Annotated in this window: 53 protein-coding genes and 1 pseudogene (1 of these 54 running past the window's edge); 26 read left to right on the forward strand and 28 right to left on the reverse strand. The window is 66.3% G+C overall.

From position 1 onward, the window contains the following. Positions 1 to 591: GntR family transcriptional regulator (locus AC1DRP_RS07800; protein WP_476768242.1), on the reverse strand; the 591-nt coding region annotated here is incomplete at its 3' end. Positions 592 to 690: 99 nt separating this feature from the next. Between AC1DRP_RS07800 and AC1DRP_RS07805 the strand changes: the two genes are divergently transcribed. The 6 genes from AC1DRP_RS07805 (at position 691) to AC1DRP_RS07830 (ending at position 7,957) form a co-directional block, all read left to right on the forward strand. Further along, entirely contained in the window at positions 691 to 1,728 is a 1,038-nt protein-coding gene (locus tag AC1DRP_RS07805) for a succinylglutamate desuccinylase/aspartoacylase family protein (protein ID WP_441504678.1), read from the forward strand. A gap of 32 nt (positions 1,729 to 1,760) precedes the next feature. Next, positions 1,761 to 3,299, forward strand: coding sequence for an ABC transporter substrate-binding protein (locus AC1DRP_RS07810; RefSeq protein ID WP_441504677.1), 1,539 nt, complete (start codon positions 1,761 to 1,763; stop codon positions 3,297 to 3,299). 107 nt (positions 3,300 to 3,406) lie between these two features. Then, the gene (locus AC1DRP_RS07815; RefSeq protein ID WP_441488591.1) at positions 3,407 to 4,351 is read left to right on the forward strand and encodes an ABC transporter permease; all 945 of its coding nucleotides are present in this window, start codon (positions 3,407 to 3,409) and stop codon (positions 4,349 to 4,351) included. A 2-nt stretch (positions 4,352 to 4,353) separates the two neighbouring features. Beyond that, complete coding sequence (locus AC1DRP_RS07820; RefSeq protein WP_476768243.1) at positions 4,354 to 5,217, forward strand: ABC transporter permease; 864 nt, start codon at positions 4,354 to 4,356, stop codon at positions 5,215 to 5,217. A 62-nt stretch (positions 5,218 to 5,279) separates the two neighbouring features. Then, positions 5,280 to 6,767, forward strand: coding sequence for a M81 family metallopeptidase (locus AC1DRP_RS07825; protein ID WP_441504676.1), 1,488 nt, complete (start codon positions 5,280 to 5,282; stop codon positions 6,765 to 6,767). Between the two features lie 11 nt (positions 6,768 to 6,778). Further along, positions 6,779 to 7,957, forward strand: a complete 1,179-nt coding sequence (locus tag AC1DRP_RS07830) for a mandelate racemase/muconate lactonizing enzyme family protein (RefSeq protein ID WP_441504675.1) — start codon at positions 6,779 to 6,781, stop codon at positions 7,955 to 7,957. Between the two features lie 17 nt (positions 7,958 to 7,974). Here AC1DRP_RS07830 and AC1DRP_RS07835 read toward each other — a convergent pair whose 3' ends face one another. Next, a complete protein-coding gene (locus tag AC1DRP_RS07835) occupies positions 7,975 to 8,970 on the reverse strand; it encodes an aldo/keto reductase (RefSeq protein ID WP_441504674.1) in 996 nt (331 codons plus the stop codon). Between the two features lie 107 nt (positions 8,971 to 9,077). Between AC1DRP_RS07835 and AC1DRP_RS07840 the strand changes: the two genes are divergently transcribed. Further along, a complete protein-coding gene (locus AC1DRP_RS07840) occupies positions 9,078 to 9,971 on the forward strand; it encodes a LysR family transcriptional regulator (protein WP_441488586.1) in 894 nt (297 codons plus the stop codon). 34 nt (positions 9,972 to 10,005) lie between these two features. Here the strand turns inward: AC1DRP_RS07840 and AC1DRP_RS07845 are convergent, their stop codons facing one another. From AC1DRP_RS07845 to AC1DRP_RS07915, 15 genes and pseudogenes are all read right to left on the reverse strand, one after another. After that, positions 10,006 to 10,737: a DUF4405 domain-containing protein gene (locus tag AC1DRP_RS07845; RefSeq protein WP_441488585.1), complete on the reverse strand. Its 732-nt coding sequence runs from the start codon at positions 10,735 to 10,737 to the stop codon at positions 10,006 to 10,008. A gap of 18 nt (positions 10,738 to 10,755) precedes the next feature. Next, on the reverse strand, positions 10,756 to 11,238 hold the full coding sequence (locus AC1DRP_RS07850; RefSeq protein WP_441504673.1) for a cytochrome P460 family protein: 483 nt from the start codon (positions 11,236 to 11,238) through the stop codon (positions 10,756 to 10,758). A 175-nt stretch (positions 11,239 to 11,413) separates the two neighbouring features. Then, positions 11,414 to 11,842, reverse strand: a complete 429-nt coding sequence (locus AC1DRP_RS07855) for a carboxymuconolactone decarboxylase family protein (protein ID WP_476768244.1) — start codon at positions 11,840 to 11,842, stop codon at positions 11,414 to 11,416. 78 nt (positions 11,843 to 11,920) lie between these two features. Next, a complete protein-coding gene (locus AC1DRP_RS07860; RefSeq protein ID WP_441504672.1) occupies positions 11,921 to 13,012 on the reverse strand; it encodes an alpha/beta hydrolase in 1,092 nt (363 codons plus the stop codon). Between the two features lie 171 nt (positions 13,013 to 13,183). After that, on the reverse strand, positions 13,184 to 13,726 hold the full coding sequence (locus AC1DRP_RS07865) for a GNAT family N-acetyltransferase (RefSeq protein ID WP_441488581.1): 543 nt from the start codon (positions 13,724 to 13,726) through the stop codon (positions 13,184 to 13,186). A gap of 257 nt (positions 13,727 to 13,983) precedes the next feature. Continuing rightward, a complete protein-coding gene (locus AC1DRP_RS07870; protein ID WP_441488580.1) occupies positions 13,984 to 14,316 on the reverse strand; it encodes a cupin domain-containing protein in 333 nt (110 codons plus the stop codon). 57 nt (positions 14,317 to 14,373) lie between these two features. Then, a complete protein-coding gene (locus tag AC1DRP_RS07875; protein WP_476768245.1) occupies positions 14,374 to 15,252 on the reverse strand; it encodes a branched-chain amino acid ABC transporter permease in 879 nt (292 codons plus the stop codon). Beyond that, a complete protein-coding gene (locus AC1DRP_RS07880) occupies positions 15,245 to 16,093 on the reverse strand; it encodes an ABC transporter ATP-binding protein (RefSeq protein ID WP_441488578.1) in 849 nt (282 codons plus the stop codon). Before AC1DRP_RS07880 ends, AC1DRP_RS07875 begins: the two co-directional genes overlap by 8 nt. Next, positions 16,090 to 17,055: a branched-chain amino acid ABC transporter permease gene (locus AC1DRP_RS07885; RefSeq protein WP_441488577.1), complete on the reverse strand. Its 966-nt coding sequence runs from the start codon at positions 17,053 to 17,055 to the stop codon at positions 16,090 to 16,092. Before AC1DRP_RS07885 ends, AC1DRP_RS07880 begins: the two co-directional genes overlap by 4 nt. Further along, positions 17,024 to 17,770: an ABC transporter ATP-binding protein gene (locus AC1DRP_RS07890; protein WP_441488576.1), complete on the reverse strand. Its 747-nt coding sequence runs from the start codon at positions 17,768 to 17,770 to the stop codon at positions 17,024 to 17,026. Before AC1DRP_RS07890 ends, AC1DRP_RS07885 begins: the two co-directional genes overlap by 32 nt. After that, positions 17,767 to 18,906 carry an ABC transporter substrate-binding protein gene (locus tag AC1DRP_RS07895; protein WP_476768246.1) on the reverse strand — a complete coding sequence of 380 codons (1,140 nt, stop codon included), beginning with the start codon at positions 18,904 to 18,906 and terminating at the stop codon, positions 17,767 to 17,769. Before AC1DRP_RS07895 ends, AC1DRP_RS07890 begins: the two co-directional genes overlap by 4 nt. A gap of 107 nt (positions 18,907 to 19,013) precedes the next feature. Further along, the gene (locus tag AC1DRP_RS07900; RefSeq protein WP_441504669.1) at positions 19,014 to 20,564 is read right to left on the reverse strand and encodes a hydantoinase B/oxoprolinase family protein; all 1,551 of its coding nucleotides are present in this window, start codon (positions 20,562 to 20,564) and stop codon (positions 19,014 to 19,016) included. A gap of 6 nt (positions 20,565 to 20,570) precedes the next feature. Beyond that, a complete protein-coding gene (locus AC1DRP_RS07905) occupies positions 20,571 to 21,137 on the reverse strand; it encodes a hypothetical protein (RefSeq protein ID WP_476768247.1) in 567 nt (188 codons plus the stop codon). Between the two features lie 10 nt (positions 21,138 to 21,147). Then, positions 21,148 to 22,551, reverse strand: a pseudogene (locus AC1DRP_RS07910) (hydantoinase/oxoprolinase family protein); the annotation flags it as partial. Positions 22,552 to 22,555: 4 nt separating this feature from the next. After that, a complete protein-coding gene (locus tag AC1DRP_RS07915; protein WP_476768248.1) occupies positions 22,556 to 23,323 on the reverse strand; it encodes an IclR family transcriptional regulator in 768 nt (255 codons plus the stop codon). Positions 23,324 to 23,816: 493 nt separating this feature from the next. Between AC1DRP_RS07915 and AC1DRP_RS07920 the strand changes: the two genes are divergently transcribed. The 9 genes from AC1DRP_RS07920 to hpaR all read left to right on the forward strand — a co-directional run bounded on the left by AC1DRP_RS07920 (position 23,817) and on the right by hpaR (position 32,281). Beyond that, the gene (locus AC1DRP_RS07920; RefSeq protein WP_441504666.1) at positions 23,817 to 24,686 is read left to right on the forward strand and encodes a fumarylacetoacetate hydrolase family protein; all 870 of its coding nucleotides are present in this window, start codon (positions 23,817 to 23,819) and stop codon (positions 24,684 to 24,686) included. A gap of 3 nt (positions 24,687 to 24,689) precedes the next feature. Beyond that, positions 24,690 to 25,493, forward strand: a complete 804-nt coding sequence (gene hpaH / locus AC1DRP_RS07925; RefSeq protein WP_441488570.1) for a 2-oxo-hept-4-ene-1,7-dioate hydratase — start codon at positions 24,690 to 24,692, stop codon at positions 25,491 to 25,493. Positions 25,494 to 25,879: 386 nt separating this feature from the next. Next, the gene (locus tag AC1DRP_RS07930) at positions 25,880 to 26,917 is read left to right on the forward strand and encodes an amino acid ABC transporter substrate-binding protein (protein WP_476768249.1); all 1,038 of its coding nucleotides are present in this window, start codon (positions 25,880 to 25,882) and stop codon (positions 26,915 to 26,917) included. 65 nt (positions 26,918 to 26,982) lie between these two features. Beyond that, positions 26,983 to 28,167, forward strand: coding sequence for an amino acid ABC transporter permease (locus AC1DRP_RS07935; protein WP_476768250.1), 1,185 nt, complete (start codon positions 26,983 to 26,985; stop codon positions 28,165 to 28,167). Continuing rightward, positions 28,164 to 29,276 carry an amino acid ABC transporter permease gene (locus tag AC1DRP_RS07940; protein WP_441488567.1) on the forward strand — a complete coding sequence of 371 codons (1,113 nt, stop codon included), beginning with the start codon at positions 28,164 to 28,166 and terminating at the stop codon, positions 29,274 to 29,276. Before AC1DRP_RS07935 ends, AC1DRP_RS07940 begins: the two co-directional genes overlap by 4 nt. A gap of 20 nt (positions 29,277 to 29,296) precedes the next feature. Further along, a complete protein-coding gene (locus AC1DRP_RS07945) occupies positions 29,297 to 30,034 on the forward strand; it encodes an amino acid ABC transporter ATP-binding protein (protein ID WP_441488566.1) in 738 nt (245 codons plus the stop codon). Between the two features lie 48 nt (positions 30,035 to 30,082). Continuing rightward, complete coding sequence (locus AC1DRP_RS07950) at positions 30,083 to 31,243, forward strand: pyridoxal-phosphate-dependent aminotransferase family protein (protein WP_441488565.1); 1,161 nt, start codon at positions 30,083 to 30,085, stop codon at positions 31,241 to 31,243. A 20-nt stretch (positions 31,244 to 31,263) separates the two neighbouring features. After that, positions 31,264 to 31,677, forward strand: a complete 414-nt coding sequence (locus tag AC1DRP_RS07955) for a hypothetical protein (protein WP_476768251.1) — start codon at positions 31,264 to 31,266, stop codon at positions 31,675 to 31,677. A gap of 64 nt (positions 31,678 to 31,741) precedes the next feature. Beyond that, the gene (gene hpaR / locus AC1DRP_RS07960; protein WP_441488563.1) at positions 31,742 to 32,281 is read left to right on the forward strand and encodes a homoprotocatechuate degradation operon regulator HpaR; all 540 of its coding nucleotides are present in this window, start codon (positions 31,742 to 31,744) and stop codon (positions 32,279 to 32,281) included. A gap of 41 nt (positions 32,282 to 32,322) precedes the next feature. On the opposite strand, the gene AC1DRP_RS07965 is transcribed toward hpaR, so the two are convergent. The 3 genes from AC1DRP_RS07965 to pdxR all read right to left on the reverse strand — a co-directional run bounded on the left by AC1DRP_RS07965 (position 32,323) and on the right by pdxR (position 35,671). Continuing rightward, on the reverse strand, positions 32,323 to 33,234 hold the full coding sequence (locus AC1DRP_RS07965; protein ID WP_441504665.1) for an aminoglycoside phosphotransferase family protein: 912 nt from the start codon (positions 33,232 to 33,234) through the stop codon (positions 32,323 to 32,325). Between the two features lie 90 nt (positions 33,235 to 33,324). Further along, positions 33,325 to 34,119 carry a 2-keto-4-pentenoate hydratase gene (locus AC1DRP_RS07970; protein ID WP_441504664.1) on the reverse strand — a complete coding sequence of 265 codons (795 nt, stop codon included), beginning with the start codon at positions 34,117 to 34,119 and terminating at the stop codon, positions 33,325 to 33,327. Between the two features lie 70 nt (positions 34,120 to 34,189). Next, entirely contained in the window at positions 34,190 to 35,671 is a 1,482-nt protein-coding gene (pdxR, locus tag AC1DRP_RS07975; RefSeq protein WP_476768252.1) for a MocR-like pyridoxine biosynthesis transcription factor PdxR, read from the reverse strand. A 222-nt stretch (positions 35,672 to 35,893) separates the two neighbouring features. Between pdxR and AC1DRP_RS07980 the strand changes: the two genes are divergently transcribed. The 6 genes from AC1DRP_RS07980 (at position 35,894) to AC1DRP_RS08005 (ending at position 40,732) form a co-directional block, all read left to right on the forward strand. Continuing rightward, positions 35,894 to 36,670 (forward strand): ABC transporter ATP-binding protein, encoded by a 777-nt coding sequence (locus AC1DRP_RS07980; RefSeq protein ID WP_441504662.1) that lies wholly within the window; start codon positions 35,894 to 35,896, stop codon positions 36,668 to 36,670. An 11-nt stretch (positions 36,671 to 36,681) separates the two neighbouring features. Then, positions 36,682 to 37,479 (forward strand): transporter substrate-binding domain-containing protein, encoded by a 798-nt coding sequence (locus AC1DRP_RS07985; protein ID WP_441504661.1) that lies wholly within the window; start codon positions 36,682 to 36,684, stop codon positions 37,477 to 37,479. Positions 37,480 to 37,567: 88 nt separating this feature from the next. Continuing rightward, on the forward strand, positions 37,568 to 38,266 hold the full coding sequence (locus AC1DRP_RS07990; RefSeq protein ID WP_441504660.1) for an ABC transporter permease: 699 nt from the start codon (positions 37,568 to 37,570) through the stop codon (positions 38,264 to 38,266). 2 nt (positions 38,267 to 38,268) lie between these two features. Further along, positions 38,269 to 38,997 carry an ABC transporter permease gene (locus tag AC1DRP_RS07995; RefSeq protein ID WP_441504659.1) on the forward strand — a complete coding sequence of 243 codons (729 nt, stop codon included), beginning with the start codon at positions 38,269 to 38,271 and terminating at the stop codon, positions 38,995 to 38,997. Next, positions 38,987 to 39,790, forward strand: a complete 804-nt coding sequence (locus AC1DRP_RS08000; RefSeq protein WP_441504658.1) for an inositol monophosphatase family protein — start codon at positions 38,987 to 38,989, stop codon at positions 39,788 to 39,790. The genes AC1DRP_RS07995 and AC1DRP_RS08000 overlap by 11 nt, the downstream gene beginning before the upstream one ends. 96 nt (positions 39,791 to 39,886) lie before the next feature. Beyond that, on the forward strand, positions 39,887 to 40,732 hold the full coding sequence (locus AC1DRP_RS08005; protein ID WP_476768253.1) for an inositol monophosphatase family protein: 846 nt from the start codon (positions 39,887 to 39,889) through the stop codon (positions 40,730 to 40,732). 23 nt (positions 40,733 to 40,755) lie between these two features. On the opposite strand, the gene AC1DRP_RS08010 is transcribed toward AC1DRP_RS08005, so the two are convergent. From AC1DRP_RS08010 to AC1DRP_RS08020, 3 genes are all read right to left on the reverse strand, one after another. Next, positions 40,756 to 41,544 carry a hypothetical protein gene (locus tag AC1DRP_RS08010; RefSeq protein ID WP_441504656.1) on the reverse strand — a complete coding sequence of 263 codons (789 nt, stop codon included), beginning with the start codon at positions 41,542 to 41,544 and terminating at the stop codon, positions 40,756 to 40,758. A gap of 167 nt (positions 41,545 to 41,711) precedes the next feature. After that, positions 41,712 to 42,842, reverse strand: coding sequence for a linear amide C-N hydrolase (locus AC1DRP_RS08015; RefSeq protein WP_476768254.1), 1,131 nt, complete (start codon positions 42,840 to 42,842; stop codon positions 41,712 to 41,714). Between the two features lie 38 nt (positions 42,843 to 42,880). Then, a complete protein-coding gene (locus AC1DRP_RS08020) occupies positions 42,881 to 45,610 on the reverse strand; it encodes an autotransporter family protein (protein WP_441504654.1) in 2,730 nt (909 codons plus the stop codon). Positions 45,611 to 45,953: 343 nt separating this feature from the next. Here AC1DRP_RS08020 and AC1DRP_RS08025 point away from each other — a divergent pair, with 343 nt between their 5' ends. Beyond that, complete coding sequence (locus AC1DRP_RS08025; RefSeq protein WP_441504653.1) at positions 45,954 to 47,024, forward strand: helix-turn-helix domain-containing protein; 1,071 nt, start codon at positions 45,954 to 45,956, stop codon at positions 47,022 to 47,024. Between the two features lie 4 nt (positions 47,025 to 47,028). Here AC1DRP_RS08025 and AC1DRP_RS08030 read toward each other — a convergent pair whose 3' ends face one another. After that, complete coding sequence (locus AC1DRP_RS08030; protein ID WP_441504652.1) at positions 47,029 to 49,380, reverse strand: xanthine dehydrogenase family protein molybdopterin-binding subunit; 2,352 nt, start codon at positions 49,378 to 49,380, stop codon at positions 47,029 to 47,031. 318 nt (positions 49,381 to 49,698) lie between these two features. After that, the gene (locus AC1DRP_RS08035; protein WP_476768255.1) at positions 49,699 to 51,285 is read right to left on the reverse strand and encodes an ABC transporter substrate-binding protein; all 1,587 of its coding nucleotides are present in this window, start codon (positions 51,283 to 51,285) and stop codon (positions 49,699 to 49,701) included. Between the two features lie 169 nt (positions 51,286 to 51,454). Here AC1DRP_RS08035 and AC1DRP_RS08040 point away from each other — a divergent pair, with 169 nt between their 5' ends. The 3 genes from AC1DRP_RS08040 to AC1DRP_RS08050 are packed head-to-tail and all read left to right on the forward strand — an operon-like array spanning position 51,455 to position 53,779. After that, positions 51,455 to 51,622: a hypothetical protein gene (locus AC1DRP_RS08040; RefSeq protein ID WP_476768256.1), complete on the forward strand. Its 168-nt coding sequence runs from the start codon at positions 51,455 to 51,457 to the stop codon at positions 51,620 to 51,622. Beyond that, the gene (locus tag AC1DRP_RS08045) at positions 51,619 to 52,545 is read left to right on the forward strand and encodes a DUF1989 domain-containing protein (RefSeq protein ID WP_441504649.1); all 927 of its coding nucleotides are present in this window, start codon (positions 51,619 to 51,621) and stop codon (positions 52,543 to 52,545) included. Before AC1DRP_RS08040 ends, AC1DRP_RS08045 begins: the two co-directional genes overlap by 4 nt. Position 52,546: 1 nt before the next feature. Continuing rightward, complete coding sequence (locus AC1DRP_RS08050; RefSeq protein ID WP_441504648.1) at positions 52,547 to 53,779, forward strand: amidohydrolase family protein; 1,233 nt, start codon at positions 52,547 to 52,549, stop codon at positions 53,777 to 53,779. 89 nt (positions 53,780 to 53,868) lie between these two features. On the opposite strand, the gene AC1DRP_RS08055 is transcribed toward AC1DRP_RS08050, so the two are convergent. The 3 genes in view from AC1DRP_RS08055 to AC1DRP_RS08065 are tightly spaced (at most 5 nt apart) and all read right to left on the reverse strand, a layout consistent with a single transcriptional unit that may run on beyond the window. After that, entirely contained in the window at positions 53,869 to 55,434 is a 1,566-nt protein-coding gene (locus tag AC1DRP_RS08055) for an amidohydrolase family protein (protein WP_441504647.1), read from the reverse strand. 5 nt (positions 55,435 to 55,439) lie between these two features. Then, complete coding sequence (locus tag AC1DRP_RS08060; protein ID WP_441504646.1) at positions 55,440 to 56,555, reverse strand: ABC transporter ATP-binding protein; 1,116 nt, start codon at positions 56,553 to 56,555, stop codon at positions 55,440 to 55,442. A 3-nt stretch (positions 56,556 to 56,558) separates the two neighbouring features. Continuing rightward, on the reverse strand, positions 56,559 to 57,320 hold the 3' portion of the coding sequence (locus AC1DRP_RS08065) for an amidohydrolase family protein (protein ID WP_441504645.1). Its footprint extends 708 nt past the window's final position; the window shows 762 of its 1,470 coding nt (coding positions 709-1,470); its start codon lies off the right edge, out of view; it ends in the stop codon at positions 56,559 to 56,561.

Genomic DNA, 57,320 nt, shown 5'->3' on the forward strand with positions numbered 1-57,320 from the left:
ACCGAGCATCGGTTTGCCGAAGGTCGCCAGGCCGAAAATGATGGTGAATTGCCGCGACAGCGTCTCCCAGAGATCGAGCGTCACGCTGTTGCCGCCGAGTTCGCAGAGCGCGCGGTGGAACAGCGTGTCGGCCGCGGCGACGCCATAGGCATCGTGGCGGGCCGCCATCAGCTCCATTTCCGCAACCGCCTTGCGCAGCGGGTCGAGATGGTGGCCGCGATTGCGCCCGGCCGCGGTCGCCCGCCCCATCGCGCTGGCTTCGAGCGCGATGCGGGTTTCGATGAGGTCGGCAACCCTTCCATTCGTCACCGGGCGCAGCCGGATGCCCTTGTAGGGCTCGTTGACGACGACGCCCTGGCTCTCCAGCAGCCGCAGCGCCTCGCGCACCGGCACGCGGCTGACGCCGAGCTTGCGGGCGAGTTCGGCCTCGACGATCCGGTCCCCGGGCAGGATCAGGCCGGCGGCCGCGCCGGCGATGATGGCCTCGATCGCCTGGTCGACCAGGGTCTGCGGCTGCAGCGGCAGCCAGCCCGTGCCGCGCGATACCGGCCTTGGCGCCTCCGCCCTCGCATTGGTTTTTGTCTGCTGCATCTTCGTCTGCTGCACTTGCCTCGCCCTGCGGCGGCCTCACTTGACTAATCGTAGAATCGTATACGATCATACGATCACAAGAGCAAGGAGGGGGTAGGGATGGTCACCGTTGCCGAGAGCCGCATTCGCTGCGAAATCGATCTGGATGCGCCAGGCCGCCAGGCCGGCTACCTGAAGGCGCCGCTCTCGCGAAACACCTCCGGCTGGGGCACGGTCGAGATCCCGATCATCTCCGTGCGCAACGGCACTGGGCCGACCGTGCTGTTTACAGGCGGCGTCCATGGCGACGAGTATGAGGGTCCGATCGCCATCTCCCGGCTCGCGCGCAGCCTGGATGCTGGCGCGATCCAGGGGCGCGTCATCATGATACCGGCGCTGAACATCCCGGCCGTGATGAACGACACGCGGCTGTCGCCGGTCGATAACCGCGACATGAACCGCTGCTTCCCCGGCAATCCGCGCGGGACCTTCTCGGAGATGCTGGCGCATTTCGTCGATGCGGTGCTGCTGCCGCATGTCGATATCTCCGTCGACCTTCACACGGCCGGCCATTCCGGCGATTCAGCTCTGTCGACGAACATGCATTACGTCGCCGATGCCGGGCTCCGGGAGCGCACCATGGCGGCGGCCGCGGCCTTCGGTGCGCCCTATAATGTCGTGTTCTGGGGCGTCGACGAGGGCGCGACGCTGACATCCTCGGTCGAGCGCCGGGGCATCCTCTCGCTCGGCACCGAGCTCGGCGGCTGGGGGCGCGTCAATGTCGAGGGCGTGCGCATCGCCGACCGTGCGCTGCTCAACATTCTCAAGCATTTCAAGCTGATGGAGGGCAGCCCCGATACGCGCCAGCGCGATGGGGCGCAAGGCACCCGCCACATGATGGTCCGCAACGCCGCCGGGTACAGCTTTGCGCCATCGGGCGGGCTGTTCGAGCCGAAGAATGTCGTCGGTGACATCTGCCGGGCCGGCGAACTCGCCGGGCTGCTGCATTTCGTCGAGGATGTCGACCGGCCACCGATCGAAATTCGCTACCAGCTCGACGGCGTCCTGTGGATGTCGGCCGGTCCGGGCCGCGTCCAGCGTGGCGACGCCGTGGCCGTGGTGATGGAGGATTACGACGAGACCCGCGCTGCCCAGTGACGTCCTGAATAATCAAAAAGGGGAGATCAGGCATGAAAAAGCACAGCATTCTCGGCCACGCGCTTGCAGCAACCATGCTCCTGTCGATGCAGGCCGGAGCCTCCGCCCAGCAGAAGGGCGGGGACGTCGTCATCGGCATCAGCCAGGCGCCGCCTTCGCTCGATGCGCAGATCACCTCGGCGCAGGCCTCGCGCAATGTCACCCTGCATATCTTCGAGACGCTCTATGCCCGCGACGAGAACGCCAAGCCGGTGCCGGAGCTGGCCGAGGGCGTCACCATCTCGCCCGACGGCAAGACCTATGTCTTCCCGATCCGCAAGGGCGTGAAGTTCCATAACGGCAAGGAGCTCGACGCCAATGACGTCGTCGCCTCGCTCGAACGCTACCGCAAGATCGGCGCCTCGCTGGCCCTGGTTTCGGCCATCGACAGCATCAAGGCGACCGGCCCGCATGAAGTCACCATCACGCTGAAGCAGGTGCAGGCGACATTCCTCGACAACCTGTCCTCGCCGCGGGCGCCGCTGGCGATCTATCCGGCGAGCGAAGCCGCGAAAGAGGCCGGCAAGATCGAGATCATCGGCACCGGCCCCTATAAATTCGTGGAGTACAAGCCCGACAGCCATGTGAAGCTCGCGCGCTTCGACGGCTATGTGCCCAATCCCAACGGTACGGGCCGCGATGGTTTTGCYGGCAAGAAGGAAGCCTTCCTCGACACCGTGACCTTCCGCTTCATGCCGGAGGGCGGCGCTCGCACCGCAGCGCTCGAATCCGGTCAGATCCAGTTCAACGAAACCGCGGATGGGCCGACCGCCAAGCGCCTCGGCAGCGATCCGCGCTTCGCGATCCACAAGGTGGTGCCCTTCGGCCTGCAGGTGATCAAGTTCAACCATGCCGAGGCGCCGGGCAACGACAAGAATTTCCGGCTCGCCGTCCAGGCCGCGTTGAACATGGACGACATCATGAGCATCGCCTATTCCGACATCAACCAGATCGACCCGAGCTGGCTCTATCCCGGCGCGCCGTTCTACAGCACGGCCGGCAGCGCCAAGTACAACAAGGCCGATCTGGCTGAGGCCAAGGCGCTCCTGGCAAAATCCTCCTACAAGGGCGGCAAGACCACCTTCATCGTCGACAACCTGCGGGCCAATGTCGACACCGCAACCGTGCTGCAGGAACGGCTGAAGGAGATCGGCATCAATGTCGATATCTCGATCGCCGACTGGCCGACGGTCTCGAAGATCGGCTTCACCCCGCAGGGCTGGACCTTCTGGACCCACGGCTTCGGCATCGAGCCCTTCGAAGGGCCGGCCTCCGTCATGGCGCCCTGGGTCAACGGTCTCTCGCAGCAGGCCAAGGACCCCGTCATCGACGAGCTGGCGGCGTCGCTCGGCAGCGAGATGGACGAGGCGAAGCGCAAGGCGCTGTTCGACCGCTTCCAGACCCATATGTACGACAACGCGGTCGCCATGAAGGCCGGCAATTACGGCGTCTTCCAGATCAGCACTGCCAAGCTGAAGAACTTCAAGCCCTACCGCATCCCGCGCATGTGGGGTGTCTGGCTCGAGCGCTGACGCCAGCCTGCGGGCGCGTCAGACAGCGCGCCCGCAGATCGGCCCGCTATATGCCGGCCCGCCGCTGGCGGGCTGCGCGGCTGCGCCTTCTCGAAGCGGAACAACTGATGGCAAGCTTTATGATCCGGCGGATCGCCAGCGCGATCCTGGTGCTCGCACTGGTCTCGCTGATGTCCTTCGCCCTGATCTGGCTGGTTCCGGGCGATACGGCGGCCGCCTTCCTCGACGCCTCGGCCACGCCCGAGCAGGTCGCGGCGCTGCGCACCGCGCTCGGACTGGACAAGGCGCTGCCGCTGCAGATGGCGGAATGGTATGGGCGCGTCCTCAGCGGCGATCTCGGGCAATCCGTGCTGCTGAACCGCTCCGTCGCCGGCGCCTTGCTGGAGCGGCTGCCCGTGACGCTCTCGCTCGCCAGTTTTGCACTCGCCATCGCGATTGCGCTCGGCGTGCCCGCCGGAGTGGCTGCCGCCGTCTTCCATAATCGCTGGCCGGACCAGCTTTTCATGACGACGGCGCTGCTCGGCCTCTCCGTCCCCGATTTCTGGCTGGGGCTGGTGATGGTTCTGGTCTTCGCCGTCTCGCTCGGCTGGCTGCCGAGCGGCGGTTTTACCGCTTTCGGCACCGACCCGCTCGGCTGGCTCAAGACGGTCATCCTTCCCGCCTTCACGCTCGGGCTCGTGCAGGTCGGCTTCATCGCCCGCATGGCGCGCGCCTCGATGCTGGAAACGCTGAACCAGGATTTCGTCCGCACGGCCAATGCCAAGGGCCTGTCGCGCTTCTACATCGTGGTGCGCCACGGCCTGCCCAACGCCATGATCCCGATCCTGACCGTGATCGGCATCGTCGCCGGCGCGCTGCTCGGCGGCACCGTCATCATCGAGCAGGTCTTCTCGATTCCGGGCATCGGCCGGCTGATCGTCGGCGCCATCGCCTCCCGCGACTTTCCCGTGCTCCAGGGCGGCCTGCTTTTCCTGGCGGTGGTCTATCTCCTGATCAATCTGATCGTCGATCTCCTCTACGCAGTCGTCGACCCGCGGGTGAGGCTGTCCTGACCATGACGATCGCCTTTCATAAACCGGCCCTGAGCCCGCGGCAGGCAAGCCTTCGCCGGCTCGCCCGCAGCCGCTCCTTCCAGATCGGGGCCGCGATCGTGCTCGCCATCGTCCTGGTCGCGCTGCTGGCCGATCTGCTCGCGCCCTTCGATCCGCTGCGCAGCAATGCCCGCATGCGCCTGACGCCGCCCAACGCGACGCACTGGTTCGGCACCGACCATTTCGGCCGCGACATCCTCTCCCGCGTCATGGTCGGGGCCCGGATCTCGCTCAGCATCGGGGCGGCGACGGTCCTTCTCACCGGCCTCTTCGGAACCGTGATCGGCGCGGTCGCAGGGTTCTTCCCGCGCTTCGACAACCCGATCATGCGGCTGATGGATGCGCTGATGGCGTTCCCCTCCATCGTGCTCGCCATGGTGGTCAGCGCGGTGCTCGGCGCCTCGCTGACCAATGTCGTGATCGCCCTGTCGATCGCCACCATGCCTCACACGGCCCGTATCGTCCGCGCTTCGGTGCTGGTCGCGCGCGAACTCGACTATGTCGAGGCCGCCCGCTCGCTCGGCGCGGGCGAATTGTCGATCCTGTTCCGGCATGTGCTGGTCAACGCCATGGGGCCGCTGATCGTCCGGCTGACCTATGTCTTCGCCGTCGCCATCCTGGCCGAAGCCGCGCTCTCCTTTGTCGGCGCCGGACCGCCACCGCCGGCACCCTCCTTCGGCGCGATCATCGCCCAGGGCCGCGATTTCATGCGCGAGGCGCCGTGGATCACGATCTYCCCGGGGCTTGCGATCGTCCTGTCCGTGCTCGGCCTCAACCTGCTCGGCGACGGTCTGCGCGACGCCCTCGATCCGCGTTCGACCATGTAGCCACCGCCATCCCGAAGGCCGGCGCGGAGAGCCGCGCCCGAGCGATAAACCGGAGACCAGACGTGAAACGCATCCTCATCGCCGAATGCAAGCAGGAGATCTCGTCGTTCAATCCGCTGCCGTCGGGCTACGGCAATTTCCACATCAGGCGGGGGGACGCGCTCTATGAGCAGCGCGGCACCAACCAGGAGATCGGTGGCGCGCTGGCCGTGTTCGAGGCGCGCGGTGACATCACCGTGGTGCCGACCATCGGCGCCCGCGCTGGCAGCGCCGGCCTGCTTTCCGCCGAAGGCTGGAAGCGCCTGTCGCAGGAGTTCCTCGACGCCGTCTTCGCGCGTCTCGACGGCATCGACGGCATTTATATCTGCTTGCACGGCGCGATGGCAGCCGAGGGCGAACTCGACCCGGAGGGCTACCTGCTCGAGGCGCTGCGCAAGCGCGTCGGGCCGGACATGCCGATTGTCATCTCGCTCGACCTGCATGGCATCCTGACCGATCGCATGCTGCGGCAGGTCAACGGCTTCGCGATCTACTGGACCTATCCGCATGTCGATTTCGCCGATACCGGGCGCCGCGCCGCCGCGCTGCTGCTGCGCCTGATGGAGGGCGGGCTTCGCCCTGTCGCCGCACGCGTCGTCATGCCGACGCTGGTCCGCGGCGACGAGCTCATCACCAAGACCGGCTGCTATGGCGATCTCCTGCGCGACTGCCGGCGTCTCGAGGAGGAGGGCAGGGCGCTGGCCGCCGGCATCATGATCGGCAATCCCTTCACCGATGTGCCGGAACTGTGCTCGCAGGTCCTGATCCTGACCGACGGTGACGCGGCCACGGCTGAACGCGAGGCGCTTCGCCTCGCCGAGGAATTCTGGCCGCAACGCTTCCGGATGCAGGGCAAGCTGATCGGGCTCGAGCGCGCCATCGCCCAATCCCAGACGATGGCAGGGCCGCTGATCTTCACCGATGCGGCCGACGCCACCTCCTCGGGCGCGTCGGGGGACAGCAACGCCATCATCGCGGCTTTGTACGCGGCCGGCTACGGCGGCAGGGTCCTGGCGCCATTGGTCGATGCCGGGGCGGCCGCAGCCGCGCACAAGGCCGGCGTCGGCGCGACGATCAGCGTTGCGCTGGGTGGCGCCATCGACCCCGCCCGCTTCACGCCGATGCAGGTCGAGGCCAAGGTCAAGCTGCTCTCGGATGGCGAAGCGCTGCTGGAAACGATGAAGGCGCCGCTTGCGGCAGGCCCGACGGCGGTGCTGACCTTGGGCCCGTTCACGATCGTGGTCATGAGCCATTCGGTTAGCCTGTTCGACCGGGCGATGTATTACGCCAACGGCCTGAACCCGCAGGATTTCGACCTCGTCGTGGTCAAGTCGCCCCATACCGAGCACCACATGTTCGAGCAATGGTGCGAGCATAATTTCAACATCGATGCGCCCGGTGCGACCTCGGCCAATCTGAAAAGCCTCGGGCACAGCATCTGCGCCCGGCCGATGTATCCGCTCGAGGCCGATGCGGCCTTCGCGCCGAACCCCGTCATCTACACGCTGTGAAGGACAAGCCCGTGCCGACGATCGATGCAGTCGATTTCTTCTACCTGTCCATGCCCGTGGTGACGGACGAGGCCGATGGCAGCCAGGATGCCCTGCTGGTGCGGGTAGCCGCCGGCGGCCAGATCGGCTGGGGCGAGTGCGAGGCAGCCCCGTTGCCCTCGATCGCAGCCTTCATCTGCCCGATGTCGCATGGGGTCTGCCGCCCCGTCGCCGATTCCGTTCTCGGCAAGCCGCTCGAAAGCCCGGCCGATATCGCGCAGATCTCGGCTGACGTCGCCTATAACTCGATGGACCTGCTGCAGGCGCCGCACACCTTGTCGGGCGTCGAAATGGCGTTGTGGGATGTGCTCGGCAAGCTGCGCGGAGAGCCCGTTTGGCGCCTGCTCGGCTATGAGCGCAGCCACCCCAAGACGCCCTATGCCTCGGTGCTGTTCGGCGACACGCCGCAGGAGACGCTGGCGCGCGCCCGCGATGCGAGAGCGCGCAACTTCCGGGCCGCCAAGTTCGGCTGGGGGCCGATCGGGCGGGGCAGCGTCGCCGCGGATGCCGAGCATTTCGTCGCCGCGCGCGAAGGGCTTGGCGCAGACGGCATCCTGCTGGTCGATACCGGCCAGATCTTCATCGAGGATGTCGAGCGCGCCGCCGCAAGACTGCCCGCGCTGGAGAAGGCAGGCGCGCTCTGGTTCGAGGAGCCGTTCCAGGCGAGCGCCGTCGACGCCTATGCGGCCCTGGCCAAGCGCAGTTCGACCGTGCGCCTGGCGGGCGGGGAGGGTGCCCATAACGTCCATATGGCGAAGCAGCTGATCGATCATGGCGGCGTCGGCTATATCCAGATCGATTGCGGCCGGATCGGCGGCGTCGGCCCGTCCAAGGAGGTGGCCGACTACGCCGTTGCCAGGGGCGTGACCTTCGTCAATCACAGCTTCACCTCGCATCTGGCGCTCTCGGCCTCGATCCAGCCCTATGCCGGCCTGAAGGACCACGTCATCTGCGAGTATCCGGCCATGCCAAAGCCCGTCGCGCTCGCCTTCACCCGCAACCACCTGGAAAGGGACGGGAATGGCGACATCAGCGTCCCGGACGCGGTCGGGCTGGGGCTGGAGATCGACGAGGAGGGCATCCGCCAGTATCTCCAGGATGTCGAGATCAAGGTGAACGGCAAAGTGCTCTACGCGACGCCGCAGATCTGAGGCGGGGCCTGACGGGGCTAGAGTCCTGTCAACTTCAATGCGGCTGCGGGCAAACGCTCCCCGGTCAAGGTCATCGTCGACAGGGCCTGATCGATCTCGTGGAGATCGGCCGCGGTCAACTGCACCGCGGTCGCTGCGATGTTCTCCTCGAGGCGATGAGGTTTCGTCGTGCCGGGGATGGGAACGATCCACGGTTTCTGCGCCAGGAGCCAGGCCAGCGCGATTTGCGCGGGCGTCGCGCCCTTGTCCTCGGCGACGTCCTCAATGAGCGTGACCAAGGCTGCATTGGCCTTGCGGGCTTCCACCGAGAAGCGTGGCACTGCATTGCGGAAATCCGTCGGTTCGAAGGTCGTGTTGCCGTCGATCTTGCCGGTCAGGAAACCGGCGCCGAGCGGGCTGAACGGCACGAAACCGATGCCGAGCTCTTCGAGCACAGGCAAGATCTCCGCTTCCGCGTCGCGATAGAACAGCGAGTATTCGCTCTGGACGGCAGCGACGGGATGAACCGCATGCGCCCTGCGGATCGTCGCCGCGCCGGCTTCGGACAGCCCGAAATGGCGGACCTTGCCTTCCGCGACCAGGGCCCGGACTGCGCCGGCCACCTCCTCGATGGGAACCTCGGGATCGACACGGTGCTGGTAGAATATATCGATGACATCGGTGCGAAGTCGCTTCAGGGACGCCTCGGCGACGCGCCTGATATGCTCGGGCCGGCTGTTCAGCCCTGGGCGCCGTTCTCCGGAATTCTGGTCGATGTCGAACCCGAACTTGGTCGCAATGACGACGTGCTCGCGGATCGGCGCGAGCGCCTGACCCAGGAGCTCCTCATTGACGAACGGCCCATAGGACTCGGCGGTGTCGAACAAGGTCACCCCTCGGTCGAAGGCCCGGCGGATCAGCTCGACGCCGGCTTTCCCCTCGACGGCTTGGCCATAACCATAACTCAGGCCCATGCAGCCGAGACCGAGCGCCGACACGCTCAGGCCGCTCTTGCCGAGTGTCCGTTTCTGCATGGTCCACCTCACACTCTGCTCACGATGTTGATGGCGCGTATGTAGCGAGCGTGGCCCGCGGTGATTAGGAGTTATAATCCGCAAGAGCTCATAAGGTCCCCTAATCAATGGCGCAGCCGAACTTCAACGATCTCGCTGCCTTCGCCATGGTGGCGCGGGAGCGCAGCTTCACCAAGGCCGGGGCCAAGCTGGGCGTCTCGCAATCGGCCCTGAGCCAGACGATCAAGGCACTCGAGGAACGACTGAAGCTGCGCCTGCTGACCCGTACGACGCGCAGCGTCGCGCCCACGGAAGCGGGCAAGAGACTTCTGGAGACGGTCGGTCCGCGCTTCGAGGAGATCGAGGCGGAGATCGCGGCGCTCGGCGAGTTGCGAGGTAAACCCGCGGGAACGGTACGCATCACGGCCGGAGAGCACGCGGCGGTCGCCATGTTGCAGCCGGCCCTGCGCAAATTCCTGCCGGATCATCCCGACATCACGGTCGAGATCATCGTCGATTATGGCCTCGTCGATATCGTCGCGGCTGGCTACGACGCCGGCGTGCGCCTTGGCGAGCAACTGGCGAAGGACATGATCGCGGTTCGCATCGGCCCGGAGATGCGCATGGCCGTGATTGGCTCGCCGGACTATTTCGCCCGCTACGGCATTCCCGAGACTCCTCAGGACCTGACCGCTCATAACTGCATCGCGTCGCGCCTGCCGACCTATGGCGGCCTCTTTGCCTGGGGGCTGGAAAAGGACGGCCGCGAGATCAAGGTCCGCGGCGAGGGGCAGCTTGTGTTCAACAGCCTCGCCATGCGGCTGAACTCCGCCTTGGACGGGTTGGGGCTCGCCTATCTGCCAGAGGATCAGGCCATCCCGCATATCCGGGACGGGCGCCTTGTGCGCGTGCTGGAGGATTGGTGCCCGCCATTCCCTGGCTATCACCTGTACTATCCGAGCCGCCGGCATGTCTCGCCGGCCCTGGCCGTCCTGATCGACGTCCTGCGCTACCGGGAATGATCTCGCCGGTGAAGCCGATGGCGGTCGCGCTACGTCATGCCTGGCTGGCCTGACCGGGCTCCGCGCCTGGCAATTCCCGTTGGCGATTGCTGCCGATGGGCCAGCCGGGCTGGACGAGCTTCAGGCCGTAATAGGTTGCGACCATGAACAGCCCGGCGGCAGCCGCGCAATGGATGAAGAAGCCCGCCACCGCTTCCTCGAAATTCCACCAATCCAGTGTCGTCTGCATGGAAAGCCTGGTTCCGAGCCCGAGGACGATGCAACTCCAGGCGCCGTGGACGGCGATCGTCACTGCTGCTGCCCGCAGCAGGAGCGTTCGCAGCCTGCTGGGCGTTCTGATGCCGAACAGGTTGCGGGCCACGCCCATCAGCATCGGCCAGCGCAGCCCGAGATGGATCGCGACGATCACCAGGACCCAGTAGGCGGCAAGGGTGTGGATCTGCCGAATGGTGAAGCCGCCCCAGGCCGGCAGATAGGCGGCAAGGGCATGCGAGATCAGCACGCTGGTCGCGACCAGCGCCAGCATGGCGATCAGGAGCGCGACGGTGACGCTGATGTTGAACAGGCTGCGCGGCCCGTGCCGGGTCCGTGCGACGGCGCCATACCAGCGCCGGTTGAAGACGTTATGGGCGATCAGGAGCAGGAACAGCGCCGTTCCCGCGATCTCATGGATGGGGTTGCCAAGCCACCAATAGGCAAACCCGAGCAGCAGCAGGCCGGCCGCCAGAGCGTCGAGCCATAGCCGGGATATGAAGAGAGAACTCACCTTCGTGCTCCCCTGGACCTATTCGACCGGCTTGCCGTCGAAACGGGGGATGCGATAGCCGGTGAAGAGGAATTCGCTGCCCGACTGGCTCTGGTGGCAGGACTGGCAGCGGGCGGTGTTCTCGCTCGTGTTGATCGTCCGATCCGGCCAGAACCACTGGAACTGCCAGTCGCCGGTGCGGCGGTCGTCGTCGTAATCCGCGCCCCAGTTCTGGCCCTTCTCCATCACGAAGTAGCGGAACAGCTTGCCGTCGCGATGGTCGACCAGCACGAAATGGGTTCCGGCCGGCACTGGCTGGCGGTTCTTCACGGCCTCGATCGCCGCGGGCGTCGTCATGATATGTTCGGTGACGTTGCCGCGCCGGACGGTGGTGTAGTGGACCAGCGTGTCGAGTTCGGGAAACGTCACCCTCGTGGCCTCCGCATGGACCCGCCAGCCCACCGTGAGGACGGCGGCCATGGACAGGCTTGCCAGGGCGATCTGAAGCGTAGGCACCTTCATGAATGGGTTGTCCTTGGATTGCTCATTGGAGACATGATTGCTTCTGGCCGCGGCCGTGCCGTCGAGGGCCGGGGAGGTCGCGGAATGGCCACGCCCTGCGTTGCAGAGGGGCTGCGCCGACCGTTCGCTCCATCGGGACCAGGTGGTGCAAGCTCTGGAACGACCATCCCGGGCCTCATTTCGGCTTGAACACGTCGCGCGCAACCGCGACCGCCGAAACGGCGTTCGGCCAGCCCGTGTAGAAGGCGAGCTGCGTGATCGCCTCGACGAGCTCTTCCTCCTTCACGCCGTTCTGCCGCGCCAGGGCGAGATGGGACCGCAACTGATCAGGGCGGTTCATGGCAATGAGAGCGCTGACGGTGACCAGGCTGCGGTCGCGCCTGGAGAGGCCTGGCCGCTCCCAGATGTCGCCGAACAGGACAGTGTCGGTGAGCTCGGCCAGCTTTGGCGCGATATCGCCCATCAGGTGCTGCGCCCGGGAAGGCGGCTTTGGCGTCGCCGGCTGGGCCGGGGCTGGCGCCTGGGGTTGGGCGTAGGAGGTCGTTGCGTGGCCAGCAGCGAACAGGCATGTGGCGGCGAGCAGGGCACGCGCGAGGGGGCTCATGGTGGGGCTTTCCTTGTCCGAATGAGTGGCCGCGACAGGCATGCGCCGTCGTCGTGCCGGCGAGAGTGCTGGGAGTGATCAGTCCAGCTGCTTGTCCGCCAGGAAGCGCGAGACCTGGTCCGCAATCTCGATGTTGTTCAGGTCCGAGAACGGGAAATGCGTGTTGCCCCGTATGCCGATCTCCGGCAGGTGGACCAAAGTGACTTGGCCGCCACGCTTGTTGACGGTGTCGCGCCAGATCCGAGCCATCTCCAGCCGGCCACGCCAGGCGTCCTGGGTCGGAACATCGGACGCCTTCGACGGGATATTGTCGCCGTAGAAGATGATGATCGGCAGCTTGGTCAGTGCCATGAAGTCCGACATCGGCACCGGCGTGCCTTCAAGCGTGTCGAACGCGGTCGGCACAGGCTTCGGCAGCTCGCCCTGCGGGAAGACGAAGCCGCTGCCGGGCTCGAAGGCGACGATCGCCTTGACGTTTTTGCTCTTGATCGCGGTCAGCCAGCCTGGCCCGCCGCTCTGCGAATGCGTCATCAGGATGCCGGGACCGATCCTGGCGAACAGCGCCGACACGCCATCGGAAATCAGGTTTGCATCGAACGGGCCGGTGTTCGGGGTCATGGCACGGAAATACTGGTTCAGCGTCTCCGGCTTGCGGTCGAACTGGACGCCGTCGAAATAGGTCGGCCAGATGCCGACGCGGAACTGGCCGAACCAGAACTGCTCGTCGGGAGTCGGCTTGATAGTCGCCTCGACCGTGCTGCGGCCGGCATTGCCGCGCCGCGGCTGGTCGATGAGATAGGTCGCGAAACGGCGGCGCAGGAAAATGTTCTGGAAGCCTTCGCGCCCGTCTGGTGTCGTCTCCCAGGTCTTCGAGAATTGCCCGGCCCCGTGCCACATCACGATGGGGAGTTTCCGCGGGGCGACCGGCAGCTGGTAGAAGGCGTAGAGATGATCGCCATGGAAGGTCTGCCCGGCCGGCTGCAGGGGTTTCATCGCATCGAATGTGCCCGGGGCGCTGGCGATCACGCCGCCGACCGCGAAACTGCCCTGGTCCTGAATGACCAAAGGCTCTGGCTTCCCGGCAGATTGTGAAAGCGCAGGCGTCAGACTGAGCAGACCGGTCGCGATCAGGATGGATGGAAGCAGGAATAGCGTCTTGATCGTCGGCATGCGCCCCTCGGTTGCTGCGTCAGCTTCGCGGGGAACCTAACGATCTGGCCGATATTCGATTAGGCTCAATGATTCACTAGGACAGATAAGCGGTGCTAATGAATGCCGGCGGTGCCGCGATCGCCGACCACCGCACGGAAACGCGGCTGTCCCGGGGCGGCCGCCCCTCGCTCACTCCAGCGTTACGGAGGCGGGCAGGACGTAGCGGCGCTGCAGGATTGTCTCGCCTCTCGAGCGGGAGCTTCGCTGAACGGTGTCCAGTGGGCGAAAGCCGAGTTTGAGAAGCACCTGCCCCGAAGCTGCGTTGTCGACGGCATGTCCGGAGAGAAGCTGCGACAGGCCGACTGTTCGAAACGCGAAGTTCAGGACCGCTCGTGCCGCTTCCGATGCATAGCCGCAGCCCCAGCTGGCCTGCTCGAACCAATAGCCGAGTTCCCCCTCGCCTTGAGAGATCTCATCGACGTCGATGACCCCGATGGCTCTGCCCTGGAGCTCGACCGCAAAACGATAGGCTTCTCCCGCTGCCCATTCGCGCGGATGGTCGGCGAACCATTGCGCGATGTCTGCTCGATCGGGCGGAAACGACGCCATTCGCAGCATGCGCGTCACCTCCCAGTCCGACTGTATTTCAAAGGCGCGATCAGCATCCGCGAGGCTCGTTGGGCGCAGAACCAGGCGATCCGTTGTCAAATGTTGCGGAGGGATGCGAGCCATAGTCTACCGCCAGCTGATCATCATGAGTGCCACCAAGGCCATGACGATAAGCCCGTCGTGATTGCCCGCAATGGGCGACATCGGGCCCCGCCGCACCGTCCTGCCTAGGTCCGTATTCGGCCAAGAGGCCGACGTCCGGCACTGGCGCGACCCGGCGGGATGCGGCCGGACGCGCGATCGACCAGCCCCTCGGCTCCCTCGTGGGCTGTGACTTTTCCCTCGAATGCGCCCCCCCTTGGGCCTGGAACCCCTTGGTTTCAGGCGTATTCCGGGCGGCGCGGTGTGAAGACGTCAAGATTGAGCACGGGCTCGTCGCCGACGACCTCGCCCCAATGCTCGACATTGGACGGGATCACGACGAGCCCGCCGGGGCCGACGAGATGCTCTTCGCCGCCGATGAAGAAGCGCAGCGTCCCACTCACGATATAGGCGATCTGCTCATGGGGATGGCTGTGCGGCCTGGGCTCATGGCCAGGCATCAGCCGGTGCAACGCCACTGTCGCGGCACTACCGGAGAAGGCCTTGCGGTCCACGCCTGGACGCACTGGCGTCCACGGAATCTGGCTCCAGTCGATCTTGTGAATGTCCATGGTGGATCTCCCGATTGAACAAGAGCGACCGTCCGGGCGGTCGGGTGCGTCGCTTGTCTACTTGGCCGCGCCGAGGATGCCGGACGGCCGGATGAACAGGAAGAGCAGCAGCACCGACAGCGCCGCGACGTTCTTCAGGCCCGCGCCGAAGCCGACGATGGCGAGTGCCTGCAGCAGGCCGAGCAGCAACCCGCCGAGAAAGGCGCCGAAAGGCCGCCCGAAGCCGCCGACGATCGCGGCGATGAAGCCGCTGATCGCGAAGGGCACGCCGACATTGAAGGCGGTGTACTGCGTCKGTGTGATCAGGATGCCGGCAATGGCGCCGAGCGCCGCGCTCAGCGCGAAGGCCAGTGCCAGCATGCGCGCGACCGGGATGCCTTGCAGCGCAGCCGCCTCGCGGTTGATCGAGCAGGCGCGCATGGCCTTGCCGGTCCGCGTCAGGCCGAAGAAGGCGGCAAGCGCTGCGACGATCGCAAGCGATCCCCCGACGATCCAGATCAGCTGGTAGCCAATCGCGACGCTACCGATCATCAGCGGCGGGAGGTCGGTGAAGACCGGCAGGGTCTTGGGCTGGTCGCCGACTGCGATCAGCGTCAGCCGCTCGATCACGATCTGGGCGGCCAGCGTCGCCAGGATCATCACGAACATCGTCGCCTTGCGGTTCCAGAGCGGCCTGACGACGACGCGCTCGATCGCCACGCCGAGCACGGCGACGGCTGCGATCGCGATCAGGGCGGCGACCGGCAGCGGCACGCCGTTACGGGCGAACAGCACCTGGGTAATCATGCCGCCGAGCATCACGAAGGCGCCTTGCGCGAAATTCACGATGCCGCTGGCGTTGTAGATCACGCAGAAGCCGATGCCGATCAGGCCGTAGACGCAGCCGATGCCGAGCCCGCTGACGAGCACTTGCGGGATATAGGACAAGTCAGCCATGGGCCGCCTCCTGCGTGCCGGGCGTGTCGGTGGAAGACTTGTTCAGGGAAGACTTGTCCGAGGAGGACTTGTTCGAGAAAGACTTGCCGGTGCCGAGATAGGCCGCGATCACGGCCGGGTCGGCGCGGACCTCGGCCGGCGTGCCCTCTGCGATCTTGCGKCCGAAATCCACCACGACGACGCGGTCGGCGGTATTCATCACCAGCGTCATGTCGTGTTCGATCAGGAGCACGCTGGTGCCTTCGTCGGCGATGCGCCGGATGGTGCGCGAGAGCACGGCTGATTCCTCGGTATTCAGGCCGGCCGCCGGCTCGTCGAGCAGGATGAGCCGTGGCCCCGCCGCCATGGCGCGCGCCAGTTCAAGCATGCGCTGGCGGCCATAGGGCAGGCCCGATGCCGGTTCGTCGGCCATCCCTGCGAGACCGGCGAAGGCGAGGAGGTCGCGCGCCCGGGCTTCGACGGCTGCCTCCTCGCGGCGGGCAGAGGCCGGCCGCAGCAATGCCGAGAACAGGCCGGCCTTGCCCTGCAGGTGACACCCGACCTTGACGTTATCGAGCACGCTCAGATCCTCGAACAGCTTGACGAGCTGGAAGGTCCGCACCAGTCCCGCAGTGGCGATCTCCGCGGGCGGCCGGCCGGTGATGTCCTTGCCCTCGAAGACGATCCGGCCTGCGCTCGGCGGCAGGAAGCCGGAGATCAGGTTGAACAGCGTCGTCTTGCCGGCGCCATTGGGGCCGATCACGGCGGTGACGCCCTCGGCAGGGACCTCGAACGAGACATCGTCGACTGCGACGAGGCCGCCGAAGCGGCGCGTCACGCCGTCCAGGCGAAGCCGGCTCACGAGCGCCCCCGCGGGGCAAAGAGGCCGGCGAGGCCGCGCGGCGCATAGATCAGCAGCAGGATCAGCGCCGCGCCATAGGCGAGGTCCTGATAGTCCTTGAAGGCGCGAAAAGTCTCCGGCAGCAGGCTGACGATCAGCGCCCCGACCAAAGGTCCGGCGACCGTGCCGATGCCGCCGACATAGAGCATGGTGAAGGTGACGATGACCATGTGCAGCCCGAAGACCTCGGGGCTGACGAAGCCGACGACATGCACGAAGAGCGAGCCCGCGAGCGCGGCAAAACCGGCCGAGAGCAGGAAGGCCGCGAGTTTGTAGCGCGCGACGTCGATGCCGAGCGCCGTCGCCGCCTCCTCGCTGCCGGCGACAGCCGAGAGCGCTCGGCCGAAACGCGAGCGGCGGATGCGCGCTGCCGCAAAGGCGCAAGCCGCGACAACCAGCGAGAGCAGGATGAGCTGGCCGCGGTCGGAGGTGATCTCATAGGGACCGATCCCGAAGGGCGGGATGCCGGAGATGCCCATATAGCCCTGCGTCACCGACTGCCATTCGACGGTGATCTCGTAGGTGATCAGGCCGATGGCCAGCGTACCCATCGCGAGGTAATGGCCCTTCAGCCTGAGCGCGGGATAGCCGACGATCGCGGCGGCAATCACGGCCGCGACGATGCCGAGCACCATGGCGGGCAGGGGGCTCCAGCCATGGGTGGCGGTCAGCACGGCGGAGATATAGCCGCCGATCGCGGCGAAGGCGTTCTGCCCGAAGGAAACCTGCGCGGCGAAGCCCATGAACAGGTTCAGCCCGGTCACGAAGACCGCGTAGATCAGCGCAAAGGCGACGACCGTTGCGGCATAGCCGCCCACGATCATGGCATAGCCGACGACGAGCCCGGCGAAGAGCCAGGGCAGCAGGCCCACCAGCCTGAGCGGGCGCCGTTCAGGCGAAGTAATGCTGAGCGAGTTCGTCATGGGAGGTGATGTCACGCGGATCGAGTTCGGCGACGATGCGCCCGAGCGAAAGCAGGTAGACGCGGTTGGCAAGTTCGAGCGCGAGCGGCGCCTTCTGCTCGACCAGCACGATCGCCAGGCCTTCGCGGTTCAGGAGGCCGAGCGTCTCCAGGATTTCCTCGGTGACGCGCGGCGCGAGGCCGAGCGAGGGCTCGTCGAGCAGCAGCAGCTTCGGCCCGGCCATCAGCGCACGGCCAAGGGCGAGCATCTGCTGCTCGCCGCCGGACATGGAGCCTGCGGCCTGTCCGAGCCGTTCCTTCAGGCGCGGGAACAGGGTCAGCACGCGCTCGCGCCGGCGGTTGAATTCGGCCTTGTCCCGCAAGCGATAGGCGCCGAGTTCGAGATTGTCGGCAACGGACATCGGGGCGAAGAGACCGCGCCCCTCCGGCACCAGCACGATGCCGCGCGAAGCGACCGCGACTGCATCGTGCCGCGACAGCGCCTGGCCCCGGAAACGGACCTCGCCGCTATTGGCGGARAGCCCCATGATCGCGCGCAGCAGCGTCGACTTGCCGGCCCCGTTGGGGCCGAGCACGGCGACGAGTTCGCCCTCGCCGATGTGCAGATCGACCCCGTGCAGCGCCTCGACATGGCCATAGCGCGCCGAGAGGCCGGTCGCGGCCAGGATCGGCGGAGCAGCGCTCGCTTCTATCTTGGTCGCGACCGCGAGGCTCATTGCACCACCTTGACCTTGCCGGCTTCGATGGTGGCCAGCACAAAGGGGTTCTCGGTGATGCCCTGATGCAGGTCCGGCCGGAAATTGTAGATGCCGGTCGTGCCCTGGAAGCCGGTCAACTCCTCATAGGCGGCGCGAACCTTCTCGCCCTCGAAGGACTTCGCCTTCTCGATCGCGGCGACCGTCAGCATGACGCCGTCCCAGCCGCGCGAGGCCCAGTTCGGGTCGCGATCCCTGTATTTTTCGCGCCAGGGCTCGAGGAAGGCCTTGATGCCGGTCTTGAGGGTGCCCTCGGGCAGCGCCTCATAGACCTGCGACGGCGAGGCGACGAAGAAGAACTTGTCGCCCAGCACCTCGGAGACCGGACCGAACACGGCCAGGTCCTCGAGGCTCGTCAGCAGCAGCATGTCGGCGCCGAGCTGCTTGATGTTCTTGGCCGCGGTCAGCGTCGTGCCGCCGAGCCCGATCTTCAGGATCGCTTCGGCGCCCGCCGAACGCGCCTTGCTGATCTGGACGCTGAGATCAGGGTCGTCCTGCTTGTACTGATCGACAGAGACGACCTCGAGGCCGTACTTGGCCGCGTTGCRCTCGGCCACGCCCTTCTGGAGATTGGCGTAGGGGGTCGGGTCATGCAGCACCGCGATCTTTCGGATCTGCGTCTTTTCCTTGAGGTATTCCAGGCGCTTGTCGACCTCGAAGCCGGCCGGCGGCAGGGTGGTGAAGGCCCAGGGCAGGTGCTCGGCCTGCTGCGGCAGGATCGAGCACAGCATCATCGGCACCTTGGCGCGCAAGAGCAGGCCGGCGGCCGCGAAATTGCCGGCCGAGACGCAGCCGCTGACGAAGACGTCGACCTTGTCCGAGCTCAGCATCTTCCGATAGACGGTCACCGCCTCCTGCGGCTCGGATCGGTTGTCCTCGACGACAACCTGGATCTTGCGGCCCATGACGCCGCCCTTGGCGTTCACCGCCGCGGCCGCCAGTTCAACGCCGTCGCGCCAGGCGCGATCGACCGTCGCGGCATAGCCGGTCAGACCTGCCGAGACGCCGATCTTGTAGGGCTCCTGCGCGCGGGCGGGCGCCGCGCCGACCATCGCGACGCTTGCGGCGATGCCGGCCGCAAATAGGGTCTGCTTCATCAACTGTCCTCCCGGTTTCCCTTGGCTTCGACTGGTCGCCCCGGTGCGGGGCTCCGCCTTTTTCTTGGTCTTGTGCAACGATCTGGTCTTGCGCCCGATGGCAGTTCTCAGGCCGCCGGCTTGCCGTAGCCGCCGCCGCCGGGCGTCTCCAGCAGCACGACGTCGCCGGCCTTCATCGTCAGCTTCTTCGCCTCGCTGACGGATGTGCCGTTGACGAGGAAGCGCCCGGGCGCCCCCGGCAGGCCGCCATCGATCCCGTCAGGCCCGCGTTCGAGCCGGCTCGGCACCGCGTTGAGCAGCCAAGCATGGTCGGTACGCATGTGAAACTGGATGATCTGGCCGTCCCCGCCCTGCATCCGGCCCTTGCCGCCGGACCCCGGCCGCAGTTCCTTGCGGTCGAAGACGATCGGCATCGCTGCTTCCAGGATCTCGATCGGCACAGCCGCGACCCCTGTCGGATAGCAGGTGGCGCTCGGCCCCGGCTTGCCGGCGCGCGCGCCCATGCCGCCGGAATAGTTGAACATCGACGAGGTGAAGGGTTCGCCGCTCGGACGCCGGCCCTGGATCTGAATGGTCCAGACCGCGCCTGATCCTTCCGCCAGGACCCGTTCCGGCATGACCTGATGCAGCGCCTTCAGGATCGGCATCGGGACGTACATGCCGACCACATGGCGCGCATTCACCGGCGCAGGATAGGCGCAGTTGATGATCGAGCCCACGGGAGCGCGGACTTCGATCGGCGCGAGCGAGCCGGTGTTGTTCGGCAGGTCCGGATTGAGGCAGGAGCGGATCGCGAAGGTCGAATAGGCGTGGGTGTAGTTCAGCACCACGTTGATGCCGGTCGTCGTCTGCGGTGAGGAACCGTCGAAGTCGACGATGATCGAACCGCTCTCGGCATCGACGGTGACGGCGCTCTTCAAGGTGATGATCTCGCCGCCGGGAACGTCGAAGACGGCCTCGCCATGATAGGTGCCGGGCTTCAGCTTGCGGATGGCGTTGCGCGTCGCCTCCTCGGAGCGATCGATGATCTCGTCGGACAGGGCCTCGATGTCCTCGATGCCGTAGCGCTCGCACAGCGTGATCAGGTGCTCGGCGGCGGCCTCGCCGGAAGAGACCTGCGCCGACAGGTCGCCGAAGACGGCGTCGGGCGTGCGCACATTGCGGCGGATGATGTCGTGCAGCATCTCGCTCGGCTTGCCGCGCTCGTAGAGCTTGAGCGGCGGGATCCAGAGGCCTTCCTCATGCACGTCGCGGGCACCGGCGCCGATGCCGTAGCCGCCGATATCGGTGTGGTGGATGGTCGAGCCGATATAGGCGAGCAGTTTGGTGCCGTTGAAGATGGGCGTCAGGATCGTGATGTCGAAGAAGTGCCCGGCCGAGAGCCAGGGGTCGTTGGTGATCAGCACGTCGCCGGGTTCGCACCGCCCTTCGAACAGGCGCACGAGATGGGCTCCCGCGATGGCGAGCGAGTTGATATGGCCGGGTGTGCCGGTATTGGCCTGCGCCACCATGCGTCCGCGCTGGTCGAAGAGCGCGCAGGCGAGGTCGCCGGCTTCGCGCACGATCGGGCTGAAGGCGATGCGCTGCAGCGCCTTGGCGCGTTCGTTGACGATACCGATCAGGTTCGACCAGAGGATTTCGAGTTCGACTCCGTCCATCGGATTTCAGCCTTTCGTGGCGACGATGCAGCCGAGCGCGTCGATCGTCGCGCTCCAGCCCGGGGGCAGCGCGGTCGTGGTCTCGCGCTCCTCGATGATGGCGGGGCCGGCGATGGTCTGGCCGGTGGCGAGGGCGGAGCGCTCGTAGACCGGCACCGACTGACCGTCTTCCCAGGCATGGACCGGACGATGACGCTTGGGTGCACCGGCTGTGTTCTGGGGCCGGGCCTGGCTGTCGAAATGCGGCAGGGGACCGCGTGCCACGACGCGCCAGGTCACGAGTTCGATCGGGACATGCGAGGGGTTGACGCCGTAGAGGGTGCGATAGGCCGCCTCGAACTGTGCCGTCAGCGCTGCGCTGTCACGGCTCTTGCGCGGGTCGGTCTCGAAGATGATCGTGACCTCGTGCTGCTGGCCGACATAGCGCATGTCCGCGCCGATGAGGATCGTGACGTCGGACGCCGCGCAACCGGATACGCCGAGCGCCGTCAGCCCCTCGCTCTCGAGCTCGCCGAGCACACGATCGACGCGGCCCCAGTCGAGATGGTCGACCCGCGTCAGGTCGCTGCGCACCAGATAGGTCCGCGACGCCGCAGGCGTGCAACGGACCGGCCCCCCCGAAGGCGAAGAGCGGCAGGCCGCGATAATCGACGCCGCGATCGGTGGCGTGGGTCCGCGCCGCCGAGGCCATGGCCTCCGTGACGATGCGGTAGATGCCGCGCGCCGCCTGGACGGCGTTGAGGCCGAGCGCATCGCCGAGCCGCGCCATCGCGGCGTCGCAGGCTGCCTTGTCGAGCGACATGTCGCCGCCGAGGAAGTTCTCGGCATCGATCAGGCCGAGCACGAGATCTGCATCGGTGACGGTCGCGTTCTTGCCGCCGCGGCCGTAGCAGGCAGGTCCCGGATTGGAGCCCGCGCTTTCGGGCCCGACCTTGAGCAGGCCGAGATCGTCGACATGGGCGATGCTGCCGCCGCCGGCGCCGATCTCGATCAGGTCGATCGAAGGCACCGTGACGGGCAGGCCGCTGCCTTCCCGGAAGCGGTAGCGCCGGTCGACCTCGAACAGCCCGGTGATCAGCGGCGTACGGTTCTCGATCAGGCAGGCCTTGGCCGTGGTGCCGCCCATGTCGAACGACATCAGTCGATCGATACCGAGCAGCTCCGCATAGTGGCAGGCAGCAAGGGCGCCGGCTGCCGGACCGCTCTCGATCATGCGCACGGGATTTTTGCCCGCTGTCTCGGCGCCGACGACGCCGCCCGAGGACAGCATGATCAGCGGCGTGTTGGCGAAACCCTCGACGCGCAGCCGGTCGCTCAGCCGCTTGAGATAGGGCTGCGAGATCGGCATGGCGTAGGCATTCACCGTCGCCGTCGAGGCGCGCTGGTATTCGCGGATCTGCGGCGCGACCTCGGCCGAGGTGCAGATGAACACGTCGTTGAGTTCGCGAGAGAGGGCAGCCGCGACCGCGACCTCGTTTTCAGGATTGGCGAAACTGTTGAGGAAGCAGATCGCGATGGCGCGAGCACCGGAGGCGCGGATCTCGGCTGCGAGTTCGGTAATGTCCTCGGCTGCCGGAGCAAGCGCGAGGGTGCCGTCTGCCAGGACCCGCTCCTTGATGCCGAAGGTCAGCTCGCGCGTCACCAGCGGCTCGGGGAACTCGATCTGCGGATCGTACATGTCATAGCGGTGCTCGTTGCGGATCGAGAGCACGTCGCGGAAGCCCTCCGTGAYGACGAGCGCCGTCGGCAGCCCCTTGCGCTCGATCAGCGCGTTGGTGACGACCGTGGTGGCGTGGACCACGACACCATCGATCGCGCCGGCCGCGATGCCGGCCTTGCCCAGCACGGAATCGACACCCCGGAAGAAGCCCTCCAGCAGGTCGTGGTGGGTGGTCAGTGTCTTGTCGACGCTGAGGCTGCCGCGGGAGTCGCGCAGGACGATGTCCGTGAAGGTGCCGCCGATATCGACGGCCAAGGAATAGGTCATGATCTCAGTCTTTCCAGGTCAATCCGCGCGAGATGCGTGCGGCTGCGCCGACGACTTCGCGGATCTGTTCGGGATCGGGTTCTGGCGCGATGAATTGCGTGGAGCCGACGATGGCGATCGAGCCGACCAGCGCCTTGCGGTGGTCGAAGACCGGGGCGGCCAGCGTGTTGACGCCGGTGATCACCTGGTCGGGCGCAGTGGCCCAGCCGCACTCGCGGACGCGTGCGATTTCCGCCAGAAGCGCCTCACCGGAGACGATCGTGCTCGGCGTCCACGCCTTCAACTCGCCGGCTGCAACGGTGCGACTGCGTTCCGGCGAGCCGAAGGCGAGCCAGATCTTGCCATGCGCGCTGGCGTGGAAGGCGAGCCGCGTGCCCGGCCGCATCGCGAATTCGATCATCGTGCGGCCCTGGATCAGCTCGAGGACGATCAATTCCTCATCGATCACGTCGCAAAGCGTCACGGCCTGGCCGGAGCGGTCGCGGAGCGTCATCAACTCCTCGCGTGCTGCCGAGACGATATCGAAGCGCTGTCGCAGCGCCTCGCCGAGGACCATCAGCTTGATGCCGGCCCGGACGAAGYCGTGGCGCTGAAGCGTCACCAGATGCCGGTAGATGGTGGCCTTGGAGGAGGAGAGCGCCTCGGCAATCTGCGCCAGTGCGACGGGGCGGCTCTGCAGGACCAGATACTCGACTGCCTGCAGGGCGAGGTCGAGCGTGCTTGTGCCGGCAGGCACAGCTTTGGCGGAGGCTTTGTCGGTATCGAGCGTCAAGGAGCGTCCCTCTGTGTTTCATTTCATATAATGAAACATCATTTTGTTATTTGATATGCTATGGTTTGATCGAGCGGGCTGTCAAGCGTCAGTCGGATCGCCGAGATGGCTGGAATGCTGACGGGACGTCGGCATGGGCGCCAACGGTCACGGCGGCCTTCCCCAGATGTGAAGGGCGGGCACCGGTGGTCCCACTGCTCGTCTATCGATCACGTAGCGATGGCGCGCCGATGCGGAACCGCAGGTTTCGCTGCGCGGTTTCCCGACATGTCCGCCGCGACCTCAGGACGTCAGGGCAGGGTAGGGGATAAGGCCGGATCGCCTCTTGATCGGGTCATGCTATCTAATTAACATGATAATCATAAATCCTGCGTGGCGGTGTGGTCCTGCGCCGTTGCTGAAGCCAGCCCGCCGCGTCGCCATCCCCCTGGCAATCAACTCTCGAAGACGTCGATCTCGGCCAAAGGCACGAGGCGACAGAAGGACCGGATTCATGCTTGCCCCCAGATTCGTCAGCTTCTCCGCTGAAAACCGCGCCGGATACGGCCTGGCCGTGGAAGGGGGCGTCATTGACCTGTCCAGCCGCTTCTCGGCTCGGTGGCCGAGCCTGAAGGAGGTGGTAGCCGAGGGCGCCTTTGCGAAGCTTGCCGACGCGGCGGCGGGGCTGTCTCCGGATCTGCCGTTCCAGGCGATCCGCTACGAGCTTCCGATTGCCGCGCCCGAAAAGATCATCTGCGTGGGCGTCAATTTTCCCGACCGCAACGCCGAATACAAGGATGGCCAGGCCGCCCCGGCCAATCCCTCCCTGTTCCCGCGCTTTCCCCGCTCCTTCACCGGTCATGACCAGCCGCTGATCCGCCCGCCCGAGAGCGTGCAGCTCGATTATGAGGGCGAGATCGTCATCGTCATCGGCAAAGCGGGGCGCCGCATCGCCGAGCGCGACGCGCTGAACCATGTCGCGGCCCTGTCGCTTTGCAATGAGGGGACGATCCGGGACTGGGTTCGGCACGCCAAGTTCAACGTCACGCAGGGCAAGAATTTCGACCGCTCGGGCTCCATCGGGCCATGGCTCGTTCCCTTCAGCGATGAGGCGCAGATCGCCGATATCGCGCTGACGACCCGCGTCAACGGCGAGCTGCGCCAGGAGGACCGGACCAGCCGGATGGTCTTCTCCTTCCGCCGGATCATCAGCTACATCTCGACCTTCACCACGCTCGTGCCGGGCGACATCCTCGTCACCGGCACGCCGACCGGGGCAGGGGCTCGCCTGGAGCCGCCGGTCTGGCTGAAGCCCGGTGACGTCGTCGAGGTCGAGGCCGAGGGGATCGGCCTTCTCCGCAACACCATTGCCGACGAGGCCTGATCGATGCTGAACGCCAATGAAATCGCCGCCGCGGCGCTGAGCCTCGACGAGGCCGAACGGACGCGCCGCCAGACGGGGCTGATGTCGCTCAGGCATCCTCAGATGACGATGGATGACGCTTATTCCATCCAGGGCGCCTGGGTGAAGCACAAGATCGCCGCCGGTCGAAAGGTGATCGGCTGGAAGATCGGCCTGACCTCCAAGGCGATGCAATACGCGCTGAATATCGACATCCCGGATTCAGGCGTGCTGTTCGACGACATGATGTTCGCCGATGGCGACAGCGTGCCGAAGGACCGCTTCATCCAGCCGCGGATCGAGGCCGAGATCGCCTTCGTGATGAAGGCGCCGCTGAAGGGCCCCAATATCGGGATCTTCGACGTGCTCAATGCCACCGACTACATCACTCCGGCGCTCGAGATCCTCGATACCCGCATTCTGCGCGTCGATCCGCAGAGCGGGAAGGCCCGCACTATCGTCGACACGATCGCCGACAATGCCGCCAATGCCGGCATCGTCGTCGGGGGCCGTGCCATGCGGCCGGACCAGGTCGATCTTCGCTGGGTCGGCGCCATCGTCTCGCGCAACGGCCAGGTCGAGGAGACAGGGCTCGGAGCTGGCGTGCTGAACCATCCCGCCCGTGGCGTCGCCTGGCTTGCGAACCGGCTCGCCGCCTATGGCGACCATATCGAGGCCGGCCAGATCGTCCTGGCGGGCTCCTTCATTCGCCCGGTGGAAGCGCGGCATGGCGACACCATCACCGGCGATTACGGCCCGCTGGGCAGCGTCAGCTGCTTCTTCGAATAGGCAGACGCCTGTCGCTCCCTCTGCCCTAAGGGCAAGGGGCGGCGTCCCCGGAGGGCGGCCACGGCCCCCGCGGCGCCGTGTCGCGCCGGCGCCGGCTTGCGGCGTTCGGCTCCAGTGGTGGAGTGCTGGCGGGGGCGCCGCACCGCATGCGTTCGGCAGGGGAGCCGTCGGCTCTCCATGCAGCCCCGGTCATGGCGACGGCAGCCCCGGCGCGTAGTCAAGCATCTGACAAACCAGATCAAATCGGAATGGGAATGCAATCTCTTCGGCTCCCCGCTCCGATATAATTAACTTGATAATTAACTTGTTATGTGAGATCGGGGCCCGGTTTTCGGAGCGGCCCCGATCGCGATGACCGCTCCGTAGGAATTGCTGGGAGAATTGGAATGCTCGGATATCTGCGCAACAAATGGACCCTCGCTGCCGGCTGCATGCTGGCTGCCGTGACAGTGGCTTCGGCCCAGAGCGGCGACACGCAGAAGACGATCAAGGCGCGCGGGCTGCTCAATTGCGGCGTGTCCAGCGGCGTGCAGACCGGCATKAGCACGCTCGACAGCGCAGCGAAATGGAATGGCTTCGAGGTCGATTTCTGCCGTGCCGTCGCCGCCGCCGTGCTGGGCGATGCCGAGAAGATCAAGTTCGTGCCGCTCGAGATCAAGACGGCGTTCGCCACGCTCCAGTCGGGCGGCATCGATCTGCTGGCGCGCACCGCCACGCATACCTTTGTTCGCGATATCGAGCTGAACGTCGCCTGGCCCGGCGCCTATCTCTATGACAGCCAGGGCTTCCTGGCGAAGAAGTCGCTCGGCGTCAAAAGCGCCAAGGAGCTCGATGGCGCGTCGATCTGCGTCTCCGCTGGTTCCAATTACGAGCTGAACCTCGCCGACTATTTCCGCAAGAACGGCCTGAAGTTCACCCCGGTCGCCGCCAATTCGCGCGACCAGAACGAGAAGAACCTCGAAACCGGGCGTTGCGACGTCTATGCGAATGTTCTGAGCGCCCTGGCCGGAGCCGTGTCGAAGCTCGGCAAGCCGGATGACTGGGTCGTGCTGCCCGAGTTGATCTCGATGGAGCCGATCGGCCCGGTCGTGCGCAAGGACGATAGCCGCTTCCGGGATATCGTCGGCTGGACGCTCAATGCGCTGATCGCCGCCGAGGAGCTGGAGATCACCCAGGCCAATGTCGAGAAGCTGAAGGCGAGTTCGACCTCGCCGGAGGTCCAGCGCCTGCTCGGCGTGACCGGTGATTTCGGCGTCAAGCTCGGGCTCGGCAATRACTGGGCGCTCAACGCGATCAAGGCCGTCGGCAATTACGGCGAGATGTTCGAGCGCAATCTCGGCAACAAGAGCCCGATCAAGCTCGAGCGCGGCCTCAACAACCTTTGGAACAACAAGGGCCTGATGTCGTCGCCGCTGCTCCGCTGAGCGAAAGGCGCGAGGCCGGCGCCAGCCGCCGGCCTCGATCTCCCCACACGCAGACAAGCCGGACAATGACCACCACACCTGCCGTTCGATCATCTCAGCGTACTGCGCTGCCGGGACGCCGCCGCGTCATGGGCTGGGTCTTCCAGGCGCTGCTCGTGGTCGCGCTGGCCTGGGTGGCCCATGTCGCCATCGGCAACCTCTACGACAATCTCGCGGCCCGCGGCCTCAAGCTCGGGTTCGACTTCCTGTGGCAGGAGGCGGGCTTCGAGATCGCGTTCCACCTGATCCCGTATACGTCGAGCGACAATTACTGGCGGGTCTTCCTCGTTGGCATCACCAACACGCTGCTGGTGACGGCGATCGCCATCGTGCTCTCGACGATCCTGGGCTTCGCCATCGGCATCGCGCAGCTCTCCGGCAACTGGGCCGTGTCGCGCGCCGCTCGCATCTATGTCGAGCTCGTCCGCAACCTGCCGCAGCTCCTCCATATCCTGATCTGGTACAATGTCGCGCTCCGGGCCTTTCCCGCTCCGCGCGTCGCCGTCGGTATCGGCGACATGGTCTATCTCTCGAACCGCGGCGTCTTCCTGCCGGCGCTGACAAGCGATCGCCCGGGGCTCCTGGTCATCGCCATCCTCATTGCAGTCGTTGCGGCGCTCGCCCTGTTCCGCAGCCTGACCTCCTATGCCGAGCGCACGGGGCGTTCGGTGAACGCCTGGTTGCCGTCGCTGGCGGTGCTCGTGCTCCTGCCGGTCCTCACTGTCGCGCTGACAGGCACGCAGGTCTCGGTCTCCGTGCCGCAGCTCAAAGGGTTCAATTTCATCGGCGGCTGGGCCCTGGTGCCGGAGCTGACGGCACTCGTCTTCGCCATGGCGATCTACAACGCTGCCTTCATCGGCGAGCTGGTACGCGCCAGCATCGAGTCCGTGAGCAAGGGCCAGCGCGAAGCCGCGGCCGCGCTCGGCTTCGGCTGGTGGTGGACCTTGCGCTTCATCGTGATCCCGCAGGCGGTGCGCGTCCTGCTGCCGCCCCTGTCGAACCAGTATCTCAATATCCTCAAGGGCTCCTCGCTCGCGGTGGCGATCGGCTATCCCGATCTCGTCGGCGTCTTCACCGGCATCAGCATCAACCAGACCGGCCGCGCCATCGAGATCGTCGGCATGACCATGGCCGTCTATATCGCGATCAGCCTGCTGATCGGCGCGCTGATCAACCTGTTCAACCACATGACCAGGATCGTCGAACGGTGACCGAAGCCGCCCTCATCTCCGATACGCCGCGCCGCCCGGCCGCCCATGCCGGTGCGCCGGCCCGGATCGCGCTCTGGCTGCGCCGGCGCATCTTCGCCTCCTGGCGCGACGCGTTGCTGTCGCTCGCGGTCGCCCTCATCCTCGGGGCGATCGCCTGGACCATCCTGCCCTGGGCGCTGTTCAAGGCGACCTGGACCGCTGCAAGCCGGGCCGATTGCGTGCCGGGCGGTGCCTGCTGGGGCTTCGTTGCAGCCAAGGCCTCGCAGTTCATCTACGGCTTCTACCCTCCGCTGGAACGTTGGCGCCCGGATACCGTCTTTGCCCTGCTGATCGCCGGGCTGACCTGGCTGATGGTGCCCCGCATTCCGGGGAAGGGCTATGCCGGCCTGTTCATGATGGTGGTCCTGCCGGTCGTCACCTTCGTCCTGCTGCATGGCGGGGTCGCCGGGTTGCCGGTGGTGCCCAGCGACAAATGGGGCGGGCTCCTGCTCACGCTGATCCTTGCCGTCTCCGGCATCAGCTTCTCCTTGCCCTTCGGCGCGCTCTTCGCGCTCGGGCGGCGCAGCCAGATGCCGCTGGTCCGCTGGTTCTGCATCGGCTTCATCGAATTCTGCCGCGGCGTGCCCTTCATCACGGTGCTGTTCATGGCCATCGTGATGCTGCCCTTCTTCCTGCCTTCCGGCATGAAGCCTGATCCGCTCGCGCTCGCCGTGGTCGGCATCATCTTCTACGAGGCTGCCTACATGGCCGAGGTGGTGCGCGGAGGCCTGCAGGCGCTGCCGAAGGGGCAGTACGAGGCGGCCATGGCGCTCGGCTTCGGCTACTGGCGCACGATGCTCTACATCATCCTGCCCCAGGCGATCCGGAAGGTCGTGCCCGGCATCGTCAACACCACCATCTCGCTGCTCAAGAACACGACGCTGGTGATGGTCGTCGGATTGTTCGACCTGCTCAACATCGTCTCCGCCGGCGTCGCGGACCCGCTCTGGGTCGGCTCGCAGGCCGAGGGTTACTTCGTCGTCGGGCTGGTCTTCTGGCTCATGAGCTTTGGGCTGTCCTGCTACAGCCGCGCCATCGAGGGCGGCTTCGCACGGGCCGACCGGGCCTGACCGCATCGGGTATTGCAATCATGGAAAATCCCATCATCCGGCTCGAGAACGTCGATAAATGGTTCTCGCAGTTCCACGTCCTGCGCGGCATCGACCTTGCGGTGAAGCAGGGCGAACGCATCGTGGTCTGCGGCCCGTCGGGCTCGGGCAAGTCGACGATGATCCGCTGCATCAACGGCCTCGAGCACTATGAGGGTGGCAGGATCACGGTCGGCGGCGAGACCGTGTCTCAGGGCGACGACAATATCGAGAAGATCCGGCAGCGCGTCGGCATGGTCTTCCAGTCGTTCAACCTGTTCCCGCATCTGTCGATCCTCGACAACCTGACGCTCGGCCCGATCAAGCTCAGGCGCCTGCCGCGCGCCGCGGCGGAAGCCCAGGCCATGGAGCTGCTCGAACGCGTCCATATCGGCCAGCAGGCCCGCAAGTTCCCGAACCAGCTCTCGGGCGGCCAGCAGCAGCGCGTCGCTATCGCCCGGGCGCTCGCCATGGAACCGGACGTCATGCTCTTCGACGAGCCGACTTCCGCACTCGATCCCGAGATGGTCAAGGAGGTCCTGGACGTGATGATCGAGCTCGCCGGCACCGGCATGACGATGATCTGCGTCACCCATGAAATGGGTTTTGCGCGCGCCGTGGCTGACCGGGTCGTCTTCATGGATAACGGCGCCATCGCCGAAGTCGGGACGCCGGACGCCTTCTTCTCTGCGCCGCGAACCGAGCGCGCCCGCCAGTTCATCCAGCAGGTCATTCACTAACCGGCCGGCCCAGCCGCAGCCATCATTCCAGTCCGGAGCCTGAACCCCGTGAGCACGACGCCTTCCGCCGCTTATCCCTATCGCCTGCGCATCCCCGGGCCGATCTCGATCCCCGAGCGCGTGCGCAGTGCCACCGCGCTGCCGATCGTCAACCATCGCGGCGCGCAGATGCGTGTCGTGCTGGGCGAGATCCAGCGCCTGATCAAGCCGCTCTTCGGCACGCAGGCGCCGGTGCTGGTCTTCGGCAGCTCCGGAACCGGCGTGATGGAGGCGAGCCTCGTCAATATTCTCGCTCCCGGCGAGAAAGTGCTGGCGCTGGTCCACGGCCAGTTCAGCGAGCGCTATGCCCAGATCGCGCGGGCACTGGGCGCGCAGGTCGACGTCATCGAGAGCGAATGGGGGCATGCGCCGACCCCGGCGCGGGTCGCCGCCGAGCTCGACAAGGCCGAGTACCGCGCCGTGATCGCTGTCCATAACGAGAGCTCGACCGGTGCGGTGACCGATCTTGCCGGCATCGGCGCGCTCCTGCGCGAGCGCGAGACGCTGTTCCTCGTCGACTCGATCAGCGGGCTCGGCGGCATGGAGCTGCGCCAGGACGAGTGGGGCGTCGACATCGTCGTCACCGGCTCGCAGAAGGCGCTGATGTGCCCGCCCGGCCTCGGCCTCGCCAGCGTCAGCGACAAGGCCCGCAAGGTCATCGAGCGCACCGACCGCTGCCCGCGCTTCTACTGGGACATGCGCAAGGCGCTGGCCGTCGTCGACAACCAGGAGACCGCCTTCACCTGCCCGGTCTCGTTGCTCTTTGGCCTGCACGAGGCGCTGAAGATGATTCACGAGGAGGGGCTGCCGCAGGTCTTCGCGCGGCACGAGCGGCTCTCGGGCGCGCTCCGCGCCGGCTGTGTCGCGCTTGGCCTGCCGGCTTTCGGTGATCCTGCCGTGGCCTCCCAGACCGTTGTCGTCGCGTCGGTGCCCGAGCCCCTGACGGGCGGGGCGATCGTCAAGCACCTCAACGAGACCTACAACACGATGATCGCCGGTGCGCGCAACCGGCTGAGCGGCAGGGTCATCCGCATCGGCACGATGGGCCAGATCAGCGAAGCCGATATCCTGACCGACCTGCATTTTCTCGAACGCACGCTTGTTGCGCTCGGTCACCCCGTCCCCTCAGTCGGTGCCGGCATCACTGCCGCCGCTGCCGCCCTCCGCTAATCCAGCAACGGATCGTATCCATGCCTCATATCTGGGTCGAGTATTCGACCAATCTCGAAGCCAGCGTCGACGTGCCCGCGCTGCTGAAGACCGTGCAGGATGCCCTGATCGGCGACGGCAGCATCTTCCCCTTCGCCGGGGCGCGCACGCGCGGCGTGCCCGTCGCGAACTATCTCATCGTCGACGGTCACCCCGATAACGCGTTCGTGCATGTCCTGCTGCGGATCGCGGCCGGGCGCTCCGAGGCCGACCGCAAGACGGCGGGCAGCCGGGTGTTCGAGGCGGTGAAGGCGCTGCTCGCCMCGGTCAGCGCGTCGCGGCCCCTCGGCATTTCCGTGCAGATGGAAGAGGCCGATGAGACGGTCAATTTCAAGACGAGCAATTACCGCGAGTATTTGAAGCAGCGCGGTATTCCAGAGAAGATGTCGGCCTGAAAAGGGCGACTCGGCAGGCCGGAAAATGGGGCTGGCCAGGCCATTCCTGGCAGCGGGGGGATTGATGAGCGACCGGACGCCAGCCGAGGGCCTGGACCTGCCTGCCGAAACCGGGCAGCCGGCAGCGCGCGTGCGCCTGCGCCATTTCTCCAAATCCCTGCCGATGTCCCTGCTGCGGGCCCGGGAAGCGGTGATGCGCCATTTCCGTGCCAGCCTTCGGCATTTCGGCATGACGGAGCAGCAGTGGCGCGTTCTGCGCGCCCTGACGGCCGTGAACACGATCGAGGTGACGGCGCTGGCGGAGGACACGTTCCTGCTCGCGCCCAGTCTTTCGCGCATCCTGAAGGACCTCGACGAACGCGGCCTCATCCTGCGGCGCACCTCGCAGGCCGATCTGCGCCGGGGGCTCGTCTCGATCTCGCCGCTGGGTCTTGAGCTGATCGAGCGGGCCGGCGTCGAGTCCGAGGCGATCTATCGCGAGATCACGGGACGTTACGGCAGCGAGCGTCTTGCCGAATTGCAAAGCCTGCTTCGGCAGCTCGAAGATTGCCTGGATGGCCTGGACAGCGGCGGATCCCATGGATCAAACCGCCGGCCGGGATAAGCCCGGAGAGGCGCGCTCCCGGCGGGGATGTTCGGGTTCACCTATTTGCCGTCGAACTGCCGGTGGTCCGCCAATACGCGCTCGATCACCTGCCATGATTTGTCCGCATCGCGCTGGTTGCGATCGTGGCCGGCAACCGTGATCAGCGCCTTCCACAGGGCCCAGCCGCGGGCGCGGGCCCAGGTGTCGTCGTCGAGGGAAAGCGCGGCACGGAACATGTCGCGGCTCGCTCCGGTAAACTCCGTCCACGCGATCGCGAGGTCGCAGGCAGGGTCGCCGACCCCCGAACTCCCGAAGTCGATCACGGCAAAGAGCTTGCCATTCCTGATGAGCAGGTTGCCAAGGGCAATATCGCCATGGACCCAGACAGGCGGGCCGCGCCACTGCGAACCGAGCGCGGCGGCCCATACGCTCTCGGCCGCAGCGATGTCGGTGCGGCACCCAAGCGCTGCAAGCGCAGCCCGGGCTTCTGCATCATAGACCGCCAGCCTGCCACCCCGATGAAAATTATGTTGCCCCGCCGCCGGCCCGCCAGTCGCGTCGATGCGCTGAAGGGCGCCGAGAAACCCGGCAAGCGAGCGGGCGAACTGCGTGAGATCGGCAATCGGGTTGGTCGCGGCTGGCTCGCCGTCAAGCCAGCGATAGACGGACCATGGCCACGGGTAGGCCTCCGCTGGAGCGCCCAGGGCAAGTGGCGCGGGGATCGGCAATGGGAGGTGAGGCGCCAGCTTTGGCAGCCAGCGGCGCTCCTTTTCGACCTGAGGCGCATAGGCAGCCGCACTCGGCAGGCGGACCGACATCTGATCGCCCAGACGAAAGGTACGATTGTCCCAGCCGCCCGGCTCGATTGGCTCGATGGGCAGGTCAGCCCATGCGGGGAATTGTGCGGCGATCAATCGTCGAACAAGTCCGGCATCGATCGGGACACAGAGATCATGGTCCTGCTGCGCCATGGCTCTTGCTTACAGTCTGCACCGGGGGCTTTCCAGTCAGCCACGACGGTACAAACGCCTGCAAGGAGAGGGGGCGGGAGCAAACCTGTTTCAGCCAGGTTTGCCGGCTTCGACAGTGAGTTCGACGGCTCCGATGCCGTCCAACGCGAAAGTGTAGGTTTCCGTCTCGGTCGGAAAGCGGGTGGTGACCAGGCTGCCGGTCATGACCACATCGCCGGCACGTAGCGTCCGGCCCTTGGCCGCCAGCGCATTCGCCAGCCAGGCCAGGGGCGAGAAGGGGTGGCCGAGCACGTCCCGTCCGTGGCCGCGGTCGATCTCGACGCCATTGCGGTGGACCACGCCGGTGACCGCATCCAGCGCGGGCCACGCGCTGCGGAATTCGGAGAGGACGATGCCGCCGTTCCAGGAATTGTCGGCGACGAGCGAGAGCACGTCGAGCTCGGCATAGTCGGCGGCGCGGTCGTCGACGATCTCGATTGCGGCGCAGACGCCGCCGACATGGGCAGCGACGGTTTCGGGCGTGAAGGCGGGGCCGCCGACGGGAAGATCGTTCGCTAGGCGCACGGCGATCTCGAATTCGAGACCGATCCGCCCATAGCCGGAGATTGCGACCTTCGCGCCGGAATGGTGCAGCCGGTCGGCCAGGACGACCCCGGCGATCGGCTGGTCGATGCCGCACATCGTCTGCATGCGCTGCGAGGTCAGGCCGATCTTGTAGCCGATCCCGTCACCGAACCGGGTTTGCAGCAGCGAGACATAGCGGTCCTGCACCCTGTAGGCGTCCTCGAGCGAAGCGATGCCGCTCGCCGCCGCGAACGGGCGGAAGCGCACCTGTTCCTCGTGCTCGCGCATCAAGCGCTGCGCCAATCCATTCTCATCGATCATCTCGTTCTCCCCCAGGCCGGTGCTTCTTCGAGCCCCGGCGTCAAATTTCAAATTCTTCGCCACGGCCACGCTAGGTCGCCGCCACGATCTCGGCAAAGCGCCGCACCGCCGGCGGAATGCGCTCGGGCGCGGTATTGCCGAAGCCGAAGATGAACCCCGTCGCCTCCTGGCTCTGCAGCCGGTAGCGGGACAGGGCCGGCACATCGATGCCGCGCTGCCGGGCGGCATCGGTGACCGCGCGGTCGTCGAGCGGGCCGCGCGCATGGGCGGTCAGATGCAACCCCGCCGTCACCTCGGGAATGACCAGCCGATCGCTGAGCGCCTCACGCAGGGCTCCGACGAGGATGGCCGCCCGCTCGCGATACAGAAGCCGCATCCGCCTGACATGCCGGGCCAGCACGCCCCGGCCCATGATATCGGCCACCATCTGCTGCAGCGGCGGCGGCAGATAGCAGGAGAAGACCAGCTTGGCCCGGTAGAACAGCTCGACCAGATCGGGGGGCAGGACCAGATAGGTCAGGCCGAGCGACGGGGAGAAGATCCGGTTGATGTTGCCGATGAAGATGACGCGCTGGTCGGTATCGAGCGACAGCAGGGAAGCCAGGGGCTGGCGGTTGATGCCGATCGGGCTGCTGTAATCATACTCGATCACCCAGGCGTCCCGTGCGCGGGCCCAGGCCAGCAKCGAAAGCCGGCGCGCCATCGGCATCGTCGAGCCGTAGGGAAACTGATTGGTCGGCGAGGCGATCACCATCCGGGCGGTCTCAGTCTCCGCGCTGAAGCGATCGACGCAGAGCCCGTCATGATCGACCGCATGCGGCAGGACGCGGGCACCATTCGCCACGAGCGCGGCGACCCGGGTCGGATAGCCCGGATCCTCGACGATGACGCCGTCGCCTGGGTCGAGCAGCAGCTGGGCGAGAAGGATGAAGGCCTGTGTCGTGCTGGCGACGACCGCGATCTGCTCGGCCGCGCAGGGCACGCCCTCGTATTCGCCGAGATATTTGGCGATCTGCTGACGCAGGGCCGGGAGCCCGAGGCGCTCGCTGAAGCTGAACTGGGGCCAGGGCTCAGAGCCCCAGTATTCGGCGGTGCTGCGGCGGATGTCGCTGAACGGCAATTCGTCGAGCGCCGGGAGCAGGGGGCTGAGATCGTAGCCGAGCTCACGCTCGCTCGGGAGCGGCAGGCCCATCAGCGCGCTGCCACGCCTTGCCAGGATGCGCGGCTGCCGCGGCGGCCCGGCTGGGGCCGGGGCGTCCAGGCGGCGGTGCAGATCCTCCGGCAGGTCGGTCTCGATATAGGTCCCAGCGCCGGTGCGGCCATGCGCATAGCCCTCGTTCTTCAGGCGGGCATAGGCGAGCACGATCGTCGAGCGGGAGACATCGAGTTCGTCCGAGAGCTTTCGCTGCGGTGGCAGCCGTGCTCCGCGGGGGATGGCGCCGGCCACGACCATCGCACGGAGCTGCCCCGCGATCTGGTCGTAGAGCGGTTCCGGCCCGTCCCGCTCCAGCGCCAGCGCATTCCAGAACGGATAGTTGAAGGCCGAATTCATGTCCTGTTGCACCCTTCGCGAGGCCGAAAGCGTGCGCGTCGCCACCTCACCCTTCACCGGGTCGGATTGAGCCGCCCGCAGGCGGCAGGGTCAAGCGGCTCGGCGCAATTGGTCTGTACCATTTGGAAAAATTGGTACTTGAGGCGGCCAGGAGCCGCCGATACCGTCCCTGCCAATCGAGGTCGGACAGAGCCGATCCAGCAATGCAAAGGGGAGGATCACGTGTCTCGACCGGAGGCGAAGACCGTCCTCACCGCGGACGTCATCCACAAGAGCTATGGCGACTTTCCCGTTCTCAAGGGTGTCAGCCTCGCGGCCCGCGAACGGGACGTGATCTGCATGATCGGCGCCAGCGGTTCGGGCAAAAGCACCTTCCTGCGCTGCATCAATCTGCTGGAGACCCCGGAATCCGGCACGATCTCCTTCGAGGGCGAGGAGATCAAGCTCCAGCGCAGCGGAGACCGCCCGCCGGTGCTGAACGCCAGGCAGATCAGCCGAATCCGCAGCCGGATGGGCATGGTGTTCCAGAGCTTCAACCTGTGGAGCCACCTGACCGTGCTCGAGAACGTTACGATCGCGCCGATCAAGGTGCTGGGCGTTGCGAAGGCCGAGGCGATCGAACGTGCCGAGGCGCTGCTGGCGAAGGTCGGGCTGTTCGACAAGCGCTATCATTACCCCGCTCATATTTCCGGCGGCCAGCAGCAGCGCTGCGCCATCGCCCGCGCCCTGGCGATGGAGCCCAAGCTGCTGCTCTTCGACGAGCCGACCTCGGCGCTCGACCCCGAGCTCGTCGGCGAGGTGCTGCGCGTCATGCGCGTTCTCGCGGAGGAGGGGCGGACCATGATCGTCGTGACCCATGAAATGGCGTTCGCCCGCGAGGTCTCGAACGAGGTGCTCTTCCTTCACGAGGGCAAGATCGAGGAGCGCAACAGCCCCGATCAGATCTTCGGCAACCCGATGTCGGAACGGTGCAGGCGCTTTCTGCAGCGCGTTCTTTGAGGAGAAGAACCATGAGAAAGACCGCTCTCGCCCTCCTGTCGGGCGCAGCGCTGCTGCTGGCCGGCACCGCCTTCGCCCGCGAGGTGAAGATCGGCACCGACTGCACCAATCCACCCTTCAACTACCGCACCGCCAGCGGCGAACTGGCGGGTTTTGACGTCGATATCGCCCGTGAGATCGGCAAGCGTGAAGGGTTCGACCTCAAATTCGTCTGCCAGTCGCTCGATGGTGCGCTCCCGGCCCTGACGGCGCGCAAATTCGATCTCATCCTCGCGAGCCTTTCGATCACCGAAGCGCGCCAGAAGAGCATCGATTTCAGCATCCCCTACCGCTCGTCGACCGGCCGGTTCGTTGGCCCGAAATCGTCCACGCTCGCGCCCGTCACCGCCGAGGGGCAGCCCAATCCCAAGGCCCTCGACGGCAAGGTCGTCGGGCTGATCCGCTCCAGCACCTATGACCGCTATTTCACCGAACTGTTCCCCGGCGTGCAGATCTCGCGCTACGAGAACTACGAGACCCTGCTCCTCGACCTCGTCTCCGGCCGCGTCGACCTGATCATGGCCGGGCCGATCAAGATGGAGGGCTTCTTCGAGGACGCCCAGGGCAAGAACTTCAAGTATATCGGCCCTGAACTCGAGAACATCAAATATTTCGGCCCCGGCGTCGGCGTCGGACTGCGCAAAAACGAGCCYGAACTGCTCGACAAGGTCAACAATGCGCTGAAGGGCATGTTCGCCGACGGGACCTTCAAGGCGATCAACCAGAAGTACTGGAAGTTCACGGTGCTCCCCAGCGTCTGGACTCAGTGACGCTCTCCGGGCGGCGCTAGCCGCCGCCCGGCATCGCCCGCGCGGCTGACAAGGCCCAGCGCGACCTCCGCCCCGACAGGACCGATTCATGACGGCAGACCTCTTCCAGGGCTGGGGAACGCAGCTCTTCTGGGGCACGATGGTCACGCTCCAGGTCGCGTTCCTGTCGCTGCTGGCGGGCCTCGCGATCGGCTTGGCGGTTGCGCTCGCCAAGCTCTCCTCGTCGCGGTTCCTGCGCGCGGCGGGTGATTTCTACACGACCTGCGTCCGCGGGACGCCCGAACTGCTCATCATCCTGCTGGTCTATTTCGGCAGCACGGTTGCGCTCTCGGCGATGCTGCGCTGGATCGCGGGACCGGAGGTCTATGTCGAGATCCCGGCGATGGCGGCCGGCGTGTTCGCGCTCAGCCTCGTCTTCGGCGCCTATGCGGCCGAAATCTTCCGGGGCGCTTTTCTCGCCATCCCGCCGGGTCAGATCGAGGCGGCGAAGGCCTTCGGCATGTCGCCGCTGACGCTGTTCATCCATATCCGCATGCCGCTGATGTGGCGCTACGCCCTGCCGAGCCTCGGCAATATCTGGATCTCGCTGATCAAGAACACCTCGCTGATCTCGGTCGTCGGCCTCGAGGAGTTGATGCGCGTCAGCTATCTCGCCACCTCGGTGACGCGCAGCCCGTTCCATTTCTACCTGCTCGCGGCGGTCATCTATCTCACGCTGACCATCATCAATTCCCTCATCATCGAATGTCTCGAGACCCGCGCGAACCGCGGCGTGCGGAGGGTCTGATCATGGACATCTCGCTCATGATCGAGAGCATCCCGCGCCTGCTCGAAGGCGCGGTCGTCACCCTGCAGCTTCTGCTGCTGACCGAGATCATCGGCTTCGTGCTCGCTCTGCCGCTCGGCATTCTCTACGCGAATGGCAGCAGGGGGGTACGGGCGCCGATCTATTGCTTCGTCTATTTCTTTCGCGGCACGCCGCTGCTCGTCCAGATCTTCATCGTCTATTACGGGCTCGCGCAGTTCGAGTTCGTGCGCGAAAGCTTTCTCTGGCCGTATCTGCGCAAGCCCTTCATCTGCGCCCTGCTGGCCTGTGCCCTGCATTCCGCCGCCTATACCGCGAATATCCTGCGCGGCGCGATCCAGGCCGTGCCGGCCGGCGAGATCGAGGCGGCGCGCGCCTGCGGCATGTCGGCCTTCCAGGTCCAGCGGCTGATCGTGCTGCCGATCGCGCTGCGGCTGATGCTGCCGGCCTATAGCAACCAGGCTATCGGCATGTTGAAGGGCACCTCGCTTGCCAGCACGATCACGCTGATGGAGCTGACCGGCGTGGCCAATACCATCGTGGCCGATACGTTCTCGCCCTATGAGATCTTCATCATGGCTGCGCTGATCTATCTCTCGATCACGCTCGTCATCACGCGTTGCTTCAAATTCGCCGAATACAGCCTCAGCAAGCACCAGCGCCCGCTCAAGAGYCGCGCAGCGATCCCCGGACAGGTCAGACATGCCGACTAGCGACATCAGGAATTTCATTGCCTTCGCCCAGGAGCTGGTCGAGGCGAGCGGCGAGATCATCCGCGAGGCGGCAAGGCACAACAACGCCTTCATCCCCAAGGGCGACGACAGCCCCGTCACCGAGATCGACCGGCGCGCCGAGACCGAGATCCGCCGCCGCATCGAAGCGGCCTATCCCGGCCATGGCATCCTCGGCGAGGAGTTCGGTTCGCAGGGAATGGACGAGGATTTTGTCTGGGTCATCGACCCGATCGACGGAACCAAGGCCTTCGTCGCCGGCATCCCGGTCTTCGGCACGCTCGTCGCTCTGACCCATCGTGGCGTCCCGATCCTCGGTGTCATCGACCAGCCGATGACACGGGAACGCTGGGTCGGCGCGGAGGGCTTTCCGACGACGCTGAACGGCGCGCGCGTCACGACCTCGGGCCGGCGCCTCCTGTCGGAAGCGGTGATGTCGACGAGCAATATCGAACTCTATGACGAGGACAGCCTGCCGACCTTCAAGGCCCTGCGCTCCTCCGTCCATTGGTGCGTCTATGGCGGCAGTTGCTATTCCTATGGACGGCTGGCCTCCGGGGCGATCGACATCGCCATCGACCGCTTCGAGAATCCGCATGACTACCTCGCCCATGTCGCCGTGATCACCCATGCCGGCGGCGTCATGACGGATTGGGACGGCGCGCCGCTGACGATCCGCTCGGGCGGGCATTGTCTGGCCGCGGCAAACTCCGCCCTGCACGCAGCCGCGTTGGGCCGGATCGCACCCTCGCACCGAACCCTGCCGGCCGCCTGACACAGCGAGCGATGCCGCATTCCAAACCTGTGTTCGGCCAGGGCTCACGCAGCCGCACCGGGCGCAGCACTCACAATCCCCAGTCGAGACTTCGCCATGCATGACCGCACGCGTTCCAGGAGCCATATCGTCGAGTGCATGAAGGAGGCTGCCCGGATCGGCGGCGCATCGCTCGCCGGGAATTTCGCCCGCCTCGCCGCCCCGCCGATCCTGGAGAAGGGGCCGTCGGATTTCGTCTCTGCCGCGGATATCGAATCCGAACGGCTGATCATCGCGCATCTCGGGGACACGCTGCCCGATATCGCGGTGCTCGGCGAAGAGAGCGGCGCATCCCCAGGCGCCAGTGACGGTCGCAGGATCGTCATCGATCCCCTCGACGGCACCAACAACTTCCTGCACGGCATCCCGCAGTTTTCCGTGTCGCTCGCCCTGATGGAGGGCGACGAGGTGACAGCGGGCGTCACCTATCATCCGCTCAGCCACGACATGTTCTGGGCCGCGAAAGGAGAGGGCGCCTTTCTCGGCGACCAGCGCCTCACGGGCTCGAAGCGCAACTCGCTCGCCCATGCCGTCGTCGGCACCTGTTTCCCCTATCATGGCAAGGGCGACACGGAAAAAGCCGCGCGTGAAATGGCAGCCATCATGCCGCAGGTTTCAGGGATCAGGAGTCCGGGCTCCGCCGCCCTCGAGATCGCCTACGTCGCAGAAGGGCGCTTCGACGGGTTCTGGACCTCGGGCGCCAAGCTCGATCTCTGGGACCTCGCTGCGGGCGTGATCATCGCCCGCGAAGCCGGCTGCATCGCGACGGAAATCGATGGCGAGGGCGACCCGCTGCACTGCCGCAGCCTTGTCGTCGCCCCGCGCCAGTTTCACAGCCTCTTCATCGACATCTTCCGGACCGCCTCTGCCACGAACGCTATTTGCGAGGCCCGCCCGCGATAGCGTGCTTGGCGGTCCTTGGGGCCTCAGAACTCGATCGACGCACCGATGATCGGCCCGTGCTGAGTGACCTTCCACTGGAAGCCGCCATCCCGGTAGTCCTGGTGCAGGACGCGGTAGCCGGTGCGAACCATGGTCTTGTAGCCCGCCAGCGTGGTGCGGTAGCCGAGAAGCGCCTGTCCGTTGAGGCTCAGCCGCGAGCCGACGCCGAAGCCGCCGGCATCGCCTTCCATGAAGAGGTTCCAGCGGTCGGTCAGGTCGAGATTCAGCCTCGCCCCCACGAAGGGGTCGAGCCAGCTCTCGCTGTCGGAAACATGCAGCCCGGCGACCCGGATGCGGCCCGTCAGGCGCGTCCAGCGGGCGCCCGCCGTCGGTTCCAGTGCAAAGACGCGGGGTGCGCCGAACACGGTATTGCCGCCGAGTTCGGACTGATAGACGCGGTAGAACACGCCGGCGCTGACCAGATAGGACTTCATGCCGGTGCCGATGTTGAGGGAGGCAATCTTTTCGTCGCTGGAGACATCGACATACTCGCCATTGACATAGGCGCCGAAGGCGCCGCGGCGGATCTCGAGATTGCCCATCAGCCCGAGGTCGAGATTCTTCAGGGTGTCGCGGAACGGGACGTCGACATGCCGGTGTATCCCGAGCACGGCCGCATCCCCGTTGAGCGAGGCCGCCCAGAGATAGGGGCTGAGGGTGACCGACCAGTCGCTCTGGGCGAGGGGGGCGCCTGCCTGCGCGATGCGGACAGGGGTGAGATCGGCTGCCGCAGCAGGCGCCGCCGCCGCAAGCAGGGCGGCCGCGCCGATCATGGCTCTGGTCCGGCGGGAGCGATGCCGCTTGCCGGATGTCGCTGACGTCATGGTGCTGTGGCCCCCCGGCCCTGGCGATATCGATGAGATGCGGATGAAGGCTGTGCGCCGCGGCAAGGCGGCCGGACGGCCATGGCCGCCGGCGTCTGGCTGGACGCGATCACTGATCAGGGTTTGGCGAAAGGCAGGGCGGGAGGCGTCATCGCCGGCACCAGCGCCGCGCTGACGATCGTCTTGGCGTCGAGGTCGAAGCTCTTCAGGTCGATGCCGCGCAGGACCGGATCCTCATAGGTCTTGACGTAGTAGACCCGGTTCACGAGGTCGGCCACCGTCGACCATTGCGTGTATTCCAGCGGCTCCCTGGGCTTGTCTCCCTGGCCCTTGTCTTGCAGCCTGATCCAGCCCTTCGGAATATCGAAATTATTGACGATATGCTCTGCCAGCCGGACGCTTTCCGGGCCGCTCGGCTTGCGTTCGACGGACATCGTATAGCCGAGCGCCCGCAGGAAACGCGATGGCGGCGTCGGATCTCCGGGAATGCCGAGCATGCCCGAGCCCTGGCCGAGCGGCGCGAAGGACTGCTCGCCGACCTTCAGCGGCGGCGCGTTGACGGGCGACAGCTTCACATAATTCCTGAGATTGGTGAGGTGCCAGTCGAAGGATGGCGCGTTGGTCATCACGCCGAGCGGGTTGTCATAGACCTTGAGCTTGCCATCGACCGGCTCGATCACCAGCGAGGCCCCGGAGGCATCGTGCAAGGTGTAATGCACTGGCGGCGCGATCTTCATCGCCTCCTGCACGACATGGATGACGGCGACGTCGCCGATCGCCGCCTTGACCTCTGCGACCGTCGCGAAACTGGTCAGAGCCCAGGTGAGCAGGTCCCATGGCGCGAGGGATTTGGCCGGGTCGGTCTTCGCCGGGTCGGCGTAGCCGGCATAATCCGGGAAATAGAGAATGCCGCCGGAGAGGCCCTTCTCGTTCATGCCGTCGACCAGGGCGAAGACGCCGAGCGCATTGAGCCCGACGGCCGCATATTTGCCGGTCCAGCTCATCGCCGGTTTTCCGCCCGGCCCGGTCGAAGCCAGCTTGTAGTTGCGCGGGATCACCATCGCGCGCGACTCGAGCTCGAACCCGAACTCCATGGTGCGGCCATAGACGGCGCCGTCATCGGTCGTCCGGATCAGGAAGCTCGTGCAGGCGAGCACGGACTGGGGTGTCGCCAGCATCGCCGCGACCAGTGTGGCGGCTGCGGCGCGCTTGGCGTGGTGCCATGGGGACGATGCACGAAGACGCATGGGTCCTCCTCTCGGGTTCGTTTAGTTCAGGGGAGGGCTCACCAGCTCATGCGGAAGCCGGCGCGTCCGCTGAGTTCGTGGCTGTCGGCGAACTGGGCGAGGCTCGTCCTGACGGAGGCTTCGCCATAGAGCGAGTAGCGGCCCCAATCATATTTCGCGCCGAGGCCGACCCCGCCCCAGAGCCGCTCCTCGGCGCTGCTGAAGCGCGTGCCGGCGACGCTGGCCGTGGTGTCGTCGAGGAACTCGTAGGAGAGGTTGGCGATGCCGTAGAGCGTGGTGCTGACGAGCTGTCCGGCGCTGTCGCGCCAGATGCTGCGATAGTCCGCCGCGAGCCCGAGGCGGCCCTTCAGGCTGTCGCCATCCCCGAGCGAGACGCGGGCGCCGAACGGATCGGTAAAGCTGTCGCCAGTGACCCTGGAATAGATCAGTTGCGCCTGCGGCGTCAGCGACCAGGCGCCGTTCAGCGCGATCCGCTGGCCGAGCTCCAGGCCGAAGGCATAGCCGAACCCGCCCGTGCCGTCGGCGAGCCGGCGCCCGAGCGTGGTCGAGCTGAGATCGCTGTCGAACCAGCTCGCCTGGGCCTGGGCATCGGCATAGAGCCCGCTCTCGCCATACCAGGTCAGCGTGCCGCCAAAGCCGGTGCCGCTGGTCGCAATCTTGCCGCGGCCGAAGACCGAGGCGATATCGGCCGTGGCCCCGCCGTGATGCGCGGTCAGGCCGCCGACCAGCGTGCCGGCGCCGTTCGCCAGAAGCTGTCCCTCGAGCCCGGCCTGGAGCCGCCAGCTGTCGATCTCGTAGGAGGTGCCGCTGGTCGAGAGCCTGGGCGTGATCCGGCTATGGGCGCCCTCGATCCGGGCCCAGATCGCCTGGCTCTCGGGCGTACCCGCCGGGGCCGTGCCGTCGCCATGCATGCGGTCGCCGACGCGCTGGCGCAGCGTCGGCAGGCCGTTCAGGCTTTGCAGCACCTGGCCATAGGCCTCGTAGACCGGCACGCCGGGCTGCAGGATCGGCACGGTGCGCGCCGGGCTGCCGACTGGCGCCGCCGCGGCTGCCGGCGGGACATAGGCCGAGCGCAGATACCAATCGCCGTCGTTGGGCGTGCTGACGCCGTTGTGCTGCAGCGTATAGGCGTAGGCGCCTGCAATCAGGGCGGGCTGCCCCTGGAAGGCATAGTCGCCATTGGCGAGGGTGAAGCTGCCATTCGAGGCGCCGCCGACATCGACGATCTTGATGCCCTCGACGGTCGGTGCGCCAGTCCCGCCCTGGTTCAGCACGTTGACCAGCGTCGATCCGGCGCTGCTGCCGGTGATGACCAGCCGGTCGGAAGGCGAGGCATCGCCGCCGAGCACCGTCTCGATCTCGAGCCTGCCGCCATTGCCGCGATAATTGCCATTGATGGTCAGCGTGCCGATCGAGTTACCGGGCGCGATCGTGCCGCCGGCTGCGTTCATCGTGGTGCCGACCGTGCCGATGCCCTGCAGCCGGCCGCCCTGCACCGCCAGCGTGCCGCCGAGGATGCCATTCACCGAGAGCGCGCCTGCCTGGATCGTGGTGGCGCCGCCGAAGCCCGAGCTGTCGCCCGTGAGGTTTGCGTGGCCAGCGGCGAGAACCAGCGCTCCCGTTCCCTCGAAGCGGCCGGCGAACGTGTCGGCGGCGGCGGTCAGGGTCAGAGTCTGCGCCCCGGTCGCGACCACGCCGCTGCCCGAAAGCGTCCTGATCGAGGCGCCGGCCGCGGTTCCGGAGATGTCGAACACGCCGTTGTTGCGCACGCCGCTGGACGCGGCGATGCTGCCCGCACCGGTGAGGGCGAGCCTGCCCGACTGGATCGTCGTCGCGCCCGTAAAGCTGTTGGCTCCGGTCAGCGTCAGCGAGCCGGCCCCGAGCTTGGTGAGTGGCCCGCCACCGAGCGCCTGGCCGACGGCAAAATTGTTGCTGGCATCGGCGATGTCGAAGCCGCCGCCATTGGCGCCCCAGTTGATGGTGCGCCCGGTGCTGTTGAAGCCGGTGCCGGTGATCTGCAGCACGCCACCATTGATGGACAGTGCTCCCGCGACACTGCCGAGATTGGCGTCCGAGGACATCGACAGCGTGCCGCCGTTGAGGACCGTCCCGCCAGAATAGGTGTTGGCTGCGATGAGATAGACCGTGCCGGCGCCGGTCACGACGAGGCCGCCCGTGCCGGAGATCGGGTTGTTCAGGTAGAAGGCATTGCCGCTCTGCACCGGGTTCAGCGTCAGGGTCTGCGCGCCGAGATTGAGGGCGGCCGCCCCGGATTTGGAAAGCTGGCTGATGCTGCCGCTCTGGCTGTCGATCCGCCATTCCTGGCTGCCTGTCAGCGTAATCCTCTCGCTGAGCGTGATCGCCTGATTKACCTGGCTGACCACGCCCAGCCCGTCGATACCGCCGATACTGACGAGACCGTTCGTCGACACTGGGGTATTGACGAAGCCAAACCCGGTATAGGGAGCCAGGAACACGATCTGTCCGACACTGCGTGCGCTGCCCCAGGTGTAGGTGGATCCGGTTCCCGCCAGGTCGAAGATCGCCCGGTCGTTGGGGCCTGGTATGCCGACGCCCCACTGGGTGCCTCCAAACTGACCCCACAGGGCGTCGCTGGACGCAACGTAGTGATAATCCGCTGCCGAAGCCGCCGAGGCCGCCGTCAGCGCGAGAATGATCGCCGTTGCGCTGGCACTCCGCTTGAGMCCCGGCAATGCGGAATGTCCAGACATGATTCCCGATGGCTGGATGGTCAATTCGATAGGCATAGGCCACTCCGAAGCCGGGGGCCTCATCCCCCGGAGCGCTGTGATGTCGGGGGCGTTGCTGTCAGGTGCCGAAGGCGGCGCACGCAGCCGCAAGGCTGCGCAACATGCCCCCCAGCAGTGCCGCCGCGCTGCCAGGATCGCATATTCGCGAGCGCCCGCCTGTAGCGCTGCGTCTCATTTGTGATGACGCTGCGTCTCAATCGTCCGGACGTCGTCTCGTCCTGGGACGGCCTATGCCCCTGCGTCGGCGGCATTGGTTCCACCAGGCAAATCACCCTAGGAGTGATCGGGCAGGTTCCGAACGTGCGGGGCAAGTTCCGATCTTGGCGGGGGAGAGCGAGCGATGCGGCAGGCCCGGGGGGCGACTGCTCCGGTGGCGGCGGAAGAGCTCGTCCTGTCGACCGACATGGTCGAGCCTGACCTGCGCAGCGATCTCTGGCGCGAGATCTCCCGCCCGTTCTTCGAGACGACGGCGCATCCCGACGATCGCGGAGCTGTGCTTGAGGGCTCGATCCGCTCGCGGGCGCTGGGCGCACTGCTGATCGGTCCGACCAGCTTCAACCAGCAGCAATACAGCCGGGACCGGCGCACCATCCTGCAGGGCGGGCTGGATCAGTACTTCGTCCAGCTCTTCGTCGCCGGCACACTCGAGGCCGATTGCGAGGGGGAGGCGATATCGGTCGGCCCTGGCGATATCTGCGTCTTCGACCTCGCCCGGACCTTCAGGAGCAGGGTCCGGACCGGCTCCACGCTGTCGCTGGTCCTGCCGCGGGAGCGGGTCGACCGGGTGGCGGGGGGGCGCAACCTGCATGGCCTGGTGCTCAGGACCGGAGATCCGATCACGCGCCTCCTGAGCGACTTCATCGTCAGCCTGTCCCATGTCTCGCCCGTGATGAGCGACGACGACCTGCGGGCGATCGAGGAATCGGCGATCTTCCTCATCGCCTCGGGCCTCGCTCGTCACGCGCCGGGGATCGCTCTTCAGGACCCCGTGCTGGGAAACGTCCTGCGTCAGCGCATCCTGGCGTTCATCGAGGCCAATCTGTCGGATCCCGGCCTCAACCCGGCCGTGCTGACTTCCCGCTTCCGGGTCTCGCGCGCGCATCTCTACCGGATGTTTGCCGGCGATGGCGGTGTCGCCACGATCATCCGCGAGAAGCGGCTCGACGCCTCGTTCCGCGAGTTGGCCAGTCCCGCCGCGCCATCACGCTCGATCACGCAGATCGCGCATGAACAGGGCTTCTCCAACAGCGCCCAGTTTCACCGCGCCTTCCGCGCGCGCTTCGGAATGGCCCCGGGTGAAGCCCGTGACGCGGCAGCCGCACGCCCCTTCGCCGATCAGCGCCTCCAGCATGTGCAGGTTCATTTCGACCAATATGCGCAGCAGCTCGGGGCGGGCCCCCTGCCGAAATGATCTCTCACTTCCCCCCGTGAATCATCCGCCAGATCGCCTGTGGCGTCGCCGGCATGTCGACATGCCGCACGCCATAGGGCGAGAGCGCATCGACGAGCGCGTTCATCACCGAGGGCAGCGAGCCCGCGCAGCCGGCCTCGCCGCAGCCTTTCGCGCCGACGGGATTGGTCGCGGTCGGGCTGCCCTGACTGGCGAATGAGAAGAAGGGCAGGTCGGCAGCGCGCGGCATCGCGTAGTCCATATAGGACCCCGTCATGAGCTGGCCGGCCTCGTCATAGGCGGTCATCTCGTAGAGCGCCTGGCCGATGCCCTGCGCGACGCCGCCATGCAGCTGCCCCGCGACGATCAACGGGTTCACGATCGTGCCGAAATCATTGACCATGACATAGCTGACCACCGCGACCTCCCCGGTCTCAGGATCGATCTCGACCTCGGCGACATGACAGCCATTGGGATAGGCCGATGGCGCCGACTTGAAGACATGATCGACATCCAGGCTCCGGGGCAGCTCCTTGGGCAGGTCGGGGGTCATGCGCACCCGTTCCGCGAGCTCCATGATACCGATCGCGCGGTCGGTCCCGGCGATCGTGAACCGGCCACGGCCAAACTCGAGATCGGCGACGCCGGCTTCCAGAAAATGGGCGGCCAGGAGCTTGCCCTTCTCGATGACGCGATCGCCCGCTTCCATGATGGCCGACCCGCTCGCCATGATCGATTTGGAGCCGCCGGTGCCGCCGCCCGCGATCAGCCGGTCGCTGTCGCCCTGGACGAGTCGGATCTTGTCGAAGGGCACGCCGAGCTTGCTCGTCAGCACCTGGGCGAAGGGCGTCCAGTGGCCCTGTCCGTAATCGAGCGTGCCGGTGACGATGGTCACGCTGCCATCGGCTTCGAAATGGAGGCCGGCCATTTCATTGCTTGGCGGCGCGGTGACCTCGAGATAGCAGCCGATGCCGCGGCCGCGGAGCTTGCCGGCCTTCCGGCTCTGGCGCTGCCGCGCCCCGTAGCCCTTCCAGTCGGCCGCCTTGAGCGCTTCTGCGAACAGGGCCGGGAAATCGCCGCTGTCATACAGCGTCCCGACCGGCGTCGCCCAGGGCAGTTGCTGCGGAGCGACGAGGTTGCGCCGCCGCAGGACGGTCTTGTCGATCCCCATTTCCACGGCGGCCGCATCGATCAGCCGCTCCATGAAGTAATTGCCTTCGGGGCGCCCGGCGCCGCGATAGGCGCCGATCGGTGCCGTGTTGGTGACGACGCATTTGGTCTGCACCTCGACGAGCGGCGTGCGGTACATGCCGATGCTGTTCTTGCCGATATTCGTCGTCGCCATCATCGGCCCGACAGGCGAGAGATAGCCGCCCATATTGCCGATGCCGCTGAAGCGCGTCGCCAGGAACCGGCCGCGCGCGTCGAGCGCCAGCTCGGCCTCGAAGACCATGTCGCGGCCATGATAGTCCGAGACAAAACTCTCGGAGCGCTGATCGGTCCATTTCACCGGCTTCTTCAGCAGGCGGGCCGCGTGCAGCAGCACGACATATTCGGGGAAGACCGAGGATTTCATCCCGAAGGAGCCGCCGACATGGCCGGTGAGCAGCCGCATCCGTTCCGCCGGCACGCCCATTGCCGCGGCCAGGTTGTTGCGCATCCCGAACGCGCCCTGGCTCGGCGCATGCAGCGTGTAGCGGCCGGTCTTGCGGTCATAGGTTCCGACCGCCGCACGCGGCTCGATCGGGTTCACCACGATGCGGCTGTTGACGATGCGCAGCTTCGTGACATGGGCGGCGCTGGCAAAAGCGGCCGCGACCTTGCTGGCATCGCCGAAATGATAGTCGAGGACCACATTGCCGGGGACGTCGTCATAGAGTTGCGGCGCGTCCGGCTTGAGGGCATCCTCGTTGGCCGTGACCGCGGGCAGGATCTCGATATCGAGCAGCACGGCCTCGGCCGCATCGCGCGCCTGGACGGCCGTGCGAGCCACGACCATCGCGATGGGATCGCCGACAAAGCGGACCTTGTCGGTCGCCAGGGCGTTGCGGGCGGGCTTCCTGATCGGGCTGCCGTCCCGATTGGGATGCTCGACAACGCATTTCAGCAAGCCGTAGCCTTGGCCCGCGAGATCCTCCCCCCGATAGATCGCGACGACGCCCTTCATGGCTTCGGCCTGCGAGATATCGATGCCGCGYAGGACGCCATGCGCGTGCGGGCTGCGGACGAAGGCCGCGTAGAGCTGCCCCTCCAGCGAGACGTCATCGGTATAGCGGCCCTCGCCGCGCACGAGCACGGGGTCCTCGTTGCGCGGGACGGGCTGGCCGACCTCGAATGGCATCGTCGAAAGCTCCGCTGAGGGCGTGTGCTTATTCATCAGGAGGCACCGTGAGTAACGTGCGAGCCGACCGGCAGGCAACGTCGCTAGACTGACCCAAAATGGCGGCGCCTGTCCTGCAGATGTCGCATAGGCGCTATCCGCAGGCGGCGCATTCCGAAAAGTCAGCCGCCCGGAGGGAGGTTCTGGTTCTGGGCGCCATCCGAAGGGGTGGCGCTGAACCCTGGGAGGGGCACGGCCGCTCTATCTGGCTCGGCGTAGGCCTGGAACAAGAGATGCGCCGCGATCGGGATCGCGGCGCATCATGGCGAAGCAGCGTGCGGGCGGATAGGCCACGGGGCTGACCGGGGCCGGGTTCTACTTCACGACGGTGAGCCACATCCGCGGCTTGTTGTCCGAGTTCTGCACCAGGGACGTGATCCGCGACCGGGCGGCCCAGGCCATGGGTTGCTGATGCATTGGCAGGAACATGTGCTGATCCTTGGCGATTTTCATCGCCGCGGTCAGCATGGCGGTGCGCTTGGCGGCGTCGTTCTCGACGGCGGCCTGGGCGTTCAGGGCGTCGATCCTGTCATCGCCCCATTCGCCCCAGTTGAAGACGCCGGCCGCGGCGTCCTTCTTGTGGATCACCTGTGTCAACAGCGAGGACGAATCCAGGGTGGGCTCATTGGCCCAGCCGAAGGCGACGACGTCGAACTCGCCGCGAACCCGCTTCGGCGTCTGCTGGCTGCGCGGGGCGATGCTGAGATTGGGCCGCAGGCCGATGCGGGACCACATCGAGGCGACGGCCTGGCAGAATTCCTCCTCGTTGATGAGTGCGTCACTGGCGCAGTTCATCAGAAAGGAGAAGCCGTTGGGATACCCGGCCTCGGTCAGAAGCCGGCGTGCTTCGGCGGCGTCGAAGGGCAGGCGCTGGTCGAGCTCGGGCGTGAAGCCCGGGATCGATGGCGCGACAAGGGCGCCGGTGGTGCGAGACAGGCCACGCATGGCGCGCGACTGGATCGCGGCGACGTCGATGCCGCGATACATGGCTTCGCGGACGCGGATGTCGCGCAGCGGATTCTTGTCCTGCACATCGCTTTCCACGAGCCGCTGTCGCCAGTTGAACCCGAAGAATGTCGAGCGCACCTCGTTCGCCTGCAGGACCTTGATATCCGGCGAGGCCGCGAGACGGCTCAGGTCCTGGAGCGGAGCGGAGTTTGTGAAATCGATCTCGCCCGACAGCATGGCCGCGACGCGGGTCGCCGCCGACGTAATCGGCACGAATTCGATGCGCTCCAGATTATGGACGGGCTTGTCCCACCAGCCAGTGTTCCTGACGAAGACTGTCTGGGTGTCCCGTCGCCGCGAGACGACCTTGAACGGGCCGGTGCCGTTCGTGTTGTTTGTGGCGAAACCCTCGACGCCCTTGCCGGCATCGGTGGGCAGAAGGCTGTTATTCGCGACCAGCCACGCCTTGTTGAAGATGTGGACATTGGTCAGGTCGTTCAGAAGCAGCGGATTGGGGCTGTCGAGCTCGATCTCGATGACGGAGTCGTTGACCTTTCGGGCGCTCTTGTAGCCGTGCAGCTCTCCCCGCATGGGCGAGGTCGGATGCGTGATCCGCTCCAGCGATGCGATAACGTCGTCAGCGCTGAAGGGGGCGCCGTCGTGGAAGGTGACGCCGGGGCGCAAAGTGAAGCGCCAGAGCGTCGGCGAGGCGACGGTCCAGGCGGTGGCGAGGGCGGGTTCGATTTCCTGCTTGCCGCTGTAGCGAACCAGCCCCTCATAGACATGGTTTAGCACCGACAGGGCGTAAGTATCTCCGTAGGAGTAGGGGTCCAGCGAGCCGATCTCGCGGKGCGACCCCCATTTGAGAGTCTGCGCTTCGGCGCCTCCCATTCCGGCATGTCCGACGCCCGCCGCGAAAGCGGCTGCCATCACCATCGAAAGCAAACGGCCCATCCATCCCTCCACCATTGTCGTGCGGGATCGCACTGTCGACAATAAATGCATACGATATTGTTCTGTTTTTGCATGCAATAGCCTTTATGGATTGTGGCGTGTTTTTAGGGGTGACTGTATGCAATCCTGTGCTAGCGTCACGGTGGCGAGGCAAAAACGGTAGGCACAAATGACAACCCGTCGCGTGGTTCTTMAGCTCAATCAGCAGCAGATCGAGTTACTCGGGCGCGCGATCGCAGCGACCGGGGAGCGCGATGTGCAGGCGCTCGTACAACTCGCGCTGCGCGAGGCTGCGGCGAAGCAGGCGACGACGAATGGCGGGAGCGCACGGCAATGAGGACGGAAGTCGCCAGGATCCGGCTCGAGCCCGGTACCGGGAAGGCCATCGAAGTCAGGGCGGGCCAGATTCTGCGTATCCAGCAGATCGAGGGGCAGCAATGCGTCGACTTCAACTGCTTCAATCTTCATGATTACAAGGAATTCATGCATTGCGGGCGCACGCGCACGGTGCACGGCTTCAATCCCAGCAAGGGCACGTTCCTCTGGTCGGCGCCGCCGCGCGAGCGGGCGATGCTCTATATTTTTGAAGATACCTACGGCCGGAACGATGTGCTCTTCCCGCGTTGCAGCGCCTATCTCTATGAGAGCGCCTATGGCTTCGCACGGCACACCAACTGCCACGACATCCAGGCCGAAGCGCAACGCGAATACGGGCTGACGCCGGACGACGTGCATGACAGCTTCAACCTGTTCATGTGCACGGAGATCACCGAAAACGGATCGGCAACGATCACGCGACAGGCTTCGCGGGCCGGCGACTATGTCGATCTCCTGGCTCTGATGGATGTTCTGGCTGTGCCGAATGTCTGCGGCGCCGATATCATGCGCACGAGCAATTTCGCGCTGAAGCCGGTCGAGGTGATCATTCTCGAATCGACGGAGGAGGATCTCGCGCGGGTTCCGCGCACGCCGATCCTGTCCAGCCAGCGCACGCCGCGCGACTTCAGGAATCCGACGATCAAGGCCGACCGGGAACTGAGCCGCGATCCGGCCTACAAGCCGGAATTCACCAATGTCCCGTTGCAGCAGGTCCGGATCGAGATCGATCTGACGGAGGAGGATGTCGCACGCCTCGAAGTACTGCGCCATGCTGTGCACGGCGACGACGACGGGGCGGCGCTGCGCGACATCGTCTTCTCCTGGTGGGAGGCGCGCTTCCTGGCTGCGAAGAGCGGCGCTCCTGCTGTCGACGGAGCATAGGATGCAGGTCGCACCAACGGGTTCTCTGCTCATCAGGCAGGTCCGCCTCTGGCGAGGCCGGGGCCTCCCTCTCTCGCCGCCCCAGGATATCCTGATCCGGAACGGCACGATTGCTGCGACGGGCGACGAACTTGCAGCGCCCGAAGGGAGCGCCGTGGAGGATGGCTGCGGCAGGATCGTCATCCCCGGACTCGTCGAAGCCCACACGCATCTGGGCTATTCCTTGCTTGGGCTGCCCTGGTTCCGAAACGAGGTCGGCCCGGCCCTGGCCGACAAGATCCAGGCGGAGAAGGATGAACTGCGCCGGCGAGGGATCGACCCGGAATTGCAGTCGACGCGCCAGCTTGTCCGGTCGGCGGAATTGGGGTCGACCCTGCTTCGCGGCCATGTCGCGATCGACACCGATGTCGGCCTGTCGCCGCTGGAGGGCGTGCTCAGATCACGGGACGCATGCCGCGGGACGATCGAGGTGCAGACCGTTGCCTTTCCGCAGGCGGGCCTGCTCTCGCGGCCCGGCACCCTCGAGCTGATGGAGGAGGCCCTCCGCATCGGCGCGGATATCGTCGGCGGCCTCGACCCCAGCCAGATCGACCGTGATCCGCGCGGCAGCCTGGACATGACATTCGGCCTTGCCGAGCGTTCAGCCAAGCCGATCGATATCCATCTGCACGAACCTGGAGAGCTCGGAGCCTTCAGTGTTGAACTGATCCTCGAGCGCACGCGGGCGCTCGGCCTTCAGGGGCGCGTGATGATCAGCCACGCCTTCTGCCTGGGCGATATCGGACCGGCTCATGCCGGTCGTCTCGGCGAGATGCTGGCGCGCGAGCAGGTCGCGATCATGACGACGGCGCCCCTTGCCAGGGCGTGCCCGAGCCTTGCTCTGCTGGCTTCGCTCGGCGTCATCGTCTGTTCCGGTTCGGACGGCGTCCGCGACACATGGGGCCCCTTCAATAATGCCGACATGCTGGAACGCGCGATGCTGGTCGCTCAGCGCAACGGCTTTCGCCGCGACGACGATCTCGAGCTGGCGCTTGACAGCTGCACCTTCGGCGGGGCGCTGGCCCTGGGCGTCGCAGATTACGGACTGCATGACGGAGCACGGGCCGATCTCGTTCTCCTGACGGGCGAGACGCTCGCCGACGCAATCGTCTCGCGCGCGCCGAACCGGACGGTTGTCAGGCAGGGCAGGGTGATCGCGCGCCACAGCGAGATCACGGCCGCTGCTGCTGCGTAGAGCGGTTTCGGCCTCGTCACGAGCGCGGCGGCGCATCTCCCTGCTGGCGCCGCCGTCCTCGGCGAGCGCCTGCCCGGAGATCGCGGATACTAGCGCCGCGCGTTGAAGCTGCGGTAGGCATCTGCCGCGGATGGAAGCGGCCAGTCGGCGTAGAAGGCGCGCAGATGCGGGTCGAGCGCCTTGACGAAGGCGCGCCGTGCCGTCTCGGCCTCGCTCGGGGGGCGCTGCATGGCCGCTTCGATCTCGCTGAGCAGCTTTTCCTTGTCGATCGTGGCGATGCGCCCGTCGCGCAGCACGTGGCGCCCGTCGATCAGCACATCGCGGATCATCCCCGTTCTGGCGCGCTGCACCAGCGCCGAGACGATCTCGGCGTCGGGATCGAGATAGGGCTGCGCCAGCTGTTCCCAGTCGATCACGACGATATCGGCCGCACGCCCGGGCTCGAGCCGGCCGACCAGGCCGGCAAAGCCCGTCGTCGCCGCGCCGTGCTCGCTGGCCATCCGGAAGATGCGCGCCTCGGAAAGCGGTTCGTAGGCATGGCCTGGCGTGCGCTGCAGGTTCCAGGCGAGGCGCATCTCCTGCAGCATGTCGCGGTCGTCATTGATGCCGGCCTGGTCGATGCCGAGCGCGACCGGAATGCCGGCCCGGTCGAACTCCTTGACGGGCGCGATGCCGCTGCGCAGCCGCAGCCCGGAGCTTGCATTGTGGCAGACGCAGGTGCCGCTCTCGGCGAGCAGCGCGATATCGGCGTCGCTGCACCAGATGCCGTGGCCGATCGTCATGCGCGGGCCCAGCAGCCCGAGATCGGCGAGGTGGCGGACGGCGGAGCCGTCGGTGTCCATCTCGGCGAACCGGCGCTGATACGGCGTCTCCAGCAGATGCATATGCAGCCCCACATCATGGCGCTGGGCGAGGTCGCGCTGCGCGATCAGGCTCTCGCGCGTGCACCATTGCAGGTTGGACGGCGCCAGCTGGACCCGGCTCATGCCATCGGCGGGTTGGCCCCAGCGTTCCGCCAGGGCTTCGAAATGCTCCGTCAATGTCTCGACCAAGGTCTGGGCCGTTGCCAGGATCGCCGCGAGCTGTTCGCGGAGCGGCGACGGCAGGCTTGCGAGAAAAGTCTCGTCGGCCCCGTAGACGATCCTGTTCCGGTCGCGCCACATGAAGGAGAAGGACGCCCGCATCCCGATCTCGGCATAGGCCCGCATGATCGCGTCCGGCGCATCGAGCCAGCGCGCGCGCGGGCCGACCGGTCCGCCATGCAGATGCTGGACGGTGGTCACGCCCGACTCGATCATCTCGATCGCGGAGTAGAGCGTGTCGAGATAGGGGTCGAGCCCGCGCCAGCCGAGAAAGCGCGGCAGCCAGAGTTCCAGCGGCAGGAACGGCGTGCCGTGCTGGAGCGGCGTCAGCCCGGTATGGTGATGGGCGTTGACCAGCCCGGGCATGACGAGATCGGTCGGCCGTCCGATGCATGCGGCGCCGGGATGGCGGGCGATCAGCTCAGAGGCCGGCCCGATCTCGGCGATGCGGCCAGCTTCGATGAGCAGGGCGCCGTCGGTGATGATCCGGGCGCGGTCGTCGCCGTCGACGCCGCACAGGACATGGCGGCCCCGTACGATCGTGCTCTGCGTGCTCGCAGGGTTCTCGTTCAAGCGGTTCAGCCCTTGCGAAAGGCGCGGCACTCGTCCGCTCGCCAGCCGATTTCGATCCGGGCGCCGCGCGCGAGCTCCTGGGGCAAGCGCATCGGATCGGCCTTCGCGATCAGCTCCTGCCCGCCGAGCTGGAAGACGACGCGGGTCGCCTCGCCGAGATAGACCAGCCGTTCGACCTCGAGCACATATTTGTTCTCGGTCTCTCCCGGCGTCAGGGCGATCCGTTCCGGGCGCAGGCACAGCACCGCCTCGTCCCCGATCGCGAGCGCATCGATGGACTGCGCCACCACCTCGACCCCGTCGGCGAGGCGCACGGTGACCGTCGCATCGCTGCGGCCCACGACGACGCCGTCGAGACTGTTGTTCTCGCCGACGAAGCCCGCGACGAAGGCATTGGCCGGGCTCTCGTAGAGTTCCTCCGGCGTCGCGAGCTGCTGGATCCTGCCCTGGTCGAACACGGCGATCCGGTCCGACATGGTCAGGGCCTCTTCCTGATCATGCGTCACATAGACCATGGTGACGCCGAGCCGTTCGTGGATCTGCTTCAGTTCGTACTGCATGCGCTCGCGCAACTGCTTGTCGAGCGCGCCCAGCGGTTCGTCGAGCAGGATCAGCTCGGGCTCGAAGACGAGCGCGCGGGCCAGCGCGACACGCTGCTGCTGGCCGCCGGAAAGCTGCGCCGGCATGCGCTTGCCGAACGCCCCGAGCTTGACCATGTCGAGCGCAGTCGCCACCCGCCGCGCGATTTCCGGTTCGGATAGCTTTCGCGCCCGCAGGGGGTAGGCGACATTGTCGGCCACCGTCATGTGCGGAAACAGCGCATAGTTCTGGAAGACCATGCCGATCCCGCGCTTGTAGGGCGGCAGTGCGGTGATGTCGCGGCCCTGCAAGGTGATGCTGCCATTGGTCGGCGTCTCGAAGCCGGCCAGCATCATCAGGCTCGTCGTCTTGCCCGAGCCTGAGGGGCCGAGCAGCGTGAGGAATTCGCCCCGGGCAATGTCGAGGGACAGGTCCTTCACGACGAGGACCTGGCCGTCATAGCTCTTCTGGACATGCGAGAAGCTGACGAGCGGCGCGCTGGGGACAGGCGCGTCGCGATGTGCGGTTGCGGTGAGGGTCATGGCCTACTCCGTCCAGGCGCGCAGGGAGGGCGGGAAGCGCTCAGCCGCGCTGCGGCCGAGGATGTCATGTGCGGCGTGACCGTCCCAGACGGCCCGGCTCGAACGGGCGGCCGCGTCGATGATCTCGTCCTCGTCGGCGACCAGCAGCCGCTTGCCCTCGACGAGCAGGCGGCCAGCAACGATCACGCTGTCGATCATCTCCGGGGTCGCCAGATGCACGATCGCCCTGACCGGGTCGGGATTGGGGCCGAAGGTGAGCGAGCGCGGGTCGATGACGACGAGATCGGCCTTGGCGCCGGGCGCGATCCGCCCGAGATCGGGGCGTCCCAGCGCCTGCGCGCCGGCAAGGTTGCTCGCGGAGAAGACGCTTTCTGCCGGCGCCTCCTCATGATTGTTGTCGGCGAATTTGTTCATCAGCGACGCCATCCGCATCTCCGAGAACATGTCGAGCGGATAAGTATCGGTGCCGAGCGCGACATTGATGCCGGCCCGGCGATAGCGGGAGAAACTCTCGAGAGCGAGCCCGCGCCGGGAAAAGGCGACCGGGGAATGCGCGACATTGACCTTGGCCGCGCCGAGGATCGCGATGTCGTCCTCGAGCGGATAGCCGACCGCACGGTGCGAGGCGATATAGACGCAATGCGCCAGGATGGTTGCTTCGTCGAGCAGGCCTTCCTCGGCCAGGCACTGGACCGGGGTCTTGCCCGTCGCACCCATCGTCTCGAAGAACTCGCGGTGCTGCTCGACGAAATGCAGGGTGAAGGG

Source organism: Allobosea sp. 01N443 (assembly GCF_056399325.1).

What these genes read in the sequence shown, in the direction of transcription:
- AC1DRP_RS07870 (WP_441488580.1), bottom strand. Translation starts at nt 14,316, where the DNA reads ATGGACATTCACAAGATCGACTGGAGCCAGATTCCGTGGACGCCAGTG.
- AC1DRP_RS07920 (WP_441504666.1), top strand. Translation starts at nt 23,817, where the DNA reads ATGCTTGCCCCCAGATTCGTCAGCTTCTCCGCTGAAAACCGCGCCGGA.
- AC1DRP_RS07900 (WP_441504669.1), bottom strand. Translation starts at nt 20,564, where the DNA reads ATGGACGGAGTCGAACTCGAAATCCTCTGGTCGAACCTGATCGGTATC.
- AC1DRP_RS08010 (WP_441504656.1), bottom strand. Translation starts at nt 41,544, where the DNA reads ATGATCGGCGCGGCCGCCCTGCTTGCGGCGGCGGCGCCTGCTGCGGCA.
- AC1DRP_RS07805 (WP_441504678.1), top strand. Translation starts at nt 691, where the DNA reads ATGGTCACCGTTGCCGAGAGCCGCATTCGCTGCGAAATCGATCTGGAT.
- AC1DRP_RS08015 (WP_476768254.1), bottom strand. Translation starts at nt 42,842, where the DNA reads ATGCGTCTTCGTGCATCGTCCCCATGGCACCACGCCAAGCGCGCCGCA.
- AC1DRP_RS08025 (WP_441504653.1), top strand. Translation starts at nt 45,954, where the DNA reads ATGCGGCAGGCCCGGGGGGCGACTGCTCCGGTGGCGGCGGAAGAGCTC.
- AC1DRP_RS07935 (WP_476768250.1), top strand. Translation starts at nt 26,983, where the DNA reads ATGACCACCACACCTGCCGTTCGATCATCTCAGCGTACTGCGCTGCCG.
- AC1DRP_RS07840 (WP_441488586.1), top strand. Translation starts at nt 9,078, where the DNA reads ATGGCGCAGCCGAACTTCAACGATCTCGCTGCCTTCGCCATGGTGGCG.
- AC1DRP_RS07945 (WP_441488566.1), top strand. Translation starts at nt 29,297, where the DNA reads ATGGAAAATCCCATCATCCGGCTCGAGAACGTCGATAAATGGTTCTCG.
- AC1DRP_RS07990 (WP_441504660.1), top strand. Translation starts at nt 37,568, where the DNA reads ATGACGGCAGACCTCTTCCAGGGCTGGGGAACGCAGCTCTTCTGGGGC.
- AC1DRP_RS08050 (WP_441504648.1), top strand. Translation starts at nt 52,547, where the DNA reads ATGCAGGTCGCACCAACGGGTTCTCTGCTCATCAGGCAGGTCCGCCTC.
- AC1DRP_RS07970 (WP_441504664.1), bottom strand. Translation starts at nt 34,119, where the DNA reads ATGATCGATGAGAATGGATTGGCGCAGCGCTTGATGCGCGAGCACGAG.
- AC1DRP_RS07865 (WP_441488581.1), bottom strand. Translation starts at nt 13,726, where the DNA reads ATGGCTCGCATCCCTCCGCAACATTTGACAACGGATCGCCTGGTTCTG.
- AC1DRP_RS07815 (WP_441488591.1), top strand. Translation starts at nt 3,407, where the DNA reads ATGGCAAGCTTTATGATCCGGCGGATCGCCAGCGCGATCCTGGTGCTC.
- AC1DRP_RS07835 (WP_441504674.1), bottom strand. Translation starts at nt 8,970, where the DNA reads ATGCAGAAACGGACACTCGGCAAGAGCGGCCTGAGCGTGTCGGCGCTC.
- AC1DRP_RS07965 (WP_441504665.1), bottom strand. Translation starts at nt 33,234, where the DNA reads ATGGCGCAGCAGGACCATGATCTCTGTGTCCCGATCGATGCCGGACTT.
- AC1DRP_RS08045 (WP_441504649.1), top strand. Translation starts at nt 51,619, where the DNA reads ATGAGGACGGAAGTCGCCAGGATCCGGCTCGAGCCCGGTACCGGGAAG.
- AC1DRP_RS07885 (WP_441488577.1), bottom strand. Translation starts at nt 17,055, where the DNA reads ATGACGAACTCGCTCAGCATTACTTCGCCTGAACGGCGCCCGCTCAGG.
- AC1DRP_RS07855 (WP_476768244.1), bottom strand. Translation starts at nt 11,842, where the DNA reads ATGAGCCCCCTCGCGCGTGCCCTGCTCGCCGCCACATGCCTGTTCGCT.
- AC1DRP_RS07860 (WP_441504672.1), bottom strand. Translation starts at nt 13,012, where the DNA reads ATGCCGACGATCAAGACGCTATTCCTGCTTCCATCCATCCTGATCGCG.
- hpaH (WP_441488570.1), top strand. Translation starts at nt 24,690, where the DNA reads ATGCTGAACGCCAATGAAATCGCCGCCGCGGCGCTGAGCCTCGACGAG.
- AC1DRP_RS07850 (WP_441504673.1), bottom strand. Translation starts at nt 11,238, where the DNA reads ATGAAGGTGCCTACGCTTCAGATCGCCCTGGCAAGCCTGTCCATGGCC.
- AC1DRP_RS08060 (WP_441504646.1), bottom strand. Translation starts at nt 56,555, where the DNA reads ATGACCCTCACCGCAACCGCACATCGCGACGCGCCTGTCCCCAGCGCG.
- AC1DRP_RS08000 (WP_441504658.1), top strand. Translation starts at nt 38,987, where the DNA reads ATGCCGACTAGCGACATCAGGAATTTCATTGCCTTCGCCCAGGAGCTG.
- hpaR (WP_441488563.1), top strand. Translation starts at nt 31,742, where the DNA reads ATGAGCGACCGGACGCCAGCCGAGGGCCTGGACCTGCCTGCCGAAACC.
- AC1DRP_RS08005 (WP_476768253.1), top strand. Translation starts at nt 39,887, where the DNA reads ATGCATGACCGCACGCGTTCCAGGAGCCATATCGTCGAGTGCATGAAG.